Annotated in this window: 45 protein-coding genes (1 of these 45 running past the window's edge); 24 read left to right on the top strand and 21 right to left on the bottom strand. The window is 63.4% G+C overall.

Features of this window, described 5'->3' with window-relative positions; translation table 11 throughout:
• The 7 genes from DOM54_RS08350 to glgB all read left to right on the top strand — a co-directional run.
• Positions 1 to 297, top strand: partial view of an alpha amylase C-terminal domain-containing protein gene (locus tag DOM54_RS08350; RefSeq protein ID WP_162619799.1) — the end only. The gene continues 864 nt to the left of window position 1, outside the view; the window shows 297 of its 1,161 coding nt (coding positions 865-1,161); its start codon lies off the left edge, out of view; its stop codon occupies positions 295 to 297.
• Entirely contained in the window at positions 294 to 2,147 is a 1,854-nt protein-coding gene (treZ, locus tag DOM54_RS08345; RefSeq protein ID WP_206019057.1) for a malto-oligosyltrehalose trehalohydrolase, read from the top strand. Before DOM54_RS08350 ends, treZ begins: the two co-directional genes overlap by 4 nt.
• 17 nt (positions 2,148 to 2,164) lie before the next feature.
• Positions 2,165 to 4,276, top strand: a complete 2,112-nt coding sequence (gene malQ / locus DOM54_RS08340) for a 4-alpha-glucanotransferase (RefSeq protein WP_162619798.1) — start codon at positions 2,165 to 2,167, stop codon at positions 4,274 to 4,276.
• Positions 4,273 to 6,975, top strand: a complete 2,703-nt coding sequence (treY, locus tag DOM54_RS08335) for a malto-oligosyltrehalose synthase (protein ID WP_110715903.1) — start codon at positions 4,273 to 4,275, stop codon at positions 6,973 to 6,975. The genes malQ and treY overlap by 4 nt, the downstream gene beginning before the upstream one ends.
• 107 nt (positions 6,976 to 7,082) lie before the next feature.
• Entirely contained in the window at positions 7,083 to 7,550 is a 468-nt protein-coding gene (locus tag DOM54_RS08330; protein WP_240613820.1) for a DUF2934 domain-containing protein, read from the top strand.
• A 125-nt stretch (positions 7,551 to 7,675) separates the two neighbouring features.
• Entirely contained in the window at positions 7,676 to 9,799 is a 2,124-nt protein-coding gene (glgX, locus tag DOM54_RS08325; protein ID WP_240613819.1) for a glycogen debranching protein GlgX, read from the top strand.
• A gap of 36 nt (positions 9,800 to 9,835) precedes the next feature.
• Complete coding sequence (glgB, locus tag DOM54_RS08320) at positions 9,836 to 12,115, top strand: 1,4-alpha-glucan branching protein GlgB (RefSeq protein WP_110715901.1); 2,280 nt, start codon at positions 9,836 to 9,838, stop codon at positions 12,113 to 12,115.
• On the opposite strand, the gene treF is transcribed toward glgB, so the two are convergent.
• A complete protein-coding gene (gene treF, locus DOM54_RS08315) occupies positions 12,086 to 13,642 on the bottom strand; it encodes an alpha,alpha-trehalase TreF (protein WP_240613818.1) in 1,557 nt (518 codons plus the stop codon). The genes glgB and treF overlap by 30 nt on opposite strands.
• Positions 13,643 to 13,694: 52 nt before the next feature.
• Positions 13,695 to 14,459: an SDR family NAD(P)-dependent oxidoreductase gene (locus DOM54_RS08310; RefSeq protein ID WP_110715899.1), complete on the bottom strand. Its 765-nt coding sequence runs from the start codon at positions 14,457 to 14,459 to the stop codon at positions 13,695 to 13,697.
• Positions 14,460 to 14,732: 273 nt separating this feature from the next.
• On the opposite strand from DOM54_RS08310, the gene DOM54_RS08305 reads away from it, so the two are divergent.
• The 3 genes from DOM54_RS08305 to DOM54_RS19990 all read left to right on the top strand — a co-directional run bounded on the left by DOM54_RS08305 (position 14,733) and on the right by DOM54_RS19990 (position 21,251).
• Positions 14,733 to 16,961: a mechanosensitive ion channel domain-containing protein gene (locus DOM54_RS08305; protein ID WP_240613817.1), complete on the top strand. Its 2,229-nt coding sequence runs from the start codon at positions 14,733 to 14,735 to the stop codon at positions 16,959 to 16,961.
• A 125-nt stretch (positions 16,962 to 17,086) separates the two neighbouring features.
• Complete coding sequence (gene amt / locus DOM54_RS08300) at positions 17,087 to 20,452, top strand: ammonium transporter (RefSeq protein WP_110715897.1); 3,366 nt, start codon at positions 17,087 to 17,089, stop codon at positions 20,450 to 20,452.
• A gap of 637 nt (positions 20,453 to 21,089) precedes the next feature.
• Positions 21,090 to 21,251 (top strand): hypothetical protein, encoded by a 162-nt coding sequence (locus tag DOM54_RS19990; protein ID WP_162619797.1) that lies wholly within the window; start codon positions 21,090 to 21,092, stop codon positions 21,249 to 21,251.
• Positions 21,252 to 21,337: 86 nt separating this feature from the next.
• Here the strand turns inward: DOM54_RS19990 and DOM54_RS08295 are convergent, their stop codons facing one another.
• Positions 21,338 to 21,733, bottom strand: coding sequence for a hypothetical protein (locus DOM54_RS08295; protein ID WP_110715896.1), 396 nt, complete (start codon positions 21,731 to 21,733; stop codon positions 21,338 to 21,340).
• 184 nt (positions 21,734 to 21,917) lie between these two features.
• On the opposite strand from DOM54_RS08295, the gene DOM54_RS08290 reads away from it, so the two are divergent.
• The gene (locus DOM54_RS08290) at positions 21,918 to 22,247 is read left to right on the top strand and encodes a DHCW motif cupin fold protein (protein WP_110715895.1); all 330 of its coding nucleotides are present in this window, start codon (positions 21,918 to 21,920) and stop codon (positions 22,245 to 22,247) included.
• Between the two features lie 111 nt (positions 22,248 to 22,358).
• Positions 22,359 to 23,276, top strand: a complete 918-nt coding sequence (locus DOM54_RS08285; RefSeq protein ID WP_206019056.1) for a LysR family transcriptional regulator — start codon at positions 22,359 to 22,361, stop codon at positions 23,274 to 23,276.
• Positions 23,277 to 23,351: 75 nt separating this feature from the next.
• Here DOM54_RS08285 and DOM54_RS08280 read toward each other — a convergent pair whose 3' ends face one another.
• The 6 genes from DOM54_RS08280 to DOM54_RS08255 form a co-directional block, all read right to left on the bottom strand.
• Entirely contained in the window at positions 23,352 to 24,890 is a 1,539-nt protein-coding gene (locus DOM54_RS08280) for a sodium:solute symporter family protein (RefSeq protein ID WP_162619796.1), read from the bottom strand.
• 22 nt (positions 24,891 to 24,912) lie between these two features.
• Entirely contained in the window at positions 24,913 to 25,191 is a 279-nt protein-coding gene (locus tag DOM54_RS08275) for a hypothetical protein (RefSeq protein WP_110715893.1), read from the bottom strand.
• Positions 25,191 to 26,252 carry a carbon-nitrogen hydrolase family protein gene (locus tag DOM54_RS08270; RefSeq protein ID WP_110715892.1) on the bottom strand — a complete coding sequence of 354 codons (1,062 nt, stop codon included), beginning with the start codon at positions 26,250 to 26,252 and terminating at the stop codon, positions 25,191 to 25,193. Before DOM54_RS08270 ends, DOM54_RS08275 begins: the two co-directional genes overlap by 1 nt.
• A gap of 169 nt (positions 26,253 to 26,421) precedes the next feature.
• Positions 26,422 to 27,327, bottom strand: a complete 906-nt coding sequence (locus tag DOM54_RS08265) for a LysR substrate-binding domain-containing protein (protein ID WP_110715891.1) — start codon at positions 27,325 to 27,327, stop codon at positions 26,422 to 26,424.
• Between the two features lie 74 nt (positions 27,328 to 27,401).
• Positions 27,402 to 29,426, bottom strand: coding sequence for a CocE/NonD family hydrolase (locus DOM54_RS08260; RefSeq protein WP_110715890.1), 2,025 nt, complete (start codon positions 29,424 to 29,426; stop codon positions 27,402 to 27,404).
• Positions 29,423 to 30,988, bottom strand: a complete 1,566-nt coding sequence (locus DOM54_RS08255) for a BCCT family transporter (RefSeq protein WP_110715889.1) — start codon at positions 30,986 to 30,988, stop codon at positions 29,423 to 29,425. Before DOM54_RS08255 ends, DOM54_RS08260 begins: the two co-directional genes overlap by 4 nt.
• A 189-nt stretch (positions 30,989 to 31,177) precedes the next feature.
• On the opposite strand from DOM54_RS08255, the gene DOM54_RS08250 reads away from it, so the two are divergent.
• On the top strand, positions 31,178 to 31,384 hold the full coding sequence (locus tag DOM54_RS08250; protein WP_110601171.1) for a DUF3820 family protein: 207 nt from the start codon (positions 31,178 to 31,180) through the stop codon (positions 31,382 to 31,384).
• Between the two features lie 46 nt (positions 31,385 to 31,430).
• Here DOM54_RS08250 and DOM54_RS08245 read toward each other — a convergent pair whose 3' ends face one another.
• The 3 genes from DOM54_RS08245 to DOM54_RS08235 all read right to left on the bottom strand — a co-directional run bounded on the left by DOM54_RS08245 (position 31,431) and on the right by DOM54_RS08235 (position 33,922).
• Entirely contained in the window at positions 31,431 to 31,838 is a 408-nt protein-coding gene (locus DOM54_RS08245; protein ID WP_110715888.1) for a hypothetical protein, read from the bottom strand.
• Positions 31,831 to 32,850 (bottom strand): J domain-containing protein, encoded by a 1,020-nt coding sequence (locus DOM54_RS08240; RefSeq protein WP_110715887.1) that lies wholly within the window; start codon positions 32,848 to 32,850, stop codon positions 31,831 to 31,833. The genes DOM54_RS08245 and DOM54_RS08240 overlap by 8 nt, the downstream gene beginning before the upstream one ends.
• 148 nt (positions 32,851 to 32,998) lie before the next feature.
• A complete protein-coding gene (locus DOM54_RS08235) occupies positions 32,999 to 33,922 on the bottom strand; it encodes a sugar-binding transcriptional regulator (protein ID WP_162619795.1) in 924 nt (307 codons plus the stop codon).
• A 270-nt stretch (positions 33,923 to 34,192) separates the two neighbouring features.
• Here DOM54_RS08235 and DOM54_RS08230 point away from each other — a divergent pair, with 270 nt between their 5' ends.
• Genes DOM54_RS08230 through DOM54_RS08220 form a run of 3 tightly spaced genes read left to right on the top strand, consistent with a single transcriptional unit; the run spans position 34,193 to position 37,940 of the window.
• Positions 34,193 to 35,494 (top strand): MFS transporter, encoded by a 1,302-nt coding sequence (locus DOM54_RS08230; RefSeq protein ID WP_110715885.1) that lies wholly within the window; start codon positions 34,193 to 34,195, stop codon positions 35,492 to 35,494.
• Positions 35,495 to 35,526: 32 nt separating this feature from the next.
• Positions 35,527 to 36,963 (top strand): sulfatase family protein, encoded by a 1,437-nt coding sequence (locus DOM54_RS08225; protein WP_110715884.1) that lies wholly within the window; start codon positions 35,527 to 35,529, stop codon positions 36,961 to 36,963.
• Positions 36,964 to 36,977: 14 nt separating this feature from the next.
• The gene (locus DOM54_RS08220) at positions 36,978 to 37,940 is read left to right on the top strand and encodes a formylglycine-generating enzyme family protein (RefSeq protein WP_110716073.1); all 963 of its coding nucleotides are present in this window, start codon (positions 36,978 to 36,980) and stop codon (positions 37,938 to 37,940) included.
• On the opposite strand, the gene DOM54_RS08215 is transcribed toward DOM54_RS08220, so the two are convergent.
• The 7 genes from DOM54_RS08215 to DOM54_RS08185 form a co-directional block, all read right to left on the bottom strand.
• Positions 37,915 to 38,412, bottom strand: coding sequence for a GNAT family N-acetyltransferase (locus tag DOM54_RS08215; RefSeq protein WP_110715883.1), 498 nt, complete (start codon positions 38,410 to 38,412; stop codon positions 37,915 to 37,917). The two genes, DOM54_RS08220 and DOM54_RS08215, sit on opposite strands and share 26 nt — an antisense overlap.
• 3 nt (positions 38,413 to 38,415) lie before the next feature.
• Positions 38,416 to 38,853, bottom strand: a complete 438-nt coding sequence (locus DOM54_RS08210) for a cytidine deaminase (protein WP_110715882.1) — start codon at positions 38,851 to 38,853, stop codon at positions 38,416 to 38,418.
• The gene (gene deoD, locus DOM54_RS08205; RefSeq protein WP_110715881.1) at positions 38,850 to 39,578 is read right to left on the bottom strand and encodes a purine-nucleoside phosphorylase; all 729 of its coding nucleotides are present in this window, start codon (positions 39,576 to 39,578) and stop codon (positions 38,850 to 38,852) included. Before deoD ends, DOM54_RS08210 begins: the two co-directional genes overlap by 4 nt.
• Positions 39,578 to 40,822 (bottom strand): phosphopentomutase, encoded by a 1,245-nt coding sequence (locus DOM54_RS08200; RefSeq protein ID WP_110715880.1) that lies wholly within the window; start codon positions 40,820 to 40,822, stop codon positions 39,578 to 39,580. Before DOM54_RS08200 ends, deoD begins: the two co-directional genes overlap by 1 nt.
• 13 nt (positions 40,823 to 40,835) lie before the next feature.
• Complete coding sequence (gene deoA / locus DOM54_RS08195) at positions 40,836 to 42,167, bottom strand: thymidine phosphorylase (protein ID WP_110715879.1); 1,332 nt, start codon at positions 42,165 to 42,167, stop codon at positions 40,836 to 40,838.
• A 27-nt stretch (positions 42,168 to 42,194) separates the two neighbouring features.
• Positions 42,195 to 42,968, bottom strand: a complete 774-nt coding sequence (gene deoC, locus DOM54_RS08190) for a deoxyribose-phosphate aldolase (protein ID WP_110715878.1) — start codon at positions 42,966 to 42,968, stop codon at positions 42,195 to 42,197.
• A gap of 114 nt (positions 42,969 to 43,082) precedes the next feature.
• On the bottom strand, positions 43,083 to 44,354 hold the full coding sequence (locus tag DOM54_RS08185) for a NupC/NupG family nucleoside CNT transporter (protein WP_110716072.1): 1,272 nt from the start codon (positions 44,352 to 44,354) through the stop codon (positions 43,083 to 43,085).
• 477 nt (positions 44,355 to 44,831) lie between these two features.
• Here DOM54_RS08185 and DOM54_RS08180 point away from each other — a divergent pair, with 477 nt between their 5' ends.
• The 5 genes from DOM54_RS08180 (at position 44,832) to DOM54_RS08160 (ending at position 50,761) form a co-directional block, all read left to right on the top strand.
• Positions 44,832 to 45,839 carry a nucleoside-specific channel-forming protein Tsx gene (locus DOM54_RS08180; RefSeq protein ID WP_240613816.1) on the top strand — a complete coding sequence of 336 codons (1,008 nt, stop codon included), beginning with the start codon at positions 44,832 to 44,834 and terminating at the stop codon, positions 45,837 to 45,839.
• A gap of 174 nt (positions 45,840 to 46,013) precedes the next feature.
• Positions 46,014 to 46,790, top strand: a complete 777-nt coding sequence (locus DOM54_RS08175; protein ID WP_110715876.1) for a DeoR/GlpR family DNA-binding transcription regulator — start codon at positions 46,014 to 46,016, stop codon at positions 46,788 to 46,790.
• Positions 46,791 to 46,909: 119 nt separating this feature from the next.
• Positions 46,910 to 48,394 (top strand): NAD-dependent succinate-semialdehyde dehydrogenase, encoded by a 1,485-nt coding sequence (locus DOM54_RS08170; RefSeq protein WP_110715875.1) that lies wholly within the window; start codon positions 46,910 to 46,912, stop codon positions 48,392 to 48,394.
• Positions 48,395 to 48,399: 5 nt separating this feature from the next.
• Positions 48,400 to 49,980 carry a PucR family transcriptional regulator gene (locus DOM54_RS08165; RefSeq protein WP_206019055.1) on the top strand — a complete coding sequence of 527 codons (1,581 nt, stop codon included), beginning with the start codon at positions 48,400 to 48,402 and terminating at the stop codon, positions 49,978 to 49,980.
• 64 nt (positions 49,981 to 50,044) lie between these two features.
• A complete protein-coding gene (locus DOM54_RS08160; protein WP_110601197.1) occupies positions 50,045 to 50,761 on the top strand; it encodes a haloacid dehalogenase type II in 717 nt (238 codons plus the stop codon).
• A gap of 6 nt (positions 50,762 to 50,767) precedes the next feature.
• On the opposite strand, the gene DOM54_RS08155 is transcribed toward DOM54_RS08160, so the two are convergent.
• A complete protein-coding gene (locus DOM54_RS08155; protein ID WP_110715874.1) occupies positions 50,768 to 51,325 on the bottom strand; it encodes a DinB family protein in 558 nt (185 codons plus the stop codon).
• A gap of 44 nt (positions 51,326 to 51,369) precedes the next feature.
• On the opposite strand from DOM54_RS08155, the gene DOM54_RS08150 reads away from it, so the two are divergent.
• Positions 51,370 to 52,002, top strand: a complete 633-nt coding sequence (locus DOM54_RS08150) for a LysE family translocator (RefSeq protein ID WP_110715873.1) — start codon at positions 51,370 to 51,372, stop codon at positions 52,000 to 52,002.
• Between the two features lie 213 nt (positions 52,003 to 52,215).
• The gene (locus DOM54_RS08145; RefSeq protein WP_110715872.1) at positions 52,216 to 53,208 is read left to right on the top strand and encodes an adenosine deaminase; all 993 of its coding nucleotides are present in this window, start codon (positions 52,216 to 52,218) and stop codon (positions 53,206 to 53,208) included.
• Positions 53,209 to 53,408: 200 nt separating this feature from the next.
• Here DOM54_RS08145 and DOM54_RS08135 read toward each other — a convergent pair whose 3' ends face one another.
• Positions 53,409 to 54,641, bottom strand: coding sequence for a pyridoxal phosphate-dependent aminotransferase (locus DOM54_RS08135; RefSeq protein ID WP_110715871.1), 1,233 nt, complete (start codon positions 54,639 to 54,641; stop codon positions 53,409 to 53,411).
• Between the two features lie 271 nt (positions 54,642 to 54,912).
• Between DOM54_RS08135 and DOM54_RS08130 the strand changes: the two genes are divergently transcribed.
• Positions 54,913 to 57,671 (top strand): retention module-containing protein (locus DOM54_RS08130; protein WP_162619794.1); only part of this gene is annotated, 2,759 nt, incomplete at its 3' end.

The raw sequence follows: 57,671 nt of genomic DNA, 5'->3' as shown, positions 1-57,671 counted from the left end.
AGCGTTGTCATATTCGCCCGCCATACCGAGAGCGGTCACGCCAGCATGATCTGCCTCTGCAATTTCCAGGCGTGCGTGCATTACCGCTATCGGTTTGGCGTTACCGGTGCTGGCCGGTGGCGGGAGATATTCAACAGCGACAGCGTCTTCTACGGAGGGAGCAACGTGGGTAATGGCCATGGCGCGACGACCGAAGCGATTCCCAGCCACGGCCATGCCCAGTCGCTTGCCGTGACGGTACCGCCCATGGCTGCGTTGTATCTGCGCCACGAGACCTGGTTCGAGGAGGCGCCATGAGCGCCAGAACCGAGGGGCCCCGTGATGAGGCGAGAACACCCTGGGCGCCTTTCTACGGCGCGACGCCGATGGCCGATGGCCGCGCTTGCTTTCGGCTGTGGGCGCCCAGCGCCCGGCGGGTGATGCTGGAGTGCGAGGGCCTGGCACCGCAGCCGATGGAGCCGGTTGCCGAGGGCGGGTTCGAACTCGAGCTCGAGTGTCCCCCGCAAGTGGCCTACCGTTATCGCGTCTTCGTCGGGGATGACGAGGACGGGATGCCGGTGCCCGATCCGGCCTCGAGAGCGCTGCGGGGTGGCGTCGACGGCGCGTCCCTGCTGGTCGGTCGCGATCACGGCTGGCGCCATGACGACTGGATGGGCCGCCCTTGGGAAGAGACGGTGATCTACGAGGTCCATCTGGGCGCCTGTGGCGGTATCGACGGCCTGCGTCGGCGCCTGCCGGCACTGGTCGAGTTGGGCATCACCGCCATCGAGCTGATGCCGGTCGCCGAGTGTCCCGGGCAACGCAATTGGGGCTACGACGGCGTCCAGCCCTATGCTGTCGCGTCCTACTACGGCTCGCCGGAAACACTGAAAGCGCTGGTTGATGAGGTTCATGGGCACGGCCTGATGATCTTTCTCGATGTGGTCTATAACCACTTCGGGCCGGACGGCAACTTCCTGCCTCACTACGCCAAGCCTTTCTTTCGTGACGACCTGCAGACACCTTGGGGCGGCGCCATCGACTTCCGTCGTCCGCAGGTGCGGCGCTTCTTCATCGATAATGCGCTGATGTGGCTGCTCGAGTACCGTTTCGACGGACTCCGGTTTGACGCCGTCCACGCCATCAGCGAACGGGACTTCCTGGTCGAGCTGGGGCAGACCCTGCGCGAGCACATCGGTCCGGCCCGCCATTGCCATCTGATCCTGGAGAACGAGAACAACCAGGCTAGCCTGCTGGCACCGGGTCTGTTCGACGCCCAGTGGGCCGATGACTGGCATAACGTGATGCATGTGCTGCTGACTGGTGAGCACGAAGGCTATTACGCCGATTTCGTCGAGAACGCCACGGCGAAGTTGGCGACGGCGATGGCTGAAGGGTTCGTCTATCAGGGCCAGCGCTCGCGCAAGGGTGAGGCTCGGGGAGAGCCCAGCGGGCACCTGCCGCCCACGGCGTTCGTCAACTTCCTCCAGAATCACGATCAGATCGGCAATCGTGCCCTCGGCGAGCGTCTATCACGATTGAGCGAGCCCGACGCGCTCGATGCGGCGACGCTCCTGTTGCTGCTCTCTCCCGCCATCCCGTTGTTGTTCATGGGCGAGGAGTGGGGTTCGAGCAGACCGTTTCTCTTCTTTACCGATCATCGAGATGACCTGGCCGATGCGGTGCGTGAGGGCCGTCGTCGTGAATTTGCGGACTTCAGCGCGTTCGAGGACCCGGCACAGCGCGAGCGGATTCCCGATCCCAACGCGGCGGCGACTTTCGCGGCTTCACAGCTCGACGATCAGGAAGCGGCCATGCCCGACCACCTCGACTATCGGGCGCGTTTCGCTACATGGCTGGCGTTGCGTCACCGCTTCATCGTCCCCTGCCTGGTGGGCTGCCATGCTCTCGGCGCTCGGGTTCTCGGCGACAAGGCCGTGGAGGCCGTCTGGCGGATGGGCGACGGTCAAGTCCTGACCGCCGCGATCAACCTCTCGTCACGTCCGGTTGGCTTGGGTCTTCGTGGCGACCCGCTGGCCTGCTCGCGACCAGGTATCACCGACGCTCTCGGCGAGGGCCAATTGCCGGCCCACGCGAGCGCGGTGTGGCTTGGCCCGTCGGATGCCAAGAGGGTAGCCGATGACGTGGCGGGAGCGCCCCATTCATGACGGACCAGGGCCACCCTTTGATCGAACGTTCAGATGCGTTGCAACAGCTCGCCGAGTCGGTCGGGCTGCTGGTCGAGTGGACCGGTAGTGACGATCGGCGCCAGTCGCTCTCCGAGGCGCGCCAGCGCCGCATGCTCGAATGCCTCGGCTGGCCGGCCGCCGATGACCAGGCGGTCGCCGCCAGCCTGGCTCGCTGGCGAGCCCGCCACCATCCGGTCGCTTTCGATCAGTTACCGCCATTGCTGATCGCCGACCAGCAACGGCCGTTCCCGGTTCCGGTCGCCGAGGCGGGCGGATGCGGCTTCGTCGTCCGGCTCGAGAGCGGCGAAACGCTGGACGGTCATCTCGATGCCGGTGGCCATCTGCCTGCCGTTCACGAAATCGGCTATCACCGTGTCAGCTTCCTCACCGGCCGGGGCGACGACAGCGTCACCCGTCTGCTGGCAGTGACGCCAGCGCGTTGCTTCGCACTCTCCGATATCGCTGAGGAGCGGGGAGAGGCGCGTCCCAGCTACTGGGGAGTTGCCGCGCAACTCTACGGGCTTCGGCGTGATGGCGACGCCGGGATTGGGGACCTGGCCGCGCTCGATGAACTGTGTGGCGCGGTGGCCCAGGCCGGCGCGGATGCCGTTGCCATCAGCCCCGTGCATGCGCTGTTCGCGGCGCACCCCGAACGATTTAGCCCCTATTCGCCCTCCAGCCGGCTCTTTTACAACGTCTGGCACGCCTCGCCGGAGGGCCTGTTCGACGAAGAAATACTGGATCGGGCAAGAGCGCCCTTCGTCGAGAGCATGACGCGGCAGGAGTCGCTGGCGCTGATCGACTGGCCCGCCAGCGCCCGTCTCAAGCTGGCGATGCTGGAGCGGCTATTCCAGTATGTCGAGCATGACGAGCGCGCGCTGGAGTGGCGCTCTCGACTGGTCGCCTTCCGGCGCGACGGCGGGGAGAGGCTGGAGCGCCACTGCCGCTTCGAAGTGCTGCAGGCGCATGCCGACGAAACCGATTGGCGCCAGTGGCCCGAGGAGTGGCGTGACCCGGGTAGCGAAGCGGTCGAGGCCTTCGCCGAGCAGCACCGGGAGGCGGTCACCTTCGCCGTGTTTCTGCAGTGGCTGGTGGCAGCCGGGCTCGATCGGGTGCAGCAAAACGCGCGGCGCGCCGGTATGGCGGTGGGATTGATCGCCGACCTGGCGGTGGGTGTCGATCCCGCTGGTAGCCAGGCCTGGAGCGATCCCGCCGAGCTCCATCGGGGCCTGAGCGTCGGCTCGCCGCCGGATGCGTTCAATGCCCATGGCCAGAACTGGGGGGTGGCGGCATTCTCGCCGGAGGGGCTGGTCGATTCCGGATATCGTGGCTTCCTCGCCATGCTGCGCGCCAGCTTGGCCCACGCCGGCGGCCTGCGCATCGATCACGTGTTGGGGCTATCGCGGCTGTGGCTGGTCCCGGAAGGGGAATCGTCCCAGCAGGGGGCCTACCTACGCTACCCGCTGGACGACCTCCTGCGCCTGGTCTCGCTGGAATCCTGGCGTCACCGGGCCATCGTCATCGGCGAGGATCTGGGGACGGTGGAGGACGGGCTGCGCGACGCGCTGGCGGACCGCGGCGTGTTGGGCATGAGCGTGATGTGGTTCGAGCGCGAGGGCGACGCCTTCCTCCCGACCGGTGCATGGCGCGAGGGCACGATGGCGACGACCAGCACCCACGATCTCCCCACGGTGGCGGGCTGGTGGCTCGAGAACGATCTGCGGTGGCGCGATCGCCTGGGACTGCTCGCCGAGGACGAGACGCTGCCCAAGCTCAGGCAGGCGCGTGGCGAGGAGCGACGACGGCTGGCCGCTGTCTGCGGTCTTGGCGCCGACACCCGCCAGTCACTGGACTCCGATGCCGTGGAGGTCAACGACGTCGTCGATGCGGCGCTGGCGCACGTGGCGGGAACACCGACGCCGTTGGCGCTGTTACCGCTGGAGGATCTGCTGGGCTTGCTGGAGCAGGCCAATTTGCCGGGCACCCTCGATGAACATCCCAACTGGCGACGCCGGCTACCGGTCCCGGCGCCCCAGGCGCTCGAGACCCGGACCGTGCGGCACCGGCTGACGCGCATCGACCGCATCCGCCGGGGAGGTCGATCATGAGAGCCGTTCGCGCCACCGTAAGATTGCAACTGCACGCCGACTTCACCTTTAATGATGCCCTGCGGCAGGTGGATTACTACGCCGCGCTGGGTGTCAGCCATTTCTATCTATCGCCCTTCCTGGCCTCGAGAAGAGGATCGACCCACGGCTACGACGGCGTCGATCCGACCCGGATCGACCCGGAACTGGGTGGCGAGGCCGGCCTTGCCCGTCTGGTCGAGGGGCTGCATGCCGCGGAGATGGGGATCGTGGCCGATATCGTGCCCAATCATCTGGCGGTGGGGGCAGAGAATCCCTGGTGGCAGGACGTGCTGGCTCTGGGGCGTGCCAGTGACTACGCCCGCTGTTTCGACATCGACTGGGAACAGCCCGGTGCCGACGGCAAGATTCTGCTGCCTTTTCTGGGGGATCGCTACCTGAGGGTACTGGAAAGTGGCGAGCTGGTGCTGGCCTGGGACGCGACCCGCGGCGTCTTTTTCATCGCCTATCACGAGCACCGGTTTCCGATCGACCCCAACCAGATCGAGGCGCTGCTGGCGACTTCATCAACGGACGATCGTCAGGCAGCCGCCCTCCCGCCGAGGGAGGAACTGGCCGAGGACCACCCGCTGGTCGCGGCGGTCATCGCGGACCATGATGCCAGGACTCAGGCAGGCTGCTCGCGGCTGCACGCACTACTGGAGCGTCAAGCCTATCGGCTTCTCCACTGGCGCACCGCCAACGATGCGCTCAACTGGCGCCGATTTTTCGACATCACCGAGTTGGCGGGGGTGCGGGTCGAAGACGAGAGCGTATTCGATCTCTCTCACGCCTATCTCCTGGCACTGGTGGAGCGCGGCTGGATCGACGGACTGCGTATCGACCATATCGATGGCCTGGCCGACCCTCGTGGCTATGCGCTGCGGCTGCGCGGTCGTCTCGATGCGATCTCGGAGCGGCAGGGCGTGGGGAGCCAGCGATTGCCGATCTATGTCGAGAAGATCCTGGGTGAGGGCGAACGCCTCCACACCGACTGGGGCGTTGACGGCACCACCGGCTACGAATTTCTCGATCTCGTCTCGGGTATCCAGCACGACCCGGCAGGTCGCGAGCCGTTGACTCGGCTATGGCGGGAGGTCAGCGGTCGCAGCGCGGATTTCGCCGCCGAGGTCGAGATCGCGCGTCAGGAAATGCTGCACGGGCCGCTGACTGCCGAATTCGAGCGTTGCGTCAGGGCGATGCGGGCCCTGGCCGGCGCTAGTCCCGCCACCCGCGAATTCAGCCTGCCCGCGATTCGACGTGTGGTGGCGGCGCTGGCGATCGGCTATCCGGTCTATCGCAGCTATACCGATCGCAACGGTCGTCCCGAGGTGGATATCGGCGCGTTCGAGCATGCCATGCAGGTGGCGCGGTCGCGGTTGTCCGCCGCCGACGCCTCGTGGCTGCCGCTACTGGATGACTGGCTCGGTGGCGAGGCACCCGACGCGTTCGACGAGCCTGAGCGCGAGTTGCGCTTGAGCGCGATCACCCGCTTCCAACAACTGACATCGCCACTCGCGGCGAAGGCCGTCGAGGATACTGCCGGCTATCGCTCGGCAGTGCTGCTGTCGCGTAACGACGTTGGCTGCGAGGGCGCTCACTTCGCCTATCCGGTCCCGCACTTTCATCAGGCGAACCGGCAGCGCCTGGCGACATTCCCCCATGCCATGCTGACCACCGCGACACACGATCACAAACGTGGCGAGGACGTCCGTGGGCGCTTGGCGGCATTGAGCGAATGGGGCGACATGCTGGCCCCCAAGCTGCGCGCCTGGGCCCGGGACTCGCGTCTTTATGACAGTCACGCCGCACCCAGCGGCGGGGATCGTCTGATGATGCTCCAACTGCTGCTGGCCGCATGGCCACTGGAGTTGACGCCAGCGCAGGCGCGGAGCGAAGAGTCCGCTTCCCGCGAGCGGGAGGCACTGCATGAGTACGCCGATCGTCTCGTCGCCTGGCAGCGCAAGGCGATGCGAGAGGCCAAGCTGGCGAGTCACTGGCTGGCCCCTGACGAGCGCTACGAACAGGCCGGCGAGGATGCCATACGGCGTGCGTTGACCGGCGATGCGCTGACCCGCGAGCTGGCCTCGGCAGCGACGGTGCTCGACATGCCCGGCGCGGTCAATGGCCTGGCGCAGACGGTTCTCAGACTCTGCTCACCGGGCGTTCCCGATCTCTATCAAGGCACCGATTTCTGGGACCTTTCCCTGGTCGATCCCGACAATCGTCGCCCCGTCCACATGGTGGCGCGCCGGGAGGCCCTGGATCACGCCGAAACGCCGGTGGCGGCCTGGCGTCACTGGCGGGACGGCGCCGTCAAGCAGGCCATCTTGCAGCGGTTGTTGAATTTGCGCCGTGACCACCCCTCACTTTTCGATGGCGGGGAATATCTGCCACTGCAGGCGACGGGGACCCACGCCGACCGCGTCATTGCCTTTGCACGCAGAGCACAAGGCATGACCTTGCTGGTGGTCGTCAGCCGGCTCGCTTCGGCGCTGATGGACGAGACCCTCGAGGGGCGTCTCCAGTGGTCGGACACAGCGCTGTCGCTTGAAGCATTGAACCTGAAAGGTGTCGGTCAGGGCTGGTTGACGCCGGCGCCGGTAGCAGCCGAAGCGGAACTGCCGCTGCATCGGCATTTGTCGGATTTTCCCTGCGGGGTTTGGGTGTGGGCGTCTTGAACCCGCTATCTTGAGAGTGAGGCGCTGGTGTTGTCGGCGCTGGTGTCGAACGAATCCGATGGGGCAGGGATGCCCCTTCGAGCCACGCAAACAGAAAGGAGCGCATCATGATGACCGGTCGTGAACAACGTATACGGATGCTGGCTTATCGCATATGGGAGTCGGAGGGACGGCCCGACGGTCAGGAGGCGCGCCACTGGGAAATGGCCGAACGTATCGTCGAAGCCGAGAACGCCCGTGAGGAAGAGCAGGAGTGGCGTGCGGTGTCCGACGAGCCCTCGCCGCTGGAGGGCGAGGATCCGCCCGCCGAGCCTGACGAACTGGGTATAGACGAGCCGCGTCTGCCGCTGGACGATCCAGAGACCGAGGCGCGCAAGGAAGAGGATACCGGAATCGAGGCACCGCCGAGTCAGCCCCGACCCCGGGCTCCACTGCGGCGCAAGGCGGCGAGCGGCGACGAGAGCGCCTCGCCGGCGCGCAAACGGGGGCCGGCCAAGGCCACCGAGGGCAGCAGCAGGAAAACGGCCGCCAAGCCGCGCAAGCCCCGCGGGACGAACGACGACAAGAGCGAATAACCGACCCACACTGGGTATGACAGGGTGACAGGGATGAACCTGGCTCGCCCGGAGGGTAGTCGATGACCGATATGCGATGGGGACGGGATGGAACGATGGGGCAGGTCGTTCAGGAGGCAGGAACCATGCAGTCTCGGATTCGGGAGGGGCTTCCCTACCCGTTAGGGGCGACATGGGATGGGCTCGGCGTCAACTTCTCGCTGTTTTCGGCCAATGCGACTCGAGTCGAGCTCTGCCTCTTCGATGAATCCGGACAGGAAGAGCTGGAGCGGGTCGTGCTGCCGGAGTACACCGACGAGATCTGGCACGGCTACCTGCCGGATGCCCGTCCAGGCCAGCTCTATGGCTATCGGGTACACGGCCCCTATGATCCGGAATCCGGCCATCGTTTCAATCATCACAAGCTGCTGATCGACCCCTATGCCAAGCAACTGGTCGGCGAGTTGATCTGGGACGATGCCCTCTATGGCTACACCATCGGCCACGAGGATGGCGATCTCAGCTTCGACGAGCGTGACAGTGCGCCGTTCATGCCTCGCTGTCGCGTCATCGATCCCGCGTTCACCTGGGGGCGATCCACCGAGATCCGGGTGCCGTGGAGCGACACCGTCATCTACGAGACGCATGTTCGCGGTTATACCATGCGCCACCCGTCGGTACCGGAAGCGCTGCGTGGTACGTTCTCGGGGCTAGCCGTGCCGGAAGTGATCGACTATCTCGTCGATCTGGGCGTCTCCTCGCTCGAATTGATGCCGATTCACGCCTTTGCCGACGACCGGCACCTGCAGGAGAAGGGCCTGCACAACTACTGGGGCTACAACACCCTGGCGTTTTTCGTGCCGCACCCGAACTACATGTCGACCGAGACCGTCAGCGAGTTCAAGCAGATGGTGGCGCGCTACCACGCTGCCGGCATCGAGGTGCTGCTGGACGTGGTCTACAACCACACGGCGGAAGGTAACGAGATGGGGCCGACGCTGTCGTTCAAGGGCATCGACAACGCTTCCTACTATCGCCTGATGCCGGAAGAGCCGCGCTTCTACATCAACGACACCGGCACCGGCAACACGTTGAACCTCTCCCATCCCCGGGTCCTGCAGATGGTGACGGACTCGCTGCGCTACTGGGCCGACGAGATGCGTGTCGACGGCTTCCGTTTCGACCTGGCCACGATTCTCGGGCGCGAGGCCGATGGCTTCGACGAGGGCGGCGGGTTCCTCGACTCCTGTCGCCAGGATCCGCTGCTGTCCCAGTGCAAACTGATCGCCGAACCCTGGGACTGCGGTCCGGGGGGCTATCAGGTCGGCAAGTTCCCGCCCGGTTGGGCGGAATGGAACGACCGTTTTCGCGACGACATGAGGGCGTTCTGGCGGGGAGACGAGGGTCGACTGCCTGCCTTTGCCAACCGCCTGACCGCCTCGGCCGATCTGTTCAACCACCGCGGGCGCAAGGCGTTCTCGTCGATCAACTTCATTACCGCCCACGACGGATTCACGCTCCGTGACCTGGTGAGCTACAACAACAAGCACAACGAGGCCAATGGCGAAGACAACAAGGATGGCCATGACGATAACGTTTCCTGGAACCATGGCGTCGAGGGGGAGACCGACGATGCCGGCATCCGCGAACTGCGCATGCGCCAGATGCGCAACCTGCTCGCCACGCTGATGCTGTCCCAGGGCACGCCGATGTTGCTGGCCGGGGACGAGTTCGGCCGCACGCAGGGCGGTAACAACAACGCCTACTGTCAGGATGGGAACATCGGCTGGGTCGACTGGAACCTGTCCGACGAGGGCCGTGGTCTGCTGGCGTTCACTCGCCAACTGATCCGGCTGCGGCGCCAGTATCCCATTCTGGAACGCGGGCGTTTCATGACCGGCAAGCTGGATGAAAACCTGGGCATCAAGGACGTCGCGTGGCTCACCCCGGGCGCGGAGGAGATGACGGTGGACCATTGGCACGACGAGGAGGCCAAGGCGATTGGCGTCGTCCTCAACGGGCATGCCCAACCTACGGGTATCTGCCGCTTCGGGTCCGACGTTACGGTATTTCTGGCACTCAATGCCTCCGACCAGGATGTCGATTTCGTGCTGCCGGACGTCCCGGGGGGGAGCGAGTGGCTGAGACGCGTCGAAACCTTCGATCCAGCCGCCGGGGACGTTCGCTGTCCCATGGAGAGTGGCTACCGGGTCAAGTCGCGTAGTCTCTCGCTGTTCGAACTGATCGAAGAGGAGGCATCGGATGATTGATCGCTCTCTCGATATTTTACGGCCGGCAGGTGGCTCATGACATCGACTCACGCTCGCGGCACGGTCGGTGAGAACGATGCCGATCTTCCCGTCGCACCCTCGTCCAGCTTGGCGGGGGTGAGCGCCTCTCGCCTCGGCGTGGCGGATCTGGAATCGCTCGCGCATGCGACGCACGCCAACCCTTTCGCCGTACTGGGACCTCATGTCACGGCCGGCGGCGAGCTGGAAGTCAGTGCCTACCTGCCGGGTGCGCTGTCGGTATCGCTGGTGGAGCGCGACAGTGATCGCTTACTGGGGGAGTGTACACTCGGCGCCATCGAAGGATTTTTCGTCGGGAAAATGGCAAAGCCTTGTGCCTATCGGCTGCATATCCGGTGGCCTGACGGGGAGCAGACCGTCGCTGATCCTTACGCCTTCCCGCTGTTGCTGGGCGACACCGATCTCTACCTGATTGGCGAGGGGAGCCATCGGCGCCTGGGTGAATGCCTCGGGGCCCGCGCGATGACGGTCGAAGGCATCGAGGGCGTACGTTTCGCGGTATGGGCGCCCAACGCGCAGCGGGTGGCGGTGGTCGGTGACTTCAACGGCTGGGACTCGCGTCGTCACGGGATGCGCTGCCGTTATCCCTCGGGCGTGTGGGAGATATTCATCCCTGGGATCGGGGCCGGTGAGCGCTACAAGTATGCCTTGATCGACATCAATGGCGAGCGTCTGCTCAAGGCCGATCCGGTTGCGCTCTCCACCGAGCCGCCGCCCCTGACGGCGTCGGTGGTGGCCGACGCGTCGCCGTTTGCCTGGCATGATCAGACCTGGATGGCCGAAAGACCTGGACGCCATGCCCCCTCGGCACCGATCTCGATCTATGAGGTGCACGCCGGTTCCTGGCGCAAGCATGGCGGCGACGAGGGCAGAATCTATGGCTGGCGGGACCTGACCGAATCGCTGATCCCATACGTGCTCGAGATGGGATTCACCCATGTCGAGCTGATGCCGATCATGGAGTATCCCTTCGGTGGCTCGTGGGGGTATCAGCCGCTATCGCTGTTCGCGCCCAGTGGACGCTTCGGGTCGCCGCAGGAATTCGCGGCGTTCATCGATGCCTGCCACATGGCGGGGATTGGCGTGATCCTCGATTGGGTTCCCGGCCATTTCCCCTCCGATCCTCACGGCCTGGCGCGTTTCGACGGCACCGCACTCTACGAATATGCCCATCCTTTCGAGGGCTATCACCAGGATTGGAACACCTACATCTACAATCTGGGGCGGCGCGAGGTCCACGGCTTCATGCTGGCCTCGGCGTTGCACTGGTTGCGCGACTTCCATATCGACGGCCTGCGGGTCGATGCGGTCGCCTCGATGATCTATCGCAACTACTCCCGCCGCGAGGGGGAGTGGATTCCCAACCATCTCGGCGGACAGGAGAACCTCGAGGCGGTAGCCTTCCTCCAGCATCTCAACCAGGTCGTCCAGGACGAGGTGCCTGGCGCGATCGTCATCGCCGAGGAGTCGACGGCCTGGCCCGGTGTCACCGCGCCGGTCGAGCAGCATGGCCTGGGTTTCAGCTACAAGTGGAACATGGGCTGGATGCACGACAGCCTGAGCTACATGAGCCACGATCCCCTTTATCGTCGCTATCATCACGATCAATTGACGTTTGGCCTGATCTACGCCTTCAACGAACGCTTCATGCTGCCGATTTCGCATGACGAGGTGGTGCACGGCAAGGGGTCGCTGCTGGACAAGATGCCCGGCGATGACTGGCAGCGATTTGCCAACCTCAGGGCTTACCTTAGCTTCATGTGGTTGCACCCCGGCAAGAAACTGCTGTTCATGGGCTGCGAATTCGCCCAGGGGCGGGAGTGGAGCCATGACCGCGAACTCGACTGGTGGCTGTTGCAGGAAGCGCCCAACGCCGGCATTCGGCACTTGGTGGGCGATCTCAATGCGCTCTACCGCTCGCATCCGGCGCTTCATGCACTGGATTGCGAGGCGGATGGCTTTCAATGGGTCATCGGCGACGACAGCCACAACAGTGTCTTCGCCTGGTGGCGGCGGGATCGCCACGGTCGCGAAGCACTGGCGGTGGCGAACATGACGCCGCAACGGCTCGGCGGCTATCGCATCGGGGTGCCTTCCGCCGGGAGCTGGCAGGAGCGCTTCAACTCCGACGCGGCATGTTACGGCGGCAGCAACGAAGGTAACGGTGGCGGTTTGCAGACCGAGGCGGTCGCCGCCCACGGCGAGCGTCAGTCGCTGGTGCTGACGCTACCGCCGCTGGGAGTGATACTACTGATGCCCTTCGCGCTGGGCGATTAGTGCCCGGGTGACGCCGTTGGTCCAGCCGAAGCCGTCCTGAAGCGGGTATTCGCCGCCGGTGGCGAAATCCGCGCCAGGGTAGAGCACGTACTTTTCCACCAGCTTGCTCTCGCGGCGGTAGAGCTCCTCGACCAGGGCGAGCCAGCGATCGGCGATGGTATCGGCGAGTTCGGTGAAGCCGTAACGCCGTAGTCCCTCGATCGCCATCCACTGCAGCGGTGCCCAGCCATTGGGATGATCCCACTGCTGCTGGCTATCGGTGATCTCCGTGGTGGCGAGACCGCCCGGTGTCACGAGTCGGTTGGCGATGATGTTGGCGACACGCTCGGCCTGGGCGTCGGAGGCCGCGCCGACGAACAGCGGAGCGACGCAGGCGGCCGTCAGGTGGACGCTGCTCTGGCCCCGCACGAAATCGTAGTCGTAATACGCGCCTCGGGTATCGCTCCAGAGATACTTGTCCATTGCCGCTTGCCGGCGCAGCGAGCGGCGGCGGAATTCTCCGGCCCTGGCATCGTCACCCGTGGCGGTATGGAGGCGACAGAGTGTCTGCTCGAGATGGAACAGCAGCGCGTTGAGTTCCGGCGTGATGAAGTGAGTCGTACGAATGGTGCTGAGATCCGTCACATCCTCCAGCCATCGCCCGCTGAAATCCCATCCGCTCTCCGCGCCGGCGCGAAGATCCCGGAACAGCGCCTCCGCCGGGCGTGCCGCGCGCCGGGATATCTCGACGTCCTCGCGGAACGATTCCTCACGAGGCGTGGCGCGATCGTCCCAGTGCCGATTCAGCCGACACTCGTCGTCTAGGCGCACGCAGCGACGATGGCTCTCTCCCGGGGCCAGGATCTCCTCTCCATCCATCCAGAAAGCGTACTCGCGCTCCAGTTGGGGGAGGTAGTCGACCGCCTTGCGCAGACCCTGGCGCTCGGTCAGTTCGACCATCATCGAGAACAGCGGTAGCTGGGACCGGCTGAGATAGTAGGTACGGTTGCCGTTGGGCATATGACCGTAGCGCATGATCAGATCGGCGCAGTTATCGGTGACCGCGCACATCAAGTGGTTCTCGCCGCTGGCGGCGAGCCCCAGCATGGTGAAGTAGGAGTCCCAGTAGTAGTACTCGCGAAACCGCCCGCCGGGCACCACGTAGTCGTGGCACAGCGCGAGCAGCGAGGACCAGCGCGGGTGCTGGCGCGAATTGCGGGTCAGCACCGGCCACAGGTTGTCGATATGTTCGATCAGGTCGTGCTCGGGGCGGGCTTCGTAGCCCCTGCCCGGAACCATGTCGCTGTAGAAGTGATCGGAGACGAAGACGGCGAGATCGAATCCCACCTGCCGTCGCTGCTGTTCGTAGGCTTCCATGATCTCCGCGGGCGGCTGTCTCGGAATCGAGTCGGCGAAGGTCTTGGAGTCCTCGAAGATATGCGCCAGCGCGACCGCCTCGAACAGCTCGCCGAAGCGGTCGTGGGGGGTGACCGCCGCGTCGTCGATCGAGCAGGCGCTCCCGGATGACATCTGAAAGCTGTCGAGCATGTCGGTTTCCCTGCATAACGTGGAGCGTACCGGAGACGACATGGCCCCCTGGTTATTCTTCATATTGCCACAGTAGCCCGCCATCCACTGGTAGTGATGCGCCAGTCATGTAGGCGGCATCGTCGGATGCCAGAAATTCGACCACGCCCGCCACGTCCTCGGGCCTGCCCAGACGGTTGAGTGGAATGTTACCGAGAAGATGGCGCAGTTTCTCCGGATCCTCTTCGAGCGCCGAATTCATCGGGGTCTTGATGGCGCCGGGCGCCACACTGTTGACAGTGATGCCCAGCGGCGCCAGTTCGATGGCCAGGTTGCGGGTCAGCATGCGCATGCCGCCCTTGCTCATGCAGTAGCTGGTGAAGCCTGGAAAGGGCAGATCCTCATGGACCGAACTCATATTGATCACGCGCCCGCCGCGGCCTTCGTCGCGCAGATGGCGGACGAAGGCCTGGGTGGTGAAGAAGACGCCCTTGAGATTGGTGCGCATGACCTTGTCGTAGTCGGCTTCATCGACGTCGAGGAAGGGCGAATCTATTTCGAGTCCGGCATTGTTGACCAGGATGTCCAGGCGGCCCAGTGCCTCGACGCTCTCCGCGATCAAGCGGCGATTGGTATCGACATCGCCGATGTCTCCGGTCACGATCGCAGCCCGCCTGCCATGGGCGCGGACCCTGCGTGCGGTCTCCTCGGCGCGCTCCGAGGGGCGGCTACCGCTGACGACGACATCGGCGCCGGCCAGGGCGAGACGCTCGGCAATGGCGCGACCAATGCCCTGGGTGCTGCCGGTCACCAGGGCGACCTTGCCTGAAAGGCGCATTTCTCTCTCCTTGCTTGATTTCGCTGGCCCTGCGTAAGCGTTCCGAGCGAGGTGTGGAAAATGATGGCGGAATCGATGACAGCGGCGTCTGGCGGCTGAGGCCGATCAGACCTCCGTGCCGAGCGCGCCCGTCGAGGCAACGTCTCCATTGAAGATAGAGCAGCTTCGACCTTTGGACCAAAGAGTCGAAGCGTTGTTCTGGCCTCGCGTGGATAGCATGATGTCTGGCGACAAGCCCTCGACGGCTCGATATTGATGCGGATAGGAGTCAACGTGACGGGATTGAGAAAGCTGGGATGGATCTTGGGGTTGGTCCTGACATTGCTGGTCAGCCCGCCAGTATCGGCGCAGTCCTTGACCTCGCTGATGGGCGGTAAGCAAAGCAGCGGTGCTCAGTCGGCAGCCGCCCCTACCCCGCAGGAGCTGAGTACCTCGCTCGATCAGATCATCACCACGCTCGAGGACAGCGACCAGCGCCAGTCGCTGCTGGAGCAGCTCAAGCAGCTGCGTGACGCCACGGCAGCGGATGCCAGGCAGGAGGGGAGGTCGGAAGGATTGCTGGGCGCCCTCGCCCAGTCGTTCTCTTCCCTGGAAACCGACGGGCTCGACAATCCGATCCGCTACTGGTCGAGCCGCGCCGACCAGGCCGGGGACGATCTCTCGACGCTGGTCAGCGAACAACGGCATTGGCCAAGAGTCTTTTTCGAACTGGCTTGGGTCACCGCACTCTGGGTCGGCGTGACGTTGCTCGTGGCAACGCTCTGGCGTTGGGGCATCCGCCAGTTGGGGCTGACGTGGCATCTGCCGGCGGAGCCGACGACCTGGACGCTCATTCGCCATATCGTGCGGCGCGTGGTGCCTCTGGCAATCGGCTTCGTTGCCGCGCTGATGACCGTACATCAGGTCACGACCGGCACGGTCGGCCTGACATTGGCCATGGTCGCGGCTTACGCCACGCTTTGCGGCGCGGTCTTCTCCGCGATTTGCGAAATCGTGTTCTCGCTTTTCGGCAGCGGGCATCGCCACACCGCGCTACGCATCCTGCGTCGGCGCGGAGCCCGCTGGCTGTTTGCGCTGGGAGCGCTGGTCGCGCTGGGTGATGCGGCCAATGCCGAGGCGCTGGTCAAGCCGCTGGGCGAAGGGGTCACGACCTTCCTGTCGCTGATCGCCAATGTGTTGGCGGCATCGCTGCTGGGGGCTTTCGTTCTGGTGTTCCGGCGACCCATACGGCATTTGATTCGCAATCGTCCCTATTCTCAACGTCAGCAGCGTCGCGCGACCACCGAACTGATTCGGGCATTCAGCCGAGTCTGGCACATCCCCATTCTGGTCATGGTGGCGGTATCGCTGATCGCGATGATCATGTCGGCCGAGGATTCTCGCAGCGCGTTCTTCCGGGCGGTGGTGACGGCTGGGCTCATGATCGCGACCCTGGTGGTCACCGGCCTGATACATCGGCGAGGCGCCAACGTTCGTGAGAGCCCCTCCTCGGAATACGCTGCACGCCTGGCGCGCTTCGGCTTCACCTTGGCACATCTGGCCAGTTGGATGGTCTTCGCCGAGCTGGCGATGCGGGTCTGGGGCTCGTCGCTATGGGCGGTGGGCGCCTCCGCCGGCATCGGGCAGCAGATCGTCAAGGGCGTGCTCGGGCTGGGTGCAACGTTCCTGCTGGCGTGGCTGGTATGGATTCTGGCGGATACCGCGATCAAGCATGCGCTACTGCGCAGTAGCCGTCGCCACGGCCGACGGGTCAACGCCAGTGCCCGCGCCCAGACCATCACGCCATTGCTGCGCAATACCGTGTTCGTGACCATCGCAGTGATCGCGCTGATCATCGCACTGGCCAATCTGGGCGTAAACGTGACGCCGCTGCTGGCGGGTGCCGGTGTCATCGGCCTGGCGGTCGGCTTCGGGGCGCAGACGCTGGTCCAGGATCTGATCACCGGCCTGTTCATCCTGATCGAGGACTCGCTGGCGATCGACGATTTCGTCAATCTGGGAACGCACAGCGGTACGGTCGAGGCGTTGAGCATTCGCACCGTCAAGCTGCGGGATCTCGATGGCATCGTGCACATCATCCCGTTCAGTCAGATTCAGGGGATCCAGAACTACTCCCGTGAGTTCGGTATTGCGCTGCTGCGGATTCGGATCGCCCATCACATGAAGATCGATGATGCGATCGAGATCGTGCGCGAGATCGCCGACGACCTGCGCAGCGACCCGATGATGCGCCACCACATCTGGTCGGCACTGGAGGTTCAGGGTATCGAGAGCTTCGATGCCGGGGCGGCGATTCTGCGCGTGCGGATGCGCACCGCGCCGATCATGCAGTGGGACGTGGCCCGCGCCTTCAACCTGCGCCTGAAGCAGCGCTTCGACCAGGACGGGCTGGATCTGGCAATGCCGCGCATGAGCGTGGTGATGGAGCAAACGCCGGTGACTGCGCGTGGCGAGACGACCCGGGAGTCGGTAACGGCCCCCGGCGAGCCGGACGCCCAGTAGAATCGAGATACCGTGTGCGATCCCCGAAGAGCGAGATACAGTCGCGCCCCTGGCGGCCGATAACGCTTCTGATGAACAATGTCATATGACCAACAACAACAAGAATGCGGACCAGGAGCGTTACGATGAGCGAATCGGTGGCGGCGGTCGATGCGCTGTGGGTCACCCTTGGCGCCATACTGGTATTCATGATGCAGGCCGGGTTTCTTTGCCTGGAAGCTGGCGTCACGCGCAGCAAGAACGCCATCAACGTGGCGATGAAGAACGTCTGCGATTTCGCGGTGGCGATGCTGGTGTTCTGGTGCGTCGGTTTCGGCATCATGTTCGGCAGCAGCCAGGGCGGCTGGTTTGGTACGACGTTCTTCTTTCCCGAGTTCGAGGGAGAGGGCACCTACTGGCTGGCGGTCTACTTTCTCTTCCAGGTCATGTTCTGCGCCACCGCGGCGACCATCGTCTCCGGTGCGGTTGCGGAGCGCATGCCGTTCCAGTCCTATCTGCTCATCACCCTGATCGTCAGTGGACTGATCTACCCGGTTTTCGGCCATTGGGCCTGGGGCGGTGGCTACACCGGTGAGCCGGGCTGGCTGGCCGCGCTCGGCTTCGTCGATTTCGCTGGCTCCACCGTGGTCCACAGCGTCGGCGGTTGGGTGGCGCTGGCCGCCGTATTGCGGATTGGGCCAAGACGTGGGCGCTTCGTTTCCGGGCAAGCCACCAAGCTGATGCCGGCGGGCGATCTGCCGCTCGCCATGCTGGGCGTGCTGGTGCTGTTCATCGGCTGGTTCGGATTCAACGGCGGCAGCACGCTGGCGTTCGATGCCAGCGTGCCGGGTGTCCTGATCAACACCGTGATCGCGGCGGTCTCCGGCGTCATGTCGGCCTTGCTGCTGGGCTGGAAACTGCGCGGTTTCGCCGAGGTGCTCTATGCCCTGAACGGTGCGATCGCCGGGTTGGTCGCGATCACCGCGGGCGCCCATGATCTCTCGGTCGATGCGGCGGTGATGACGGGGGCCGTGGGTGGGGTGCTGATGGTGCTGATGAGCGAATGGTTGCTGCGATGGCGTATCGACGATGCCGTCGGCGCCATCCCTGCCCACCTGGCTCCCGGTATCTGGGGTACGTTGGCCGTGGGGCTGTTTGGCGACGCCGATCGCCTTGGTACCGGCCTGGGTTGGGCCGCGCAGTGTGGCGTGCAGCTTTTGGGCGTGGTGGTGTGCGGGCTCTGGGCGTTTCTGGTGAGCTGGCTGCTGTTCGGTATCCTGGGGCGGTGGCTGCCGCTGCGAGTCTCGGCCGAGGCTGAGGAGATGGGGCTGAACATGGCGGAGCACGGTGCCCGCACCGAGCTGTTCGAGTTTCTCGACGCCATGCGTCAGCACGAGGAGCATGGCGAGATCGGCGCGCGGGTCGCGGCCGACCCGTTCACCGAGGTCGGCCAGATCGCGGCCAGCTACAACCGGGTGTCGGCGGCGCTGGAGCGAGCGATGACGCGTACCCAGGTGATCATGCGCAACCTGCGCGACGGCATGCTGACCTGGCGAAGCGATGGTGTTCTTACCGCGATCAATCCAGGCGCGGAGGCGCTGTTCGGTGTCAGCGCCGAGACGGTGATGGGGACTCCCGTCGAGGCCTTGATTCGCTGCCGGATTCCGGCTCCCGGCCAGCGACGCGAGCTACGCGTCCTCACGGCAGCGGGTCCACGGTCATTGGAAATCCAGGTCAGCGAGGGAGCGTCCGGTTCGGAGGCGGAATTCGCCGGTATGGTGCGTGACATCACCGAGCGCAAGCGAATCGAGGAGCAACTGAGCCGCGAGCGGGAACTCGCCCTGGTCACGCTGGCGTCGATCGGTGATGGCGTGATCACCACCGATCACAGTGGCCTGGTCACCTTCCTCAACGCCGAGGCGGAGCGTTTGACCGGGTGGACGCTGGAGGCCGCCCGGCAACTGCCGGTGGGCCAGATCTACAGCCTCATCGACGAGGCGTCGAACAATCCTATCGACAATACCGCCCGCCAGGTGCTCGCCAGTGGCAAGGCGATCGCCAGTCTCGAGACGCGCCTGCTGGTCGCACGTGACGGCAGTCGCTGGCCGGTCCAGGACTCCGCCGCCCCGATTCGCAGTCGCGGCGGCTACACGGTGGGCGCAGTCGTCGTCTTCCAGGACAAGACGCTGACCCGAGAGCTGACCCGTAAGCTCAACCATCAGGCCAGTCACGATGCGCTGACCGGGCTGGTCAATCGGCGTGAATTCGAGCGACGACTGCAGGCGGCGCTACTCGATGCGCGAGGTTTCCATGTGCTCTGCTATCTGGATCTCGACCAGTTCAAGATCGTCAACGACACCTGCGGCCACAGGGCGGGGGATGAGCTGCTGCGTCAGCTGTCGATGCTGCTGCGTGCCCAGATTCGGGATATGGACCTGCTGGCGCGATTGGGTGGCGACGAGTTCGGCATCGTGTTCTTCGAGTGCGATCTGGATGATGCGCTTCGCGTTGCCGAGGGTATTCGTGAGGCGATCGACGATTTCCGTTTCAGTTGGGAAGGGCGGACGTTTGCGCTGGGCGCCAGCATCGGTCTGGTCGCGCTGGACGTGGGCCGCTCGGTCGTCCTGAGCGAGGCGCTGAGTACTGCCGACGCCGCCTGCTATGCCGCCAAGGAGGCGGGGCGCAACCGCGTTCATGTCTACCAGCCGGACGATCGCCAGTTGCTCGATCGTCATGGCGAATTGCAGTGGGTGCCGCGCCTGCAGGCGGCGCTGGACCAGGATCGCCTCCGGCTTTACGCGCAATCGATCGCCTCGGTGGCCAATCCCGGCGACATCCACCATCACGAGATCCTGGTGCGACTGGAGGAGAACGGCAGGTTATACGCTCCGGGTAGTTTCATGCCCTCGGCCGAGCGTTACAACCTGATCGTGCGGATCGATCGCTGGGTGGTACGCAACACATTGGCGTGGCTGTCGGATCGCTATCGTCACAAGGCGAGCGCTGGCATCGACACCTGGTCGATGAACCTGTCCGGTGCATCGCTCTCCGACGAGCGCTTCTGCAAGGAGCTGGCGCTGTGGGTGAAGCAGGCGGCGCTGCCGGCCGGCACGCTCTGCTTCGAGATTACCGAGAGCGCGGCGATCTCCCAGCTATCCACGGTGACACGGTTGATCCATCGTCTCAAGCGGTGGGGCTGTCGGTTCGCACTGGACGATTTCGGCGCCGGCCTCTCTTCGTTCGCCTACCTGAAACAGCTGCCGGTGGATTACCTGAAGATCGATGGCGCCTTCATCAAGGATATCGATACCGACCCCATCAATCGGGCCATGGTGGAAGCGATCAATACGGTGGGACACACCGTGGGCCTGAAGACGATCGCTGAATTCGTCGAAACACCGGAGGTCATGGCGCAGTTGTCGCGGCTAGGCATCGACTTTGCCCAGGGCTACCTGATCGATCGTCCGCAGCCGCTGGAGAATCTGTCCGATGTGAGAGTCATGCCGCGCTAGGCGGCGCTTCGCTTATCGGAAGAAGTCTGACTCCACGACAGGCTTTCGGTCGCCGCGGGTAGCGATGGGGCACGAGGACATCATCACCGGCGCGAAGTTGAGTGCTCCTTGCTTGGCATCCGACAGCGCCGCCGGAGCGCGCGCTTGAACCGCTTGCCGGCCAGGCGCATTTGCGGATGGCGGTAAACGGTGCTGCGGTTCGGCGTTCCCGGCGCGGTGTCCCGGCGAGTGGGCTGCGTTTCGAGCTGCCTTCATCGGCGCGGTCACGGCTGCCGTCGGCTAGCGTCGTGGGCTGTCCGTCGCGGCCCCATAGCCATTGGTCTGACCCACCAATCGCTAATGGCTGATCGGCATTGGTTAATTTATAATTTGTATTATTAGGTAATCAGAAAGTATCAATTGATTTTTTTTGAATCCGATTGTAAATTCACTGAGTATCCTCGAAGTACGCTGCCGGCGTGACCGATACGGACAGGGCAGCTCGCTCCGAACCAAGAAGACATGACCAAAAAGTGACGTCGATCGTGCGAGAGCGGCGTCGAAAAACCGGACAGTGGACACCGAATCTCTAAAACCTCGAATTCGGAGCATTGCGGTCCAGCCCGGTAGACAACGATTTCGATACGTGGGGTGCGCAATGAGTCTATTCAGTCTGGGTTGTATTGTCGTCGGCTTCGTCGCTTTCGGGTTGTTCGTTGCGCTGCGCCTGTGCAGCAGCGACAAGTCCCCGCCCGAGGCGCGAGACCGCGTGCAAGGGCCGAATTCGTCGCACAAGGCGGGCGCCGGGCACCGCGCCTGATCGGCTATCTGCGGAATGAATGGATGAAAACCGGCAGCGTCAGCGTTGCCGGTTTTTTGCGTTCAGGCGCCAGGACATGGAGCGATTCAGGTGGAGGGCGCGATTGGCGCCGTGAGCCCCGGCGTTGGCGATTCCGGCGGAATGCTGGCGTCGGCCTCGTTGATCTCCTGCCGATGGGAGGTCGGCACGTCGCGAATGAATGCGCGGGTCAACCAGGCCAGCGGGGCGAACTCGGCGCCGAAGGCGTTGAAGCAGCCCCAGCGCAGGGCAATGAAGGGCCGCATGAAGCACGGCAGGCGTCGATGAGAGCGCAATCCGACGATACGGCGGGTGCGCGTTACCAACAGATCGACGTGACCGCGCTCTCCCCGGGTGAGCGCTCGGTAGTCGGCGGTCACGGTAGCCGAGGGAGTCTGCCCCTTGGCGGGGTCGCAAGGCTCCAGCAACAGCCGGGCCAGGTGCTTGACGCTTTGATGTCGCATCCGTTTCTCAGTGTAAGTTCGTGTAGTCTGATGGGCTGATTGTCTCTCCCGAAGGCGTGCTTGAAAACCGGAGCAGGCATGGATAGGCGCCGCAATTCGCAAGACGACCTGGCTTTGCTGTGGCAATGTCCCCGGTTCGATCCCCTTTCTTCGTTCAATTCCTTTCCAGGAGAGAGCAGAGCCCATGCAGCTCGACGACATACCTTTCGCTACGACGGACTGGTCGACGATCACGCCGACCGAACACGCTGGCGAGACCGGCAGGGCGCTCTGGAGAACCCGGCAATTCGGGGCTGTCCGCGTGCGAATGGTCGAATACACGCCGGGTTACCTGGCGGATCACTGGTGTTCCAAGGGCCATGTGCTGTTGTGTCTCGAAGGTGAGCTCGTCACCGAACTGGAGGACGGCCGAGTCTTTCGACTACTGCCGGGACAGAGCTACCAGGTTGCCGATCAGGCCGAACCGCACCGCTCCTCGACCGAGAGCGGCGCCAAGCTGTTCATCGTCGACTGACACCGCGGGTGAAGCTCTGCCCAGCAGTCACGGCCAGGACTCGAGCGAATCATGCCATGATCGGCGGCGGTATTTCTCAATGCACCAGACACGATAATTCGGGAGAAGCGCTTGCCAGAATTCACCGTTTCCTCATTGGAGCGTGTCAGCTGGGATGATGTGCGGATATTTCTGCATGTCGCCAGGGCCGGTAACTTGAGCCGCGCTGCCAAGTCATTGCACATCGATCAGTCGACGGTCAGTCGTCATATCGCGCAGTTGGAGTATGAGCTTGGTTTGAGTTTGTTTGACCGTGCGCGATCTGGACTGACGCTGAGTGAATTTGGAAAGCGATTTCTGAAGTCGACGGAAGCCATGGAGACCGGGTTTTTCAAACTCAAGGATGAGTTATTTGCCCCCGGTGCAGAACAGCGACAGAGTGTCCGTTTAGGTACCATGGAGGGCATTGCCTCTCTTTATCTCACTGACGTATTGCCGGAATTTCAGCGGCTGCACCCGGAAATCCTGCTCGAGTTGGTGACCTCCTCACAGAGAATCCATGTCAACCAGCGGGAAGCCGATATCTTCATCGGATTCTTCGAGTCTCTAGGGCGGGGGATGGATGCGGAGCGCATAGGGCGCTTTGCACTCTACCTATACGCGGCACCGGTCTACGCAGAGCGCCATGGTCTGCCACGGAATCTCGGTCAATTATCCGGGCACAGCTATATCGGATATGTGGAGGATCAGATCCAGATCGATGCGGTACGCTGGCTTCAGGATCTCGTACCGGACCCTCACTTGATCTGTGTTTCATCGAGCATGTTAGCGCAGATGTTTCTGGCCACGAAGGGTATCGGATTGGTGATGCTGCCTTCATTTGCCAACGCTGAGCGCTTCGGATTGTTCAGGGTGATGCCGGAGACGGCCTACGTGATGCGGGACGTCTGGATGAATGTTCATCGTGAGTTGCGTTATTCGGCTCGGGTCAAGTCACTCGTCGAGTTTCTACAGTGTCGTTTTCATGAAGATACCCAATTTGGCTTGTGACACGCCTGCCGACTTATGGTCGGCAGGCGTGCATGCTCGGTCTGTGTGCCTCGGTTGGTGACGGGTCCCGCCGTATCAGATGGTCTTTATTTCGGAGTGTGGAGCGTCCCGGCGGCTTTCGGCGCTGATCGTCTCCGGAAAGCGGCTGGCGAGAAAGCCGTGGAACATGGCCTGCTTGCGAGCCGAGACGGCGGGGGTGCGCAGGGATATCGTGTAGAACAGAATCGCTGAGACCAGAAATCCCCACAGTGGTGCTCCGATGATGTTGGGCAAGTGCTGCTTCAGTCCCAGCTGTAGCGCCAACATGACACTACCACCAGCCAACATGCTCCAGAATGCCGCCGGTTCCGTCGCTCGCGGCCAGAATAGAGCACCGATCAGCGGCATCAAAAAGCACAGCGCGATACCCACGCCGATGGAAGCCAGTGGCACCAGTAGCTGTCGTCCCGAGGGAGACAGCGAAAAGGCAACGACGGCTATCAGAAAAGCCAGTTCGAACCAGCGGCCGACCGACATCGAGCGCTCGAGACTCACGCTCGGTCCGACGAGCGGCGAGTAGAGGTCCCGTGTGAAGATCGATGAGGCGGAAATCACTTGGCTGTCCACCGTCGACATGCCGGCGGCGAATACGGCAATCACCAGGACCGCGCCCATCAATGGCAGATATTGGCGATAGATCTCCGGTACCAGGGCATCAGGCGTAAAGCCCGTGGGCAACTGGAGTGGCATGCCGAGTGCGAAGAAGCCGATGATCGCGCCGCAGATCACGATGACGATCAGTGAGAGAAACGAGGCAATCATGGAGCTCATGACCAATGTCTTGGCTGAGTTGGCCATATAAAGTCGCTGCCAGAGGTGGGGCGTCAGAATCCAGCCAAAGGTCCATAGCAGCATGAGAGTGACATAGCTGCCGCCTTGGCCATGATCGATCAGAAACTGCTCCGGACGGGCTTCGATCGCGCTGTTCCAGCCATTCTCCCAACCACCACTCCAGACGATGACCAGAATCGCCGTGCCGATCAGCAGCATGGCAAAGATGAAACCTTGGAAGGCATCTGTCCACACGACCGCACGGCTGCCGCCGAAGATGGCGTAGATCGCAACGCAAGCGGCAATGCCGAAGATGGCAGTCGAGTAGCTGACAAAACCCTCGGTCAAGCTCTGCACCGATATCGCTATTCCTGATAACTGGATGGCGACATAGGGAAATAGCGCCAACACGCAGATGACTGCGGTGATGACGCGCACTCGCCGACTGTCGTCGTAGTAGCAGCTGAGAAGGTCCGCCGGCGTGATGAAGTTGTACTCCTTTCCCAGTCGCCAGATACGTGTACCTATGAACATGATCAGTAAGGGACCCATGGAGTTGAAAAAGCCGAACAGCAGCCAGTTGGCACCTTTGCCGAAGAATGTCCCAGGGCCACCGAGAAACGCGAAGGTACTGAACCAGGTGGCGAAGAGCGTTCCCACCAGGAAGAACAGGTTGGCACCTCTCCCCATGATGAACCAATCGTCGGGATCGCTTTTCTGATTTCGGCGCGAGGCAAGCCAGGCTACTGCCAAGGTGATTGCCATGTAACAGGCGATGCCGATAATCGCGACTAATGTTGTCATTGTCATGCCGCTGCTCCTGTGGTTATTCGGCGCTCTTTGCCCAATGGATGGCGCGGGTGACGTAAAAGGCCACGCCTAGCACACAGTTCGAGAAAAACGCCACGAAGGAATAGAAAATCGTGGTGGGGGCCGTATTCAGAACCATCTCCGTGTTATCCAGCCACGTCGTGAAGACGGGGATCAGTGTCAATGTCACGTTGGCTGTCGCCCATAGCAGAAAGAGTCTTCCTGCCAGAGAGCGGGGAATGATCCCCATCCAGGGAGAGATGCTCGTCAGGTGGTCGTGTTCGGTACTGTTCATCAAGAGGCTCCAGGGTTCTTGTTATCGGAGGTGCTGATATGGCGAGAGAGTAGGGGCTCCGTCGGCGCCACATTCGCGTGCTCGGGTTCCGTCAGCAGCGTTTCCAGTGGCCGCTGGGGACGTTTGTCGAGCTGAAGACGAAACAGGTCGAAGCGGTTGTAGCTGCCGGCGACGTCGTGAAATTGCTTGGGTTCGATGCACAGGTTGAGGTCGATCGTCGCCTGCACGAGTTGCTCCCCTTCGCCCTCTGACATCGCGACTGGCTGGCCACTCGGGTCGAGTACCATCGACACCCCACTGGGATATCTTTCCAGTTGCTGCCGCATGTCGTCATTGCCGCGGCTGACTTCGTCGATGGTGTGTTGGTCGAGGACGCCGGCAACGACGAGATTGAACACCTTGCCTTCGAAAGCGTGGGCCGCGGCGCGGATGTGAATCGCGGCTTTGAGATCGTAATTGCGATCTTCGTCCGGTCGGTGAGTCGGCCAGATGGGAGGATAGGTGGAAATATGTAGCTGCTCGCCCTCGGCGATGAGGCTGTAACGGGCCAGAGGATTAGTGTTCTCACCACAGATCAAGGCCCCGATCTTGCCGAGTCTTGTCTCCGTTACATCCAAGCCCTCTGCATCGCCAGGCGCCCACACAAGCTTTTCATAGAATGTCGGCACCAGCTTTCTTCGATGATTGATGAGTCGCCCGGCGTCATCGAAGATCGCATTGCTGTTCCATAGGCAGCCGATGCTGGCGGGTGTGGATTCATTGAAACCGATAGACACGAAGATTCCGTGACGTTCTGCCGCAGAGGCAATTTTTCTCATTGACTGGCTGTCAATCGTCAGACTGTTATTGACCAGCCGCGTGAAAAAGACATGGTTGTCGATGGGGGCGTGAATTGCCGACCATAGCGGAAAGGCTGGAAGATAGGTTTCGGGGAAGACGATGAGGTCGGCGCCGAGGCCTGCGGCTTCTTCGATGATTTGACAGGCCTTGTCGATGGTCCGCTCGAGATCGAGAAAGACGGGGGCCACTTGTGCCAGGACTACGCGAACTGTAGGGAGCATAAGAGTACCTTCGTTGCCATTGATGTTGTTATTGATTGCAACGAAAGTCTAAGGCGGTAGTTGGGTACTGTCTTCGCCAAGTTCTGCCAAGCGTTATGCAGATCTGCATGTCATCGATAGGTCGTGGATCCGACAGCTGTTCATCGTCGACTGACTCCGCGGGTGACGCTCAGCCCAGCACCCACTCCCGGAACGCGCGCATCGGTTCGGTAAGATGTCGGTGCTGCGGCGTCAGCAATGAGAGCCGGCCGCGACTGGGGATCTTGTGCGCGAGGGCGTGAACGAGATTGCCCTGGCCGATCTCGGCAGCGAGAAGGCGGGTCCAGCCGAGCGTGACGCCCTGGCCGGCCAGTGTCGCGTTCATCAGCAGCTGGAAACTGTTGGCGCGCAGGGTATGGAGGGGGGGGTGCCAGTCGAGTTCCAGCGCCTGAAACCAGAGCTCCCAGGTCAACCAGTCGTGATAGTGATCCTCGACCACCATCAAGGTGTGTCGGTTCAGCAGGTCCCGCGGATCGGCGATGCCCCCGTGACGCTCGAGATAGATCGGGCTGCAGACGGCGGCGACGTCTTCCTGGGCGAAGATGGCATCGGCGGTGAGGCCCGGCGGGTCGACCTCCCGGGGCACGTGGTAGTAGATGCCGAGATCGAATTCGGCCAGGTCGAGGCGGTGAGGGTCCTCGACGGTGAGAATGCGGATCTCGATATCGGGATGGGCGCGCTGGAAGTCTGGCAGTTGACGGGCCAGCCAGATCGAGGCGATGGTCGGGCTCGACGCCAGCGTCAACTGACGATCGTCGCCGCGACGCCGCAGGCGAGCGGTCTCGTCGCGGAGCTCACGCAACAGGCGTTGTACCACGCGGAAATAGTGCTCGCCGGCCGGGGTCAGGCGCAGGCCGTCGTAGTGGCGCTCGAACAACGGGCGCCCCAGGTCCTCCTCGAGCCGTTTGATCTGCCGGCTGACGGCGCTCTGGGTCAGGCTGAGTTCGCTCCCCGCCTGAGTGAAGCTGCCATGACGGGCGGCCGCTTCGAAAGCGCGCAGGCAGGTGAGGGGTGGCAGGGCATCGCGCGTGGACATGGAGGCTTCCGCAACCGTGGAATGACGGCTGCGGAGCATAACATGGGCGTCGTGCGACGCCCCGAGAGGCACGATCAGATGGCGGTTCGCGGAATCTCCCGCTCCCATGATCTATCGCTGATCAACGTTTCACCTTCGAACGCACGCTGCTCGGCACTCAGGTAGAAGGTGGTCTCGTCGCAATGCAGGTGATAGCGGCTGGTCACTTCCACGGAGAACCGACCCTCGCCCTGCTCACGGCTGGCACGATAGACCCATTCGATATCGGCACGGGTACGGGTGGCATCGGTGGGGTGGCTCGAATAGACCTCTTTCGCGCGCTGCTCGACACGCAGGCCGTGGCTCTCGAAGCGCATGTCGCCCATGTCGTCCTCGATGGTGACGGTCACCTCGCCGCTGCCCACATCTTCATGGATCGTGCGCCTGGGTTGACCGGCGCGCAGCGTCTCGACCCGGCACGGCGTGGCGCTCTCCGGCGGTTCGAAAGGCATCGGGATGGTTTCGGCCCGGCATAGCGGCAGTTCCAGTGTCGGGTTGCCAGCCTTGAGCGTCAGGTCGGCACGCTTTTGGGGTGACCAGATCAGCGGAAAACTGGCGCTGGAGAGCGCCAGACGCAGGCGGTGTCCCCTGGGCAGGCGGTAGCCGATCAGGTCCAGCGGTAGCCTCACGTCCATCGGCTCGCCGGGAATCGGCGGAGTGATCCTGCCTGCATCGTCGCGAAGATTGAGGTTGAGCGTGCCGTAGGTGATCAGCGCGCTTTCGCCGCTCGGCGCGACATCGCACAGACGCACGTGGAACTGACCGCAAGCTTCGGCGCTGGCGATCGTCGCGGTGACCGTCGGCTGGCCCAGGATATCCAGGCCCTCGGCGTAGGGTTCGGAGTCGAAGGTCAGCGACAGGCCATCGTCGCGACGCTGATCCGGCGGAAAGTCGGCGCCGAACCACAGCGGGATGTACTCGCCCTGCAGCGAGCCTGCCGTCAACGGCGAGGCGATCAGACGATCGCCGCTCAATTCGCCGTCGGGGTTCAGGCCACGCTCGCTCAGCGCCAGGATCGTCGTCTCGATCTCGTCGGTTGGCGCGGGCCAGTTCGAGGTGCGTACCCACTCGCCCGGCCGTTCCAGATACTTGGGCGCCGGCGGGACACCATCCTGCAGATAGAAGGTGCAGGGTGGCTCGTCCATGATTCCGGTGTCGATGCCCTTGAGCCAGTAGTCCCACCAGCGCAGCGCCTCCTGCAGAAAGCCGATGGCCGGATCGGGAATCGCGAAGTGGGGGTACTTGTGCATCCAGGGCCCGAGCAGCGCCTTCTTCGGGCAGGAGAGATTCTCCATCATCCGCGGGATCGTATTGACGTAGGAGTCACCCCAGCCGCTGATCATGTAGACCGCGGCTTCGATGTCGCCGTAGTTCTCGCAGATCGAGCCATGCTGCCAATAGGCGTCGCGCTGCTGGTGGCGCAGCCAGGGCTCGGCCAGCAGCGGCATGTTGTCGAGACGATGCTTCCACATCTCTCGCCAGCGTTCGCCGACCAGCAGCGGATCGGGCACGGCGGCGGAGAAGCTCAGCATGGTGGCGGCCCAGCCGAGGTTCTCGAGCAGCATATTGCCGCCCTTGTAGTGAATATCGTCGGCGTAGCGGTCGTCGGTGGAGCACAGCGTGATGATCGCCTTGAGGGGGGCGGGTCTGAGCGCGGCCAGTTGCAGGCTGTTGAACCCCCCCCAGGAGATACCCATCATGCCCAGCTTGCCGCTGCACCACGGCTGTGCGGCGATCCAGTCGATCACTTCCAGCGCGTCGGCCTGCTCCTGCGCCGCGTACTCATCCTCCATCAGTCCGTCCGATTCGCCGTTGCCGCGCATGTCGACGCGCACGCTGGCGTAGCCGTGGCCGGCGAAGTAGGGGTGGGTCAGCTCGTCACGCACCGCCGTGCCGTCCCGCTTGCGGTAGGGCAGATACTCGAGGATCGCCGGCACCGGGGTCGTTTCGGCATCCTCCGGCAGCCAGATTCTGGCAGCCAGGCGGGTACCGTCGGCCAGCACGATCCACTGGTTCTCGATTTCGCGCACGCGGTGCGGAAAGTCCTGCTTGATCTTCATGCCTTGTCCTTGGCTGTGGAAGGGGTTGGAGATGTCGGTACGCTGTCGAGTCGCTCGGGATGCTTGAGCCAGGCCCACAGCGAGCCGGTGGCCAGCAGCACGATCAGCATCGCCGGGAGGCCGCCGAGGTTGGAGAGCATCTTGATGCCGTCGATTCCCACGAAACTGACCATGATCCAGGAGACCACGCCGACGATCACGCCCCAGATCACCTTCATCGGGACACCGGCATTGAGGTCGGAATCGGCGGTCAGGCCGCGGGTGCAGAGGTTGCCGATGGCGTCGGTCTGGGAGTCCGCCGCGGTGACGTAGGATATGTAGGCGATGAACAGCAGCAGCGGTATCCACACCTGGGAGAATGGCAACTGACGGAACAGCGCATAGAGCACGTTTTCGACGCCACGATCGTTGAGCACGGCATAGAGGTCGGCACCGCCCGTGCCGGCATGAGCCTGGAAGTAGAGCGCGGTGCCGGAGAAGATCAGGATCCAGACGCTGGCGAACAGTGCCGGATAGAGCAGATTGACGCGCAGGAACTCGCGCACCGTGTAGCCGCGGGAGATCTTGCCCAGAAACAGCGCCGCCACCGGTGCCCAGGCGAACCACACCGCCCAGTAGAAGATCGACCACCACTGCGGCCACGGGTCGTTGCCCGCGGCGCCGGTGAACAGGCTCTTGGTGAAGAAGTTGTCGAGATAGACGCCGAACGATTCGACGCCCAGGGCCAGGCAGAAGACGGTCGGGCCGACGATGAACATGAAGACGCCGAGAATCGCCAGCAGCACGGCATTCAACGACGACAGCCGGGCGATGCCCTTCTGCAGGCCGCTGGCGGCTGAAATCACGAAGGTCACCACGATGATGGCGATGATCACGCCGAGTCGCAGCGGGCTGGTCTCGCCGCCGAGATACTGGCCCGCGCCCCCCGCCAGGGTCAGTGCGCCGGTACCCAGCGAGGATGCCATGCCGGCCACCAGCGCGTAGAGCGAGATCGCATCGATCAGGCCGCCGAAGCGCTTGATCCTGGGACCGAAGACCGGCTCCAGCATGCTCGAGATCGAGAAGCGCAGTCGAAGATTGTAGAACGCCAGCGCAAAGATCAGCGCCGGCACGGCGTAGATCGCGTAGGGCGTGAACGACCAGTGCAGGAACATGGTCGACATGGCGAACAGCATGGCGTCGCTGGAACCGGCCTCCAGGCCACTGGAGTCGGGTGGGCCCATGTAGTGGTAGAGCGGCTCGGCGGTGGTCCAGAACAGCACACCCACGGCGAGGGTGGTGCACAAGGTGATCGAGAACCAGCGCAGGCGCGACAGCAGTGGCGTGGCGTCCCGGCCGCCGATGCGAATACGCCCGAGCGGAGAGAAATAGACGATCACCGCCATGGCCAGCAGATAGAGACTGCCCAGGCTGAACAGCCATGAGAAATTGGTTAGGACCGCATCGTTGAGCGCGCTGGCCGTGGCCAGAAACCCGTCCAGGTCGACATAGCTGGCAATGACCGCGACCAGCAGTATCAAAAAGGTCGGCCAGAATACCAGTGGCCGCAGCGAAGTCTGCATACCCGTCTCCCGTTATGATTGTCGTAGGCGTCGAGGCGCCGTGCTTATGGCGCTATAACCTAACGCCTTTACTGTCCGGTGGAGCAAGCGGCCGCTGGGAATGACGGTATGCCTCTGGCTCATGGGGTGGTGGCGGCGACTGTCATCGAACCCTGTAGAATGCGGCCGGGAATCGACGAAGGAGACGCAATGGAGCCTGAAGACCTCACCAGACTGGTCACCCGCAAGATGCCTTTCGGCAAGTACGAGGGGTGGCTGATCGCCGACCTGCCTGGCCCATACCTGAACTGGTTCGCCCGGGAAGGCTTTCCCGACGGGGAGATCGGGCGTCTGCTGGCGTTGATGCACGAGATCGATCACAACGGCTTGAGTTCGCTACTCGAGCCGTTGCGCTGATGATGTCCGTCATACGTTCGAGCGGAAGTGCCAGATCGGCGTTGTGCTAACTCAGCCAGCGGCCGATGCCATAAGCGGCGAGCCATCCGATCAGTACGGCCAGGGCAAGCCAGGACCAGCGTCGCCAGCGCGTCTGATGGCGGCTGAGTGCGATCTGCAGCTGTTGCGTCAGCAGTTCCTGGCGAATCACGATGCGTTCGGGGGACGAGGAAAAATCGTTGGCGGTGTCCCCTTGCCAGTGGGGGGCATGGGTCATGCCCAGACCCGCCCGCAGCCTGCCGAGGTCGTCCAGCAGTGCATGCAGGTCGTCATAGGCTTCGCGATGCGCCGCGTCGCCGAGAGCGCTCAGCGCATCGGCCTTCAGCGTCCGATTGTTGCAGCGTTCTGCAGCCCTGACGATGGCTCTGGGCGTTGCGTCCTTGGCGATGCCGAGTCGGCGATAGAGATCACGCATGTTGCATCAACAGGTCGTAGGCGTTCTTGATCCGCTGGAAACGCTGCGAAGCCAGGGATATTCGCAAGTCGCCCTGGCCGTGGAAGCGATCGGGATGATGGCGCTGTGCCAGGCGGCGGTAGGCGCGTTTGATATCGGTCGAGGAGGCATGCTCGTCGAGTTCCAGGACCTGCAAGGCCAGCCGGATTCGGTAGTGGGGTTGGGGGATGTCGGCCGCCTGCTGCCACTGGCGTTGTCGTCGCTGCTGTTCTTGACGTGAGGCTTCTTCCTGACGCGCTCGCTCCCGGCGCTGGGCGTCGGCCTGGCGCTCCTCTTCCTGGCGCTGGGCCTCGGCCTGGCGTGCCCGTTGCAGGCGTTCTTCTTCCTGGCGCCGCCGCTCCGCTCGTTGACGTGCCTGCTGGCGCAGGCGGTCACGCTCAAGGCGATTCTCCCGTCGCCGCGCATGCGCGGACAGGATTCGGGCTCGCCAGCCTAGCCAACGCTGAGTCCTGCGTGGGGAGGGAGCCGTGGTGTCGGTGTCTGCCTCGGTTGCCGGCTCGGCTTGCTCTTGCTGCTGCCAATACGCCTGTCGGCTGGGGTCGCTGGGAGGCGTCAGAGCGCGGCCGGCCACCTCGCGGAACAGCCGTGCAAAAGCAGCCGGCGTCACGCCTGAAAGATCGGAGAGAAAGCGCAGGATGTGGTGATTGCGCGGGCTGAGATCGCCCTCGCTCGTGGCCAGCCCGATCGCGCGCCGCAGGAAGGGATGCGACTGTTCATCGACGCGTTCGCGTAACACCACCTCGGCGGCCAGTTGGATGGCCTTGAGGTCGGCTCTGGCGATCGCCAGCAACGTGTCGAGATCCCGGGAATGGCGATAGCCGTTGGCCAGCACTTCGAGATAGCGCCGGTCCTCGGCAAGCACGGCGCGCTTGTTGACGTAGACCCACGTCAACAGCAGCAGGGCCGCGGTATCCGGAGGGTAACGACTTTTCAGCAGCAGAAGCTCGAAAGCGGAAAAGCGCGCTGGGGCCATCGATGAATCCAAGCGGAGAAAGGGTTGTTGTCGTCATTGGTTGGATTCCGAGTATACCCAAACTCGACGAAGAGTCTTCACCGTTGCGCCACGCCGATAGGTTCCGCTGAAGCATAGGCCAGTGCTGCAAGTCGATATATCGAGCTGCTCATGCGTTGGCGGTGAACGACCCGGTAAGGTCGAGAATGGCCTGGGCCAGACTGCGGTCGACGATGAGGGTATTGAACAGCCCAGCCTTGGCAGCGGCGATCGTTGCCTGGGCTCGATAAGCACCGGCACCGGTACCGATGACCCGGGGAACCCTGCGTAATTGGTCCACTGAGATACCGAGAACGCGACGGTCCAGCTCGCTTTCTATGGCCTGTCCATGCTGATCGAAGAGTCGACCACTGATTTCGCCGCAGGCGCCTTTGTCGGCTATCTCCTCGGCCTCGCTCGCTGTCAGCATGTTGTAGAGCGCCGAGCCGGAGGGGCGCCAGGCACCGACTGATACGACCGCGATATCCAACTCCTCGATTCGGGCCAACGAGCGGGCGATATCGGGTTGGCGCGCCAACGCCCTCGCTGTTTCGGCCTCCTGCAGTACCAGGGGGGCATAGATGGGGTATGCCGTGCCATTGGCGGCTTCTGCGATGATGCGGATGGTCTCGACCGATCCGAGTCGGTTGCCGGTGAGGTGGATGGCTCCGGCGAGCTGCACGACCTCGCAGGTGGGCAACTGGCGAATCTGGCGTGCCATCGACTCGATCACACGGCTCCAGGTCATGCCGACGGTCTGGCCGGGTTTGATCTCGTCGTCGAGCACTATGGCAAGGCGGTGGGCGACGGCTTCGATGGTGGATTGGTCGCTGCCAGGTATGCGGTCCACCACGATGGCGTGTTCGATTCCCAAGGCCGCGGCCACGTCCAAGCCCATCTCCGGTGACAGTTGCGCGGGATGGCGAATGCTGATCATGACCAATCCCGTTTCCCGGGCCTCCTTCAACAGTCGCGCGACCTGAAAACGGCTGATACCGAAGTGACGCGCCAGATCGCTCTTGGATTCGTCCTCCAGGAAATAACGACGAACCATCTCAAATATCTGATCCTCGCCGACAGAAGCCCTTTGTGGCCGAGTTTTGCTGGCATCCGTCATAAAGCCTCCCTCTACATCCTTAGTTGTAGTCGTCGGTCGAAAACTTGCCCCGGGCGATAGTACCAGCATACGCTCTTGCTCGTTTGAGACTCATGGCGCTCATAAGAGCATTGGCATGCGCCGTCTCATCGTGACTGGATCACCAACGACAACTTGGGTCATGGGCCCGCTGCCTCCTGACGGGGTTCGCCAAACGAGAGGAATGTCATGAGCGTCGATGATCTGCAGGACCCCACGCGGTCAGAGGGCAAATCCAGGAAGGCGGCATTTGCTGCGTTCAGCGGTGCCTTCATCGAATGGTATGACTTCTATCTCTACGGCATCGCCTCGGCGCTGGTGTTTCCGCAACTGTTCTTCGCCGATGCCGACGCTTCCGTCAGCCTGATGGCCTCGTTCGGCGCCTTCGCCGCCGGTTTCATCGCCCGCCCCATTGGTGCGTTGCTGTTCGGCCACTTCGGAGACCGGCACGGTCGCAAGACGATGCTGATCATCACCGTTCTCATCATGGGCGTATGCACGCTGTTGATGGGGCTCGTGCCGACTTACGAATCGATCGGCTGGTGGGCGCCCGCGGCGCTGATTACCCTTCGTATCGTGCAGGGGCTGGGAATAGGCGGTGAGTTCGGCGGCGGTGCGCTGGTTGCGCTGGAGAACGCGCCGAGCCGAAAGCGCGGGCTGATGGGCAGCTTTCACCAGTTGGGTACGCCGATGGGGCTGCTGGTCTCTACCGGGGTCTTCTCCCTGGTCCAACTGTTGCCGGAGTCGAGCTTTCTGGCGTGGGGCTGGCGGATTCCGTTTCTGCTGAGCGGTGTCTTTCTCGTCTTCGCACTGTTCCTTCGCAGTTCGCTGCCAGAGACGGAAGTCTTCCGCAAGCGAAAGACACAAGAGCCCGCGCGTCACATCCCGTTGATGAGCCTGCTTCGCGAGCAACCGGGCCATCTGTTGCTCGGACTCGGCGCGCGCATGGCCGATGCGGTGACCTTCAACGTCATCAACGTGTTCGGTATCGCCTACGCCACGTCGACGCTGGGATTGTCGCAGCAGATGATGCTGACCGGTTTCGTCATGTCCGCCGCGGTACAGGTCTTCCTGACACCGCTGATCGGCATGTTCTCCGACCGGGTGGGGCGCCGTCCGGTCTACATGGCGGGCATCGTCGTCTGCGCCATCGGGGGGCTGGCCTATTTTCCCCTGCTGTCCACCGGAGAGGCCTGGGTCGTCTGGCCGACCATCATCGTGGTGCAGGCGGTGGGCACTGGGCTGATGTTCACCATTCAGGGCACCTTCTTCGCCGAGATGTTCTCGACGCGCGTACGCTACACCTCGCTCGGCATGATCTATCAGGGCTCGGCGCTGTTGGGCGGTGCACCGACGCCGTTGATCGCCGCCGCGCTGGCCAGTGCCTTCGCCGGTAGTTACTGGGGGCCGGCGCTCTATCTGTTTGCCATGACATTGGTCAGCCTCGCCTGCGTCATCGCGATCACCGAAACCTATCGCAGCGAGCTGTGAAATCGCCATCAATGGAGCAAGGAGCCGCGTCCATGTCAGAGAGGAAAGTTCCCAATATCATGTTCGTGATCACGGACCAGCAGCGATTCGACACGATCCACGCACTGGGACATGAGCACGCGATCACTCCGAATCTTGATCGGCTGGTCCAGGAGGGCACTACCTTCGCGAGAACCTACGTCACGGCGCCATCCTGCGCACCGTCACGAGCCAGTCTGTTCATGGGCCTCTATCCGCACAGCACCGGTGTGTTCCGAAACGACGAGCCGTGGCGGCATTCGTGGGTCGAACAACTGGCGCAGGCTGGCTACCGCTGCGCCAACATCGGGAAGATGCATACCTTCCCGTACGAGACGCCGCTCGGCTTCCACGAGCGCCACGTGGTCGAGAACAAGGATCGCGACCATCCCAACCTGCCGTTCTTCCTCGACCAGTGGGACAAGGCGTTGTGGGCCCGGGGCGTCGACAAGCCGAGCCGGGTGACCTACCGTCACCGCGCCGACTATGACGATCGCCTGGGAGCTTTCGTCTGGGAGGCGCCCGCCGAGCTGCATGCCGACAACTTCGTCGGTGACTTCGCGGCCATGTGGCTCGAGCGTTACCCCGGTGACGAGCCGTTCTTTCTGCAGATTGGGTTTCCCGGACCGCACCCCCCCTACGATCCCACGCCTGAATACCTCCGACCGTTCGAGACGCGTGACGTGCCGATGCCGGTCGGCGGCGCGGACGACATCGCCAGTCAGCCGGCGCCGCTCAGGGCGCTGCGCCGGAACCATCTCGACAACGATCATGATGCGGTCAAGCATCTGGAGCATCCGACCCCCGAGCAGATGGTCCGCCAGCGGCGCCACTATCATGCCAACGTGACGATGATCGATGCGCAAGTCGGGCGGCTGCTCGACGCCTTGGAGCGGCGGGGCGTCCTCGAGGACACCATCATCGTGTTCACCTCGGATCATGGCGATTGCCTCAACGACCACGGTCATAGCCAGAAATGGAATATGTACGAGGCGAGTGTGCATGTCCCCGCGATCGTCTGGGGGCCGAAGTTCGTGCGAGGGAACCAGCGCATCGAAGGTTTGACTTCGCTCATGGATCTGGGGCCGACCGTTCTCGAGTTGGCGGGTGTCGAACCGCCGGTCTGGATGGAAGCGCAGTCACTTTTGCCGGCACTGCAGGGCAAGGCGTGGGCGGGTCGCGAGCACGTCTTCGCCGAGCACGCCCGCGATTTCATCCTGACCGACACCGAGTTGATGACCATGGTGCGTGACGATCGCTGGAAGCTGGTGACCTTCGTCGACAGTGACGAGGGGCAGCTCTTCGACCTGGAAAGCGATCCCGACGAGCTCGACAACCGCTGGGATGACCCCTCCTGCCGAGCGCTGCGCGATCACCTTCAGCAGGTGATCGCACGTTGGCGGGCCGAAAGCGCGACCCATACGTCGACATGGGCGGCGCCTTGGCGCTGAATGGGGCGTTTCGAATGGTATCGAACGGTCGTGCCTGCTGTACCCCGACGTCGGCGCGCAAGAACCCGGAGGCCGGGGCCGACGGGCTTTCGCGTCGACTGGCGGGAGCCGGTAGCCATCCGATCGAGCAGGTGGCCGTTCCCGCCGGTTCGTTCGTCATGGGGGAAGGTACCGACATCGCCAACCGTCGCGATGGCGAACACCTGACGCATGCGGTCTATCTCGACGCGTTCGTCATCGATGCGACCACCGTTACCAACCGCGATTTCGCGCGTTTCGTCGACGCCACGGGATATCGCACGGAGGCCGAGCGGTGGAGAGTCTCGGCGGTGTTTCGCCATCAGGTCCAGGCACCGACGGAGGACGTGCTCGACTCCCTTGACGGCATGGCGTGGTGGGTCGCGGTACGGGGTGCGTATTGGCGCGCCCCGGGCGGGGCGTTGTCGACGGTGGATGACCTGCTGGATCATCCGGTCGTTCACGTCAGTTGGCGCGATGCCGTGGCGTACTGTCAATGGGCGGGGCGCTGGTTGCCCAGTGAAGCACAATGGGAGTACGCCTCGCGTGGCGGACTGGCGGGATGCCGCTATCCCTGGGGTGACGACGTGACGGACGACTGCGGGGCATGGCGCTGCAACATCTGGCAAGGCGACTTCCCCCACACCAATCTCATCGAGGATGGCTGGCGCTTCACCGCGCCGGTCGAGGCCTTCGCGCCCAATGGTTACGGCCTGTATCAGACGGTCGGCAATGTCTGGGAGTGGTGCGGCGATGGCTTCGATCCCGAGTACTACGCGCGCTCGCCGTTGAGCAACCCGCCGGGACCACCCGACGTCGCGCGCCGCGTGATGCGAGGCGGCTCGTTTCTTTGCCACGACTCGTACTGCAATCGCTACCGGAACGCGGCGCGTACCTCGAACACACCGGCAGCTTCGAGCAGCAATATCGGGTTCAGGACGATCGGCGTGAGATCTTGAGCGACTTATGCATCATGCCGCGCGCCAACCTCACCCCGCTGCGATGAGCGTGGTCATCGATGGTGACCAGTTCGTAACCGTGGGCGAGATAGAAGTCGATGGCGTTGAGCGCGGCGGAGAGCGTCAAGGTGACGATGCCTTCCTGGCTGGCCAACTCCTCGGCTCGTGCCAGCAACTGCGAACCACAACCGCGCCGGAAATGGTTCGGCGCGACGAACAGCGCCTCCAGCTCCCGTTCGCCGACGTCGACGACGGTGTAGCCAACGATGTTCCGCCTCCGTTCCGCCACGATCGCGTGACCCTGTTGGAGAAAGTGTCGGAAGCCGTCGCTCGGTGCGGCCGCGAGCCAGGTCTCCAATGCGGCGGGCGGGTAGTGCCTCGCGCACTGAACCCTTGCCGCCCGGTTACGAATCGACCAGAGCGTCGGCAGGTCGTCGGGCGCTGCCACGCGAAAGGCGAGCTCGTCGCACATCGCTCAGCGCATCCCTGAGGTCTTGTCCAGGTTTTCCGGACCGAAGGAGTCGGGCAGCAGTTCGTCCATGGTGTAGCGCTTGAGCGGGCGGCCCTCGCCGTCGAGGACCACGATCCGGGTCTCCGGCGTGGCGAATTCGCGAATGCGCTGACGGCAGTCGCCACAGGGCGTGCAGAGGTGCTCGCCGGGGCCGATGACGTAGATCTCGCGTATCTCGCGCTCGCCGCTGGAAACCAGCCCGGCGATGGCGCTGGCCTCGGCGCAGAGGCCCTTGTAGTTGGCGCTCTCGACGTTGCAACCCGCGTAGGTCTCGCCGCTCTCGCTGATCAGCACCGCGCCCACCGGATGGCCGGAATAGGGCACGTAGGCGTTGTCGCGAACGTTCAGCGCCGTTCGTCGGACTTCATCGGACACCTGGATATCGGTCACGGCCGGTTTCATCGATTCGTCTCCCGATCATCGCGCAACAACCCTTCCAGGGTGATCGCCATCATCTCGGAAAAGCCGGTCTGGCGCGCCTGGGCATCGAGGGCTTCGCCGGCGAGGATATGGTCGGAGACGGTGCACACGGTCAGTGCGCGGGCGCCGAATTCGGCGGCGACACCATACAGGCCGGCAGCCTCCATCTCGACGCCGAGAATGCCGTGGCGCTTCATGGTCTGAAAGAACTCGACGTTCGGCGTGTAGAACAGATCCGCCGAAAACAGGTTGCCGACCTTGATCTTCGTACCGCGTTCGCGGGCGGCGTCCGCTGCATGGCGGACGAGGTCGAAATCGGCGATGGCGGCAAAATCGTGACCGCCGAAGCGCGCCCGGTTGACGCCGGAGTCGGTGCTCGCCCCCATGCCGATGACGATATCGTTGACCGCGACGTCGTCGCGCACCGCACCGCAGGAGCCGACCCGAACCAGTCGCTCGACGCCGTATTCGGTGATCAGCTCCTTGGCGTAGATGGAGCAGGAAGGAATGCCCATGCCGCTGCCCATCACCGAGATCCTGCGACCCTGGTAGGTGCCGGTGAAGCCGAGCATGTTGCGCACCCGGGTGACGCACTCGACATCGTCGAGAAAGGTTTCGGCGATGAACTGGGCGCGCAGCGGGTCGCCAGGCATCAACACGGTGTCGGCGAAGGCGCCCGGCTGGGCATCGATATGCGGGGTTGCCATCATTTGTCTCCCTGGGGCGATTCCGTCAGTAGTGAACGCCCATGATCCATCGGGTTCAGTCCGAAATGCTCGGCCAGCGTCTGGCCGATATCGGCGTAGCTCTCACGGCGGCCATAGCCGCCCGGCGCCAGCCCGTCACTTGCGATCAGGATGGGTACCTGCTCACGGGTGTGGTCGGTCCCGCGCCAGGTCGGGTCGTTGCCGTGATCGGCGGTGAGGATCAGCAGGTCGCCGGGCTCGAGCCTGGCCATCACTTCCGGCAGACGCCGGTCGAAGGCTTCCAGGGCGCCGGCATAGCCTTCCGGGTCGCGACGGTGGCCGTAGAGCGTGTCGAAGTCGACGAAATTGGTCATCACCAGCGTCCGGTCTCCGGCGTCGTCGATCGCCTTCAGCGTGGCGTCGAACAGTGCCTCGAAGCCGTGCGCCTTGCGTACCTCGCTGATGCCGCAGCGGGCGTAGATATCGCTGATCTTGCCGACACCGAGCACCGTGCCGCCGCTGTCGTGCAGCTTCTGCAGCACGGTCGGGGTCGGCGGTTCGATGGCATAGTCGCGGCGATTGCCGGTGCGTTCGAAACCCGAAGCCGTTTCTCCCATGAAACCCGAAGCCGTTTCCCCGACGAAAGGCCGGGCGATGACGCGGCCGATGTTGTAGGGCATCAGCAGTTCACGCGCGATCTCGCACAGCCGATAGAGGCGCTCGAGGCCGAAGTGGTGCTCGTGGGCGGCAATCTGGAATACCGAATCCGCCGAGGTGTAGACGATCGGCTTGCCGCTGGTGATGTGCTCCTCGCCCAGCGCCTCTATCACCGGCACGCCGGAGGCGTGGCAGTTACCGAGCACGCCGGGCAGGTCGGCACGCTCGATCAACGTCTCGAGCAGTTCTGGTGGAAAGCTGTTCTCGCGTTCGGTGAAGTAGCCCCATTCGAACAGTGCCGGTACGCCGGCGATTTCCCAGTGACCGGAAGGGGTGTCCTTGCCGGAGGAGATTTCGCGGGCACAGGCCCAGGCGCCCGTGACGGTGTCGGGAACGTCGACGCCGGCCGCCCAGTCGCCGGTGCTCAGCCGATGGGCATGATAGAGCCCCAGGCGAGCCAGGTTGGGTAGCTCGAGCGGCCGGCCGGCATCGGTGCGATAGCGGGCGATATGGCCGAGCGTGTCGGAACCGGCGTCGCCGAATTCCGCGGCGTCCGGCGCATTGCCGATGCCGAAGGAGTCGAGGACCAGCAGAATCGCGCGTTTCATCTCTTTTCCTCGTTCATGACAGGTCTTCCTGACGCAGCGTGGCATGAACCAGCGGCGGCGGCTCGACGGGCGCCTCGCTCAGGTCGAAGGCGCGACGCAGGCGTTGGCTGACGGCATCGGCATCGGCCCGATCCACGGCATGGATGCGTGCCAGCGGCTGTCCCGATTCGATGCGCTGGCCGAGCGGGACGATGTGTGACAGTCCGACTCGGTGATCGATGGCATCACCCGCGTTACGCCGGCCGCCGCCCAACTCGACCACGCCGAGGCCGAGCGCGCGCGTGTCGATGGCGCTGAGGAAACCTGCCCGATCCGCGTCGAGATCGACAGTGACCGGGGCGGTAGGAAGATAGTGGCCGGCACGCTCCGCCAGATCGCCAGGGCCGCCGAGACCCTGCACCATGCGCGAGAAGCGCTCGAGTGCCTCGCCGGAGTCGAGCGAGCGGTCCAGCCGTTCATCGGCATCTGCGGCATCGCTGGCCAGGCCGGACTGGAGCAGCATTTCCCGGGCCAATGACCGCGTCACCCGATAGAGGCGGCTCTCCTTGCCATGACCGCCAAGCAACTGCAGTGCCTCGAAGACTTCCAGTGAATTGCCGGCGCAGTCGGCCAGCGGCTGGTTCATGTCGGTCAGCAATACGCTGGTCCGGGTGCCCGCGCCGCAACCGATGGTGACGATCGCCTCGGCCAGTTCGCGGGACGCTTCCTGTGTCGGCATGAAGGCGCCGCTGCCGACCTTGACGTCCATCACCAGCGTCTCGAGGCCGCAGGCGAGCTTCTTGCCCAGAATCGAGGCCACGATCAACGGGATCGACTCCACCGTGGCGGTGACGTCGCGAACGCCGTAGAGACGCTTGTCGGCCGGCGCCAGCGACCCGGTCTGGCCGATGATCGCCACGCCGACCTCTTTCACCAGGCGGCGGAAAACGGCGTCGGACGGGGTCACGTCGTAGCCGGGAATCGATTCGAGCTTGTCCAGGGTGCCGCCGGTATGGCCCAGGCCGCGACCGGAGACCATCGGCACGTGGCCGCCGCAGGCGGCGACCCAGGGGCCGAGGACCAGCGACACCAGATCGCCGACCCCGCCGGTGGAGTGCTTGTCGAGCACTGGGCCGTCAAATGCGAGGTCGTTCCAGCGCATCACCTGCCCGGAGTCGCGGATCGATTCGGTCAGCGCCACCGCCTCGTCCCGGTTCATGCCGTTGAGATAGACGGCCATGGCGAACGCGCCGATCTGCGCGTCGCCGATGCTGCCGTCGGCGATGCCGCCCATGACCAGGTCGAGCATCTTGCGGTCGAGGGTCTGTCCATCGCGCTTACGTCGAATGATTTCCTGCGTCAGCATGGCACTCTCCGCTCATGATCGACCGTGTCAGTATCCGCCGCGGGTCGGTTGGATGTCATCGCCCGACAGTGTCGCGAGCAGCGCGTCGAGTAGACCGGAAGCGCCGAAGCGGAAGTGCGCGGGCGTGAGCCACGCCTCGCCCATGATGTTGGCGGCCAGGTCCAGATAGGCCTTGGCATCGTCGCTGGAGCGGATGCCGCCGGCGGCCTTGAATCCGACGTCACGGCCACTGTCGCGAATGGCGCCAAGCAGTATCTCGGCGGCCTCCAGCGTGGCGTTGGTCGCCACCTTGCCGGTGGAGGTCTTGAGGAAGTCCGCACCGCACTCGAGGGCGATGTCCGCCGCCTGGCGGATCAGCGCCGGGTTCTTGAGCTCGCCGGTTTCCAGTATCACCTTGAGCAGGCGGTCGCCGCAGGCGTCGCGGCAGGCGGAGACCAGGGCGCGTCCCGACTCGGCATCGCCGCCGATCAGCGCCTTGTAGGGAAAGACCACGTCGACCTCGTCGGCGCCAGCCGCGACGGCTGCCCGGGTCTCCCGGCAGGCGCGCTCGACGTTGACGCTGCCGTCGGGGAAATTGGTCACCGTGGCGATCCGCACCCGGTCGCGGATTCCCATCGCCGTCAGCTCGCGATCCGCCGCGTCGATGAAGGCGGGGTAGAGGCAGACCGCGGCAGGGGCGCCGTATGGCGTGTCGGTACGACGACACAGGGCTCGAATGGCACCCTCGTCGTCGTCATCGTTGAGCGAGGTGAGGTCCATCATTGCCAGCGCCTGGCTGGCGGCGTGCTCGAGACTGCTCATCCATTTATCTCCTTGTCCGGCGTCTTGCGCCGGTTTCCTGCCGGGCCCGGCTGCCGGCGCGATTCCGTCCAGTCTGCCGGGGCTTCGTGGTGATTGTGCGTCAAGCACTCCGGGTCAGGCGGTACCGGCCAGCGACAGAAAGATCCCGGCCAGGGTGGCCGACATCAGGTTGGACAGGGTGCCGGCGAGTACGGCCTTGAGGCCGTAGCGGGCGATCTCGGGCCGGCGACTGGGCGCCAGCGTACCGAGGCCGCCGAGCAGGATCGCGATCGACGAGAGGTTGGCGAAGCCGCACAGCGCGAACGACAGGATCGCGGCGGTGTGAGGGGACATCGCCTGACCGGTCGACTCGACCACGGTATCCCCGCTGATATAAGGGGCCAGGTTGATGTATGCCACGAATTCATTGACCACCAGCTTCTGGCCGATGAACGAACCTGCCAGCGTCGCTTCATGCCAGGGAATGCCGAGCACGAACGCCAGCGGGGAGAACAGCCAGCCGAGGATCATCGACAGGCTCAGCGAATCCATCCCGAACCAGCCGCCGACGCCACCGAGGATGCCGTCGATCAGGGCGATCAGACCGATGAAGGCCAGCAGCATCGCGCCGACGTTGGCGGCCAGCATCAGCCCCGACGAGGCGCCGGAAGCGGCGGCATCCAGCACATTGGCCGGTTTGTCCTCGGCTTCCAGAACCTCCTTGGCTTGCTGAGTGCGGTCGTCGGGCGTTTCCGTTTCCGGCATCAGGATCTTGGCGAACAGCAGGCCGCCGGGCGCCGCCATGAACGAGGCGGCAATCAGGTACTCCATGGGGATGCCGAGTTCGGCGTAACCGGCGAGCACCGAGCCGGCGACGGATGCCAGGCCGCCGCACATGACCGCGAACAGCTCGGAGCGCGTCATGCTGGCCAGGAATGGCCTTACGACCAGCGGCGCCTCGGTCTGGCCGACGAAGATGTTGGCCGTGGCGGAAAGCGATTCGGTGCGCGAGGTGCCCAGCACTTTCTGCAACGCGCCACCCAGGATGCGCACGACCCACTGCATGATGCCCAGGTAGTAGAGCACCGCCGTCAACGACGAGAAGAAGATGATGATCGGCAGCACCTTGATGGCGAAGACGAAGCCGACATTGGTCGGATCGGCCAGGTTGCCGAACAGGAAACCGATGCCGTCGTTGGCGTAGCTGATGACCTGGCTGACGGCGCTGGAGACGGAGCCCAGCACGCTCTGGCCGATAGGCACGTAGAGCACGAAGGCGCCGATACCGGCTTGAATGGCGAAAGCTCCGATGACGGTCCGCAAGCGAATCGCCTTGCGGTCGCTCGAGAAGATCAGCGCGATCAGCAGCAGCACGATGACGCCGACCAGACCCATGAGGAGTGTCATGTTGTTGTCCTTGGTGTTGGCCTTTGTGGGTAGGAAGTGCGCATGAAGGGCATCGGCGAGCGAGAGAAAATACCTCGCGGCCTGGCACCTGCGATCATGGGCCGAAGTGACGTCGGTCGACACCCGGATATCGCAATTCCTGAGATATTTTTAACATTTCTAGGTTTTGTTCGTCACTTATTGTTTTTCTTTTAACAAGCCCATAAAGTAGTTTTGAGCTTTGAGTAGGCCTATATATGGTGCTTTTTACACTGCGGCGTTACCAGACCTGCTTGTGTCTAGTCAGCGTCGGTCGACAGTGTAAATGAAAAAATAGTCACAAAATCAAGACGGCCGTGCTCTAGGCTCTGTTTGAAAAATCGATAAGCGACAGCCAGGCAAGGCAAGAATCGGCGCGAAGACGCCGTGTGGGTGAGCGCAGGCATTTTTCAGACGCAGCGAACAACGATGTCACAACAAACAAGGTAGGGGGATCGCATGATAGAGCGACTTGCATGGCCGAGGGTGGATTCGGCGCGGCCGGCAGACGGGGGCATTCGTCACTCGCGGCTGACACTGGCAGCGGGGGTGGGAGCGATGCTGCTCGCCGTGTCTCCGGCCTGGGCCGCCGATGACCAGGGCGATGCGCCGGTCATCGAGCAGGAGACGCCGGACGAGGGGCCGACCGCCGAAGGGCAAACCGCCGATGGCCCCTATCTTTCCGACTGGTACCATCAGAACCTTACCGTCATTGGCAGCAAGAACATCCGCTTCGGGCCGCAGCAGGTCGACGATATCTATCTGGAGTACGAGTTCTTCGGTCGCAAGGGGCCGCTGGATCTCTACGGCTATATCGATTTTCCGAAGTTCTTCGGCGTTGGCAACGCCGCCGACAGCGGCATCTTCGACAAGGGGTCGCCGGTGTTCATGGAACTGGAACCGCGTCTCTCCATCGACGACATGACCGGCCAGGACCTGAGTTTCGGTCCGTTCAAGGAGTGGTTCGTCGCCTTCGACTATATCTTCGATTGGGGGCACACCACCGAGAGCCGCCAGAACACGCTTTACGCCGGCCTGGGTACCGATATCGACACCGGCTCACCGCTCGGGCTCTCGTTCAATCTCTACAAGCGTCGCCAGTGGGAAAACTACGGTGCCGCCAACGAGCACTCCTGGGACGGCTATCGCGCCCAGTTGAACTACTCCTATCCGCTGGGCAGCTTCGATAACGGTGCGTCGCTGGTCTACGTCGGTTTCACCAACCACGACTTCGGCTCGGACCTGGGCGACAACGACCCGACCCGTACCAACGAATCGACCGTGGCGACCAACGTGCTGCTGTATCAGTTCACGCACCTGCGGTTCATGGCGGTGGCGCGTTACTTCCACAACGGCGGTCAGTGGAACGATGGCGAGATGGCGCCGTTCCCCAACAGTCACGGCGACAGTTTCGGGTTGCGCTCCACCGGCTGGGGTTACTACTTCGGCGTCGGCTGGCAGTTCTAACCTGGCGGGAAGGGATTCGTCGACGGGGAGCCTGCGGGCTCCTCGCTGCGTGACAGGGTATGATCATCGACCGAGGGCAATACCGCGCTGCCTGCTGTGCCTCCAAGGAGGAGGCATGCCACGCGAGATGCTGTCGCGACACCCTGGTCTGGAAGATGATGTCGGGAGAACCTCATGAATGGCCGCAGCGCCGTAAGGCTCGAGAGACTCCGTGAAGCGATCCGGCGTCACGGTGCGCTTCCGCTGGCGGACGCGGCGACGCTGTGCGATGTCTCCGAAATGACGGTGAGGCGGGATATCGCCGCCAGCAATGGCGCTATCGTCTCTTTCGGTGGCCATCTGGTGATGGCCGATAACCCCCAATTCGCGGTCGCCTACAATCTCGATGCGCAGAGAGACCGCTACGCGAAGGCCAAGCAACGTCTCTGCGAGGCGATCGTGTCGATGATCGAGGAGGGTGATACCGTCTTCGTCGATTGCGGCACGACGTTGATGCCGTTCTGCGCGTTGCTGCCGCGCGAGATGAACGTGACCATCGTGACCTACGCCCTCAACGTTGCCAACGCGTTCAGCCAGCGCGACATGCCCAACATGCGCTTGGTGGTGCTCGGGGGACTCTACTACGCCGCTTCCGACTCCTTCGGCGGGCAGGACGTCACCACGGCGATTCGACGCCTGGGCATCAACAAGGCGTTGATCTCCGCCGCCGGCGTCCATGCCGAAAAGGGAGCCAGCTGTTTCCACTTCCATGAAGTGGCGCCCAAGCAGGCCGCCATCGAGCATGCGGAGCGCAGGATCCTGGTCGCCGACGAGAGCAAGCTCGACGTGATGCGTGCGGCATTTTTTGCCGAGCTGTCGGATTTCGACACCCTGCTGACCAGTGGCGATCCCGGCCGGACCTGGCGCGACCGGATGCCCGCAGAAGTGGGCGCGAAGATCGACGTGGTCTAATCATCCTGTTTTTGGTAGAGATATCTGACGGATAATACCTGTTTTCAGTAGGAGGAATTCGTGTCGGCCTAGGGGTAGGATGGCCAGACTTCCTACGTTTCGAACAGGTGACCGGATCGATGTCTGCTACCTCATCATCTTCTCAGAATCCCGCCGTGCCGCTTTGCCCTCCCGCCGACGCCAGCTACTACGCCGCCTCCATCGTCGGCTTCGATGCCGCTGATGCCAGCCGCTACGCCTTGCGTTCCCCCGCCACCGGGGAGGTGATCGCCGAGGTCGCCGACTGCGGCGTGGCGCAGGCGAAGCTGGCCGCCGACAACGCCCAGCGCGGCTTCGAGGCGTGGCGCAAGACCACCGCCTTCGAACGGTCAGCTCTGCTCAAGGCGTGGCACCAGGCGATGATGGAAGCCAAGGAAGTCCTCGCCGTCACCATGTCCCGGGAGATGGGCAAGCCGATCCGCGAAGCCCGGGGTGAAGTGGACTACGCCGCCAGCTTTCTGGAGTGGTACGCGGAACAGGCCAAGCGTGTCGATGGCGACATTCTGCCCAGCCAGCATCCGGACAAGCGCCTTGCCGTGCTGCGTCAGCCGGTCGGCCCGGTACTCGCCATCACGCCGTGGAACTTCCCGGCCGCGATGATCACCCGCAAGGTGGCGCCGGGGCTGGCGGCCGGCTGCTCGGTGATCGTCAAGCCGGCGGAGCAGGCGCCGGTCACGGCGCTGCTGCTGGCTCAGCTCTGGCAGCAGGCCGGTGGGCCGGCGGAGGTGTTCCAGGTGATCACCGCCGAACGGCCGGCAGCGGTCAGCGACGTGCTGATGGAAGATCGACGCATCCGCAAGGTGACCTTCACCGGCAGCACGCCGGTCGGCAAGCATCTCTACGCCAAATCCGCCGCCACCATGAAGCGCATGTCGCTGGAACTGGGTGGGCATGCGCCGTTTCTGGTCTTCGACGACGCCGACATCGAGGCCGCGGTGGCCGAAGTGATGGCGAGCAAGTTCCGCAATGGTGGCCAGACCTGCGTCTGTGCCAACCGCATCTACGTTCAGCGTGGCATTCTCGACGCCTTCTCCGAGCGTCTGACGGCCGCGGTCGACGAACTGCGCGTGGGGCAGCCGGACGACGAGACGACCCAGATCGGTCCGCTGGTCAGCCAGGCGGGGCGCAACAAGGCGCAGTCTCATATCGACGATGCCCTGGCCAAGGGAGCCCGTCGCCTGACGGCCGAGCGTGAGGTCGACGGGTTCTTCGTTGCGCCGACGGTGCTCGCGGACGTTACCAATGACATGCAGATCATGCAGGAGGAGACCTTCGGTCCCGTCGCTCCGCTGATCGCCTTCGACAGCGAAGAGGAGGCGGTCGCCGCCGCCAATGCCACCCCGTTCGGTCTCGCCGCCTATCTGTGGACCCGCAACCTGGGGCGGGCGGCGCGCGTCTCCGAAGCGCTGGACTACGGTATCGTCGGTGTCAATGACGGTGCGCCTTCCGTGCCCCAGGCGCCGTTCGGTGGCGTCAAGGATAGCGGGCTGGGTCGCGAGGGTGGTCGTTACGGCATCGACGAATATCTCGACACCAAGTTCGTCTCGACGCGGCTGGATGGCTGACCGCCGTGTCGGTTGACGAAACCGACCTGAAGCGGCCGCCGGTCGAGCTCGACCTGGCCACGGCGCTGCGCGAGACCAACCTGCGTCACGCTCGCGTGGTGGCCGGCGAGCGCTCGTTGGGTCGGCCGTTGCGCTGGGTGCACATGGTCGATCATCCCGATATCGTCGCCTGGGTTCGCGAGGGTCAACTGCTGTTGACCACCGGTTACCACTGGCCCGACGAACCGGCCGCCGAGCGCTCGCTGATCGAGGCGCTGGTGAAGAAGAGGCTGGCCGGCGTGGCGCTGGCGGTGCCGCGGTTTCTCACTGCGTTCCCCGAGACCAGCCGTCGCGTCGCCGAATCGCTGGACTTCCCGCTCCTGGAGATTCCCTGGGATGTACCGTTCAGCCAGATCACCGAAGAGGTGCACGCCTGGCTGATCGCTCGTCAGGGGCAGTTGATCGCCCAGGCGGAAAGGATTCATCGCGACCTCACCCGGTCGGCGCTGACTGCGCGCAGTCTGGGCGATATCGCTACGGCGTTGAGCCTGTTGCTCGAGCGGGATGTGTTCTTTACCGGTCTGGAGGGCGAATGGCTGGGAGGCAGCGCCGGGCTTGAGACGATGCGCCTGCCGACATCGGCCATGCTAGCCGATGCCCAGTTTCTGACCTCGGTCTCGGCTCGCTCCCTGGGCGAGGAGGGCGGTGGCCGGATGCTGGCCTGTCCGGTACGGATCCTGGAGGTGCCGGCCGCTACGCTGTGGATCGACGAGACGGCGTCTCCCGTCGGCGAGCTGGAACGGCGCGCCGCCGAGCAGGCTGCCCTGATCTCTGCACTGCACCTGTCCCACCAGCGGGCGCTGCAGGCACAGGAGACCCGGCTCGGCTACGCCTTCGTCGACTCGTTGCTGGAAGGGCGGTTCGAGCCCACCCCGGCCGCGCTGGAGCGGGCGTCGCTGCAGGGGTGGGACCCCCGAGCCGGCTACCATGTCTGCGCCATCCTGCTCAACGAGCCGGTCCCGCTGAGCCGGGACGGGCTGCTGCGTCGGGAGCAATGGGAGCGTCGCCTGAGGGAGCAGCTCGAGACCCAAGGCTTGCCGCCGTTGATTTCCGTCTCGCTCAACCAGTTGCTGTTTCTGGTTCGCACCGATATCTCGACGGCACTGCTATGGCGCGAACTCAACGATGGCGCCGCGGCCATGGCGGTCAGTCGCGAAGCGCAGGGGACGGCAGCCATTGCCGAGGGCGTCGGCGACGTGGCGCGTCTGCTGCCCTCCCTCAAGCCGGGGGAGCGCCGGGATTTCGAAGCCTTGCTGTTCGACCGGGTGCTGGAAGGCGATGCCGAGGCGCGACGGCTGTTCCTCGAACGCATCTCCCGTGCCCTGGGGCAAGGCGCGCGGCGGCAGAGTGCTGTCGAGACGCTCTCGGCGCTGGCGGACAGCGGCTTCCAGTTGGCGCAGACCGCCCGGGCGCTCGATATCCACATCAGCACGCTGCGTTACCGGATCGAGCGATTGGAGACGGCGCTGGGCATGCCCCTGAACGACGCCGACGCCAGACTGCAGCTCCAGGTCGCCATACGCCTGCTCAACACGGAGTCCGGTTGAACGCCAGCTGAAGCATCGACATACGACTCTGGAAACGCATTTCGACACTACCCGAGAGAACACCATGCAATTGACGGATTTCACCACCCTGACCTTCGACGTCTACGGCACCCTGATCGACTGGGAGAGCGGCATGGTCGCCGGGCTGCAGCCGCTGCTGCAGCGCACCGGGCTGAGCCTGAGCCGCGACCAGGTGCTCGAGGCGCACGCCCGACATGAATCGACCCAGCAGCGTTACACGCCACACCTGCAGTATCGGCTGCTGTTGGCGGTCGTCTACAAGCGCCTGGCGGAAGAGTGGGGCGTGGCGGTCAACCATGACGAGTGCCTGGCCTACGGTGACTTCGTCAAGCAGTGGCCGGCTTTCGCTGACACGGCGGAGGCGCTTGGTTATCTCAAGCAGCACTACAAGCTGGTGGTGCTATCCAACGTCGACAACGAGAGCTTCGCTTACAGCCAACGCAAGCTTGGCGTCGAGTTCGATGCGGTCTACACGGCGGAGGACATCGGTTCCTACAAGCCGGCGGCGCGCAACTTCGACTATATGCTGGAAAAACTCGGTGAGCGCGGGATCGACAAGTCGAAAATCCTGCATACCGCCGAGAGCATGTTCCACGATCACCAGCCGGCCAACCGCTATGGACTGGCCAACTGCTGGATCTATCGTCGCCACGACAAGGAAGGCTTCGGCGCGACCATGAATCCCGGCGACATGCCGACGGTCGACTTTCGCTTCAACAGCATGGCGGCGCTCGCCGAGGCGCATCGCGAGTTGGCGTGATCGCCTTCAGCGAAGTGCCCCCCACACCTGCGCTTCGCTGATGCCCAGCGCCTCGAATTCCGCCTGCCTTAGCGGTGCTTCGTCGAGCAGGAAGAATTCGTCTAGCTGTGGCGGGGCGACGTCGGTCTCCGAAAGCATGGCGTGAACCTGGCCACGGTGATGCGTCTGGTGGACGAAGAGATGCGCCAGCACGCGATGTGCTGGCTCGAGCTGTCGACGGTCGGCCCGCTCGAGCGTGACGTTGTCGGCGAGCGTCGAAGGCTTCAGCTCGTCGCAGACAGCGATCAGTCGTCGGTCCAGCATCTCCTGCGCCGGCAGAAGCGTATCGATGCGCGCATGGGGTGTCTCGTCCTCGAACGCCCGCTGACCGAGCGTGCCCCCCTCGAGCGCGTCGATGTAGTAGGCGTCGACGACCAGGATATGGTTGAGCGTGGCATGGATCGACGGGAAGAAGCTGCTGCGCCGGGCCTGTAGCTCGGCCACCGACAATCTGGCGCAGGCCTTCAGCAGGCGATGGTTCGACCACAGATTGCAGTAGGCCTGATGGCGAAAGTGTTGGATCATGACAGGATTACCTCACGCTTCTCTTCGGCATCGCAGGAGTCGTCATGGAAATCCTACACGGTTTGGTCGTCATCACCTTCGTGCATCTGCTGGCGGCCGCCTCGCCGGGGCCGGACTTCGTCCTCGTCACCCAACAGACGCTCAACCACGGCAAGCGCATCGGCCTGCTGTGCAGCCTGGGCATCGCGTTGGGCCTGTCGATCCACATCGTCTATTCCGCCTTCGGGCTCGCCGCGGTGATCGCCAATTCCGCCGAAGCGCTGTGGGCGATCAAGCTGCTGGGCGGGGCCTACCTTCTCTATCTCGGGATCAAGGGGTTGCGCTCACGGCCGGCTGCCGTGACGGCTAACATCGGTGATGCCCCGGTGGTGGTGGCGCGCTCGGCGCTGCGCACCATCGGCACCGGGTTTCTCTGCAACGCGCTCAATCCCAAGGCACCCATCTATTTCGTCTCGCTGTTCACCATCGTGCTGTCGCCGTCGATGCCGCTATACCAGATTGCCATCTACGGCGCCTGGATCATGCTCATCCAACTGGGTTGGTTCTCGGCGGTAGCGCTACTGCTCTCGACTCCGCCAATTCATCGTGCGTTCAAACGCTTCAGTCATTGGATCGACCGGGTGCTGGGGCTGGCGATGGTGGCGTTGGGTATCAAGGTGCTGACGACGCGGGTGTGATCCCGACAATGCCGGCACACAGCTGCGCTCGCCCACATTGCGTTGAAATCCGGCTCAAAATGCTCGTTTACTGCCCGTGAACGGTGTTTCTTCGACGGAGTTTGCCTCCAGGGGTATCGCTCGTGACGTCCGTCGGCATCCCCGCCGATGCTTTCCTCGCCGACTCATTTTCGGCATCCTGAATCGCATTCCATCAACTGGCGAGGAACGCACATGAAGACTTGGCTGCGGGGCCTGCCCAAGGTCGAACTGCATCTGCATATCGAGGGTTCACTGGAGCCGGAACTGATGTTCGCGCTGGCGGCGCGCAATAACGTGGCGCTGCCTTACGACACGGTAGATGAAGTGCGCGCGGCCTACGATTTCAGTGATCTGCAATCTTTTCTGGATCTCTACTACCAGGGTATGCGGGTGCTGCACACCGAGCAGGATTTCCATGATCTGGCGATGGCGTACCTCGAGCGTGCCCACGAAGAGGGCGTGGTGCATGTCGAATTGTCATTCGATCCCCAGGCGCATCTGAACCGGGGAGTGGAGCTGGCGATCCCGTTCGAGGGGTTGCGCCGTGCCATGCGAGACGCACAGCGCCGCTGGGGCATGACCACGGCACTGATCATGAGCTTCCTGCGCGATCGTGATGCGAGCGAAGCGATGGACGTGCTCGAGAAAGCAGCACCCTTCTACGAGTCGATCGACGCCGTGGGGCTCGATAGCGCGGAAGTGGGCAATCCGCCGGCCAAGTTCGCGGCGGTATTCGAACGGGCCAAGGCGCTGGGCATTCCTCGCGTAGCGCACGCAGGGGAGGAGGGGCCGGCGGCCTATATCAGTGAGGCATTGGACGTGCTCGATATCTGTCGGGTCGACCATGGCGTCGCCTGTCTGCAGGACGAGGCGCTGATCGAGCGCTTGCGAGATTCGCAGATTCCGCTGACGGTCTGCCCGCTGTCCAATGTGCGGCTCAAGGTCGTGGAGACGATGGTTGATCACCCGCTGCCGGCGATGCTCGAGCAGGGGGTGAAAGTCACGCTCAATTCGGACGATCCGGCCTATTTCGGTGGCGGCGTGCTGAATAATTACCTGGCGTGTTTCGAGGCCTTCGACTGGGATCGGGAGCTTTTCAAGCAGTTGGCGGGCAACGCGATCGAAGTCGCGTTCATGTCGGAGGCTCGCCGCAGCGAGCTCTTGGCAAGGCTGTCGACCTGCTGAACGGTTTCGGATGCCGCGCGAGACTGCCCGCCGAAGATGGCGGGCAGTCTCGGGAAATGCTGAATAAATCGACGAGCAGGATGAAGCGCAAGGCGCACGGAGCACAGAAGACGAGACATAACATGGGGTTAGGCGAGTCTTCGAGCACCGCGCAACGCAGCGATTCGCCTGCGCAGGCATTTATGCGGTGTTTCCCTCGTTCAGCCCTCTAGATAGGCGGTAGTGTCCCGTGACGCGTCGGCCAGATCGGTAAGGAACGGAGTCAGCCGGTCGAGCGCTTCCTTGGCAAGCTCGGGATCGATGGCGAAGCAGATCCGAAGGTAGTCTTCACCCTCCGGACCGAAGGCGCTGCCCGGGGCTACGCCGACTTTGGCTTCCCGCAGAATCCGCTTGGCCGTCTCCAGGCTGGATTCATCGAGCCCGTGAACCTTGAAGAAGAGGTAGAAGGTACCTTCGGGTGAGAATACGGTCACGTTGTCCAGCGCGGTCAGCCCGTCGACCAGGACGTCCCGCGATGCCTGGCAGCGGGCGACCTGCTGGACGATGAACTCATCGCCCTCCTCGAGAGCGACGATGCAGGCCCGCTGAATGAACGATGCCACGCCGGTGGTGTTGTACTGGCAGAGTCGGGCGAACAATTGATCCATGCCGCCCGGGAACGTGATCCATCCCGCACGCCAGCCGGTCATGCACCAGTTCTTGGAAAACGTGTTGGTAACCAGCAACTTGTCATCAGGCTCGCAGATCTGCAGGAAAGAGGAGGCTGGGCCTTCACCGTCATAGACGAAGTGATTGTAGACCTCGTCTGCCACGATCCAGAGCCCTTTCTCTCGGCAGAAGTCTCTCAACCGCCGCATATCCTCAAGCGGCATGCGCCAGCCCGTCGGGTTGGACGGTGAGTTGATGAAGACGGCACGGGTGCGCTCGGTCACTCTAGCGAACAGCTTGTCCAGGTCGAGCTCGATATTGCCATCCGGGTAGAAGTCGAAGGCAACCGGCACGTTGACCCCTCCCACGATCTCGATCATCTGCCTGGCATTGGGCCAGGCCGGGGTGGGCATGATGACTTCGCTTCCTTCATCGAGAATCGCCTGCATCGCCATGGTGACGGCATTCATGCCACCGATGGTAACGCAGAAGCGATCGCTGGAGACGTCCACCTGCCAATGGCGACGATGGTAGTCGGCCAGTGCCTGGCGAAGCTCGGGCAACCCTTGAGAGTAGCTGTAGCGGGTATCGTCGTCCGTCAATGCATCCATTGCCGCCTGTTTGATGTATTCAGGTGTCGGCAGGTCACCCTCACCGATCCAGAGCCTGACGACCGAGGCGTCGTGCCGGGCGAGATCGGCGACCGCGACGATCTGGTTGTCGGGCATCGCTTGAACACGGGAAGAGCAGGAGTGGCTCAGGTTGGCGGGTATGGCATCGAGCATGGCGATCTCGCACGGGGAGGAAGTGGGCCCGCCCAATCTTATAACGCGATCGATTTGAGGTGCTAATCGTCTCTTTGGTCGAGCCCTATCGCGCTAACATTTTATAACACGCTGGATTTACTAAGGTTTGTAAAAACTGAGCTACGATTAATCAAAGTTCTTCAGGATGATTAATAGAATTTTGTTGCATCTGGATACCAAACGGTTACTTTTCGCGAATAATGGGGCTTCCCCGATTCCCCGTGTCTTCGGTCTGCTGAGGTGAAAGTCGATGGCTGCTCTCGTCGTTATCGTTCGAGTCGATGGCAATGTCTTTTTGATGGATCCCCAAAAGCCCCTGGTTCAGGGGATGGCGGTTCCGGAAGGCGCCACCCTCTTCTCACCGGATGGCGGTCGACTCGTTCTTGCCGACGGCACCGTGCTGCCGTTGAGCGCAGGGCAACCGTTTACCTTGCAGATTATCGAAGGCATCGCCACGGTCGCTATGGCGGATCCGGCCGCGGCGGATCCGGAGGTAGCGGCACTTCAAGCGGCCATCGCTTCAGGACAGGACCCCACGGCCATTCAGGAAGCTCCGGCGGCCGGTGCCGGAGAAGGTGGCGGGACGATTGCAGGCGGCGGTGGTTTCTCCGCGCCTTTCGATATCGCCCGGACCGGGCGCGAAGAGTCCAGCACCTACCGTTATACGGCGGCGCAGGCTAGTCCCGAACGGGTAACGGTGACGCCTGCCAGCTTCAATCCCGAGGCGAACACGACGACGGGCGATGGCGCGGCGGGCGGCGGAGGCACGGCGCCCCCGGTCGTCAGTGTCAGCCTCGATGCCATCGCCATCGATGACATCGTCAACCGCGCGGAGTCGGACCAGAACATCACGCTCAGCGGCAAAGGCGGTGGCGATGCCGTTGCAGGTGACCAGGTGACAATCACCATCGGTGGTATTGCCTATAGCACGGTGCTGAACGAGGATCTCAGCTTTGCGGTCGTCGTCCCGGGCAGCGTGTTGGCGCAATTCCCCTCGGCGACAGCGACGTTGACACATGTCGGTGACGGTATCGTGGTCACTGCGACCTCGATCCGGCCCTACAGTGTCGACCTCGATGCGCCTGCGCCGACCGTGCAGTTGGATACCATCGCCGGTAACGACGTGATCAACGCTGCCGAGTCCGGGGAGTCCATCACCTTGACGGGACGCGCTGGCGGCGATGCCGTTGCGGGCGATACTGTCACGATCGCGATCGGTGACCAGCAGTACCAGGTGGCTGTCGCCGACGATTTGACCTTCAGCGTCGTCGTGCCGGGCGGTCTGCTGGCGGCCGCAAAGGGCTCGACGGTGACAGCGGTGATCAGTCACACCGATACGGCCGGCAACACAGGCATTGCCACCACCACGCACGCCTATGGCGTCGACACCGTGCCACCGACGCTTGGCATCACCCTGGACACCATCGCTGGCGATAATGTCGTCAATGCCGCCGAAGCCGGCCAACCGATGCCGGTGACTGGCAAGGTCAGCGGCGAGTATGCCGCCGGTGATCGCGTGACGCTGACCGTGGGCAACCAGACCTACAGCGGCAGCGTCAAAGCCGATGGCTCGTTCAGCATCACCGTGCCCGGCAGTCAGCTGGCCCAGAACGGTTCGATCCAGGCCGTCGTCAGCCACACCGATGCTGCTGGTAATACCGGCACCGCCAATACTGCCGGCAGCTATGCTGTCGATACCAATGCGCCGGTCGTCACGATCAGTCTGAACGCCGTAGCCAGCGACGACGTGATCAATGCCACAGAAGCGCGGCAGAATGTCACTCTGAGCGGCAGGGCCGGCGGCGATGCGGTCAGCGGCGACACGGTGACGATCGAGGTAGGCGGCCAGACCTACACCACGACGGTGGGTGCCAACGGCATCTTCAGCGTCTCTGTCCCGGGGTCGGTGCTGGCCAACGCCGGTACTGATCGGGTCAATGCCACGGTCAGCCACACCGACGGGGCCGGTAACACCGGCACTGCAACGACCACCCACGCTTATGGTGTCGACACCACGCCACCAACGGCGATTGCCGATACTGGCTCCACCCAGCAAGAGCAGACGCTGAGCATCGATGCGGCACACGGTGTTCTAGCCAATGATTCTGACCTGGGTAGTGACAGGTTGGCGCTGCATGTCGTTGCCATCGATGGCAACTCGGAGAACGTTGGGAAATCTGTCGCCGGTTCCAACGGCGGAACGTTCATCGTGCAATCCGACGGCAGTTATCGATTCCTGCCGGGAAATACCTACAACTCTCTCGCAGCGGGCGAACAAACCACGTCCCAGATCAGTTACACCGTCAGTGATGGCCATGGCAATGTTTCAGTGGCCACATTGACTGTGACGATCGTCGGTACGAACGATGTGGCTATCATCAGCGGCCCCGCTGTTGGCAGCGTCGTGGAAGATAGCGGCGTTAGCGGTGGAAAACTCGCGACGACAGGTTTGCTCTCGGTGACAGACGTCGATACCGGGCAGTCGAGTTTCAATCCGGGTAGCGCGATCTTCACGGGCGCCAGTGGCGCGACTGACGGTGTGACCTCCTCGCTGGGCTCGCTTTCCATCACAGCTGATGGCCGTTGGACCTTCAATGTCGATAACAGCAAGGTTCAATACCTTGGTGAAGGCCAGGTTAGGACCGAAACCTTTACGGTGAAATCGGCTGATGGCTCTGCGAGTCAGACCATCACTATCAATATCATCGGCACCAATGATGCCCCGGTGGCCCGCGCCGATACCGGTAGCACCGGTGAAAACGCCACCCTCAACGTCGCCGCCGCTCAAGGTGTGCTGGCCAACGATAGCGATATCGATGGCGGGACACTGACGGTGAGTGCGGTCAATGGCGTGTCAGGTAGCGTGGGGCAGTCGATTGCCGGCTCCAACGGCGGCACCTTCACGTTGAACGCCGATGGCAGCTACAGCTTCAACCCGGGCACGGCGTTCGATCGCTTGGCTGTAGGGCAGACCGACAAGACCCAGGTCAGCTACACCGTCAGCGACGG

Origin of the sequence: Salinicola acroporae, assembly GCF_003206615.1 — a bacterium.
GTDB lineage: Bacteria > Pseudomonadota > Gammaproteobacteria > Pseudomonadales > Halomonadaceae > Salinicola > Salinicola acroporae.
This window is presented reverse-complemented; position numbering and strand designations above follow the sequence as displayed.

Bases quoted from the DNA above. Each gene is read 5' to 3' on its own strand.
- treF (WP_240613818.1), bottom strand. From the start codon at position 13,642: ATGCTCGACAGCTTTCAGATGTCATCCGGGAGCGCCTGCTCGATCGAC.
- DOM54_RS08245 (WP_110715888.1), bottom strand. From the start codon at position 31,838: ATGCGTGATCTCTATCGCCGACTCGGCATCGCCAAGGACGCAACGCCC.
- DOM54_RS08225 (WP_110715884.1), top strand. From the start codon at position 35,527: ATGTCAGAGAGGAAAGTTCCCAATATCATGTTCGTGATCACGGACCAG.
- DOM54_RS08210 (WP_110715882.1), bottom strand. From the start codon at position 38,853: ATGAAACCGGCCGTGACCGATATCCAGGTGTCCGATGAAGTCCGACGA.
- DOM54_RS08255 (WP_110715889.1), bottom strand. From the start codon at position 30,988: ATGCAGACTTCGCTGCGGCCACTGGTATTCTGGCCGACCTTTTTGATA.
- DOM54_RS08135 (WP_110715871.1), bottom strand. From the start codon at position 54,641: ATGCTCGATGCCATACCCGCCAACCTGAGCCACTCCTGCTCTTCCCGT.
- DOM54_RS19990 (WP_162619797.1), top strand. From the start codon at position 21,090: ATGAGTCTATTCAGTCTGGGTTGTATTGTCGTCGGCTTCGTCGCTTTC.
- DOM54_RS08150 (WP_110715873.1), top strand. From the start codon at position 51,370: ATGGAAATCCTACACGGTTTGGTCGTCATCACCTTCGTGCATCTGCTG.
- treY (WP_110715903.1), top strand. From the start codon at position 4,273: ATGAGAGCCGTTCGCGCCACCGTAAGATTGCAACTGCACGCCGACTTC.
- DOM54_RS08235 (WP_162619795.1), bottom strand. From the start codon at position 33,922: ATGGTTCGTCGTTATTTCCTGGAGGACGAATCCAAGAGCGATCTGGCG.
- DOM54_RS08155 (WP_110715874.1), bottom strand. From the start codon at position 51,325: ATGATCCAACACTTTCGCCATCAGGCCTACTGCAATCTGTGGTCGAAC.
- DOM54_RS08270 (WP_110715892.1), bottom strand. From the start codon at position 26,252: ATGCTCCCTACAGTTCGCGTAGTCCTGGCACAAGTGGCCCCCGTCTTT.
- DOM54_RS08170 (WP_110715875.1), top strand. From the start codon at position 46,910: ATGTCTGCTACCTCATCATCTTCTCAGAATCCCGCCGTGCCGCTTTGC.
- DOM54_RS08240 (WP_110715887.1), bottom strand. From the start codon at position 32,850: ATGGCCCCAGCGCGCTTTTCCGCTTTCGAGCTTCTGCTGCTGAAAAGT.
- DOM54_RS08295 (WP_110715896.1), bottom strand. From the start codon at position 21,733: ATGCGACATCAAAGCGTCAAGCACCTGGCCCGGCTGTTGCTGGAGCCT.
- DOM54_RS08310 (WP_110715899.1), bottom strand. From the start codon at position 14,459: ATGCGCCTTTCAGGCAAGGTCGCCCTGGTGACCGGCAGCACCCAGGGC.
- DOM54_RS08280 (WP_162619796.1), bottom strand. From the start codon at position 24,890: ATGACAACATTAGTCGCGATTATCGGCATCGCCTGTTACATGGCAATC.
- DOM54_RS08265 (WP_110715891.1), bottom strand. From the start codon at position 27,327: ATGTCCACGCGCGATGCCCTGCCACCCCTCACCTGCCTGCGCGCTTTC.
- glgB (WP_110715901.1), top strand. From the start codon at position 9,836: ATGACATCGACTCACGCTCGCGGCACGGTCGGTGAGAACGATGCCGAT.
- DOM54_RS08215 (WP_110715883.1), bottom strand. From the start codon at position 38,412: ATGTGCGACGAGCTCGCCTTTCGCGTGGCAGCGCCCGACGACCTGCCG.
- deoD (WP_110715881.1), bottom strand. From the start codon at position 39,578: ATGGCAACCCCGCATATCGATGCCCAGCCGGGCGCCTTCGCCGACACC.
- DOM54_RS08200 (WP_110715880.1), bottom strand. From the start codon at position 40,822: ATGAAACGCGCGATTCTGCTGGTCCTCGACTCCTTCGGCATCGGCAAT.
- DOM54_RS08260 (WP_110715890.1), bottom strand. From the start codon at position 29,426: ATGAAGATCAAGCAGGACTTTCCGCACCGCGTGCGCGAAATCGAGAAC.
- DOM54_RS08180 (WP_240613816.1), top strand. From the start codon at position 44,832: ATGATAGAGCGACTTGCATGGCCGAGGGTGGATTCGGCGCGGCCGGCA.
- deoC (WP_110715878.1), bottom strand. From the start codon at position 42,968: ATGAGCAGTCTCGAGCACGCCGCCAGCCAGGCGCTGGCAATGATGGAC.
- DOM54_RS08290 (WP_110715895.1), top strand. From the start codon at position 21,918: ATGCAGCTCGACGACATACCTTTCGCTACGACGGACTGGTCGACGATC.
- glgX (WP_240613819.1), top strand. From the start codon at position 7,676: ATGCAGTCTCGGATTCGGGAGGGGCTTCCCTACCCGTTAGGGGCGACA.
- DOM54_RS08185 (WP_110716072.1), bottom strand. From the start codon at position 44,354: ATGACACTCCTCATGGGTCTGGTCGGCGTCATCGTGCTGCTGCTGATC.
- DOM54_RS08275 (WP_110715893.1), bottom strand. From the start codon at position 25,191: ATGAACAGTACCGAACACGACCACCTGACGAGCATCTCTCCCTGGATG.
- DOM54_RS08175 (WP_110715876.1), top strand. From the start codon at position 46,014: ATGAATGGCCGCAGCGCCGTAAGGCTCGAGAGACTCCGTGAAGCGATC.
- DOM54_RS08330 (WP_240613820.1), top strand. From the start codon at position 7,083: ATGATGACCGGTCGTGAACAACGTATACGGATGCTGGCTTATCGCATA.
- amt (WP_110715897.1), top strand. From the start codon at position 17,087: ATGAGCGAATCGGTGGCGGCGGTCGATGCGCTGTGGGTCACCCTTGGC.
- DOM54_RS08220 (WP_110716073.1), top strand. From the start codon at position 36,978: ATGGTATCGAACGGTCGTGCCTGCTGTACCCCGACGTCGGCGCGCAAG.
- DOM54_RS08145 (WP_110715872.1), top strand. From the start codon at position 52,216: ATGAAGACTTGGCTGCGGGGCCTGCCCAAGGTCGAACTGCATCTGCAT.
- treZ (WP_206019057.1), top strand. From the start codon at position 294: ATGAGCGCCAGAACCGAGGGGCCCCGTGATGAGGCGAGAACACCCTGG.
- DOM54_RS08160 (WP_110601197.1), top strand. From the start codon at position 50,045: ATGCAATTGACGGATTTCACCACCCTGACCTTCGACGTCTACGGCACC.
- deoA (WP_110715879.1), bottom strand. From the start codon at position 42,167: ATGCTGACGCAGGAAATCATTCGACGTAAGCGCGATGGACAGACCCTC.
- DOM54_RS08230 (WP_110715885.1), top strand. From the start codon at position 34,193: ATGAGCGTCGATGATCTGCAGGACCCCACGCGGTCAGAGGGCAAATCC.
- DOM54_RS08250 (WP_110601171.1), top strand. From the start codon at position 31,178: ATGGAGCCTGAAGACCTCACCAGACTGGTCACCCGCAAGATGCCTTTC.